A 57,671-nucleotide genomic window follows, 5' to 3' on the forward strand; every position below is an offset into this window, starting at 1 on the left:
GCGGGAATCGACGCATCATGCGAGAACGCGCACGCGAGGTCTTTTCGGTTGGGGGACGAAAGGTCCCGAGCCACCCCGCGAGGGCTCGGGACCTTTCGTCAGCGGGCGGGCAGTTAGCCGCCGGGCGTGAGATTCACGTCTGCAGTCCGTCGCCAATTTCGCTTGGCGGGTTTTGCCGGTCCGAGGAAATCGTCGATGACCGGACCGAAGGTATCGGCGTTCATCACCAGATCGATGTGGCCACCGTCGTGGACGTGGAGGGTGGGGCGCGGCAGACCGGTCTTGAGGATGCGGGCATTGACCATCGGAATGATTGGGTCGTCAGTACCGGCAATAATCAATGTCCGCTGACGGATGGTGGGAAGTGCAAACAGTGAAGTCCACACGGCCCCAGCCATCAACTGGTGCACGTAACCCTTGAACGAACCGGCATGCAGCTGCCGAATGAAGAGTTCGGCAACATCCTGGCCGCTATTGCGGACCACGCCGCCGTACAGTTCACCTGCGATCTTCGCACTGTAGGCGGGATCGCTGAATCGCTTGGGCGTCAACATCTTCGACAGCACCTTGGGACTGCCCGGCACCATGATGGCACCGGTACCGGTGCCGACCAGAATCAGCCGGCGGCATCGACGTGGGTTCTGAAACGCGAACTGCTGCGCGAGCGCACCGCCCCACGATAGCCCCAAAATGTCGACAACCCCGATGTGGAGGCGGTCGAGGACCCGACCCAGCACCCATGCCAGATATGGAAATCCGTACGGCAGCGGCGAGGTCGGAGATTCGCCGGTGCCTGGAACGTCGAACCGGACGACAGGCCGATTCGGATCCAAGTTTTCGACGAGGGGGTCCAGCACTTCGAGGCTCGCACCGATCCCGTTACACAGCACGAGCGGAATGCCGATTCCGCGACGGTACCGGATACGAATCCGCTGGCCACCGGTGGCGAGATAGATGTCGCCGGAAGCGATGTCGGCTGTCTGCGACGAGGGGGGCACGACATCTCCAGTCGTTGTGGGGTCGGTATTCTCGGTGATTCCGGTATCAGTGGTCATCAGCCTGATCAGTCCTCAAGAACGTACGTGCCGGGGGCCGGTGCGAGGGGTTCGAAACCTGCAGCGCCGAGGGCGGACGGAGCGTCGACCTCTGCGCCACCGTGAGCGGCAAGCCAGGCAAGGTGATCGGGCCACCAGGAGTCCGACTGCTTCTCGGCGGTCTTGAGCCACTCGTCGGCGTCGAGTTCATGGTCTACCTGCGCCGTGTGGAACGAGGCGCGCGGGTTGCCGGGCGGGTTGACCAGCGACGCGATGTGCCCACTGGTTGACAAGACGTACCGGTTGTCCTTGCCACCGAGCAGTGCGGCGCTGCGGTAGGTGGCTTGCCACGGGCAAATGTGATCGGCAATTCCGCCGATGACGTACGAATCGCATTCGACGGTGCCGAGATCGATGGGCGTGCCCAGCATTGTGGCCTGACCAGCGGTGATCAGATCGTTGTTGATCGCCATCGTGACCATGTCCTTGTGCAGGGCGGCGGTCATGCGGGTGGTGTCGGCGTTCCAGAACAGGACATCGAAAGCGGCTGGTGGTCGGCCCTGGATGTAGTTGTTCACCCAGTACCTCCACACCAGATCGGTAGGCCGTAGCCAAGCGAACATCTCGGCCATCGCCCGTCCATCCAGGTAGCCCTTGCTCGACGATTGGCGAATCGCGGCCTCGGCAGCGCGCTCACTGATCGACGCGGCAAAGCCCGCCTGATTCTGATCGAGCACGGTGACGGCGAGCGACAGCGAGGCAACCTTGTCGGCCTTGCCGATTGCCGACAGGTGCGCCACGACCATCGAGGCGAGGATGCCGCCCGAGCAGGTACCCGAAAGGTTGGTCTGGTCGGCACCGGTAATGGTCTGGGTCGCGTCGATCGCATCGATGATGGCTTGGCCGTACTCGTCGAAGCCCCAGTCGCGATGGCGGGCCTTTGGGTTGCGCCAGGAAATGACGAAAACCTGCTGGCCACCTGCCACGTAGTACTCGATCATGCTGCGCTTCGGAGCAATGTCCATGATGTAGTACTTGTTGATCACCGGCGGGACCATCAGCAGCGGCACTTCGCTGACTTGCTTGGTCCGCGGGGCGTACTGGATCAACTCGAACATCCGAGTCCGCAGCACCACGGTGCCTTTAGTGGCGGCGACGGTTTCGCCGACGTTGAATGCATCGGGTTCCACCATGGCGGGCACACGCGGCTTGGAAGCCATGTCGCGAACGAATGCCTTAAAGCCGCGGTAAGCGGAGATGCCGCCGGTGTCGATGAGCGCCTTCCAACCGAGCGGATTAAGCGCCAGGTTGTTGGTCGGCGAGAGTCCTTCGATGATGTTGTCGAGAACGAAGCGGACCTTTTCAGCGTCACGCCAGTCGAGATCGGCCGCCGCGTACAACTGCTCCACAGTATCGGACGCGGCCAGGTAGGCCTGTTCGACGCGGTGCAGCACCGGATTATGAGTCCATGCCGGATCGCTGAAGCGCTTGTCCGACCTGGCGGGGGCGCGGTTGGAACGCCCGGCAACGATGTTGCCGAGTTCTTTCGCGAGGCCGCCACCTCTCTCCGCGAGTGTCACCGGTTGCTTCGCCAACGACAGGCCAAACCGGGCGAGTGGCGCGACCGGTGCCATCCGACCGGCGAACGACTTGGTGGAGTTGGTGAGAAGCAGGTCTAGGGGAGCGGCGATCTCGTTGGCCGCATGTTGGTTTTGTGCGATGGTCATTGCTCAAACACCTGAAGTCGTTGCGGATGGGACTGAGATCTCGCGCTTCATGATCTTGCCGGTGGCACCGGTGGGGAGCGCTTCGACAAACCAAATCTGGCGCGGGTACTTGTAGGCGGCGACGCGTTCCTTGACGTAATTGCGGAGTTCGTCTTCGGTGACGGTGGCACCTGGCTTCAGAGCGACGGCGGCACCGACGTCCTCACCAAGTGATTCGTGGGGAACAGCGACGACGGCTGCCGCTGCGACATCCGGGTGCTCGTACAGGACTTCTTCCACCTCGCGCGGGTAGATGTTCATTCCGCCACGAATGATCATGTCCTTGGTGCGGTCGACGATCCGGTAGTAGCCGTCGGCGTCCTTGGTGCCCACATCTCCGGTTGAGAACCAGCCCTGGCTGTCAATGGCCTCGGCGGTCGCTTCGGGAAGCTGCCAGTAGCCCTTCATGACGTTCTGGCCCTTGATCTGGATCTCGCCCGGCTCGTCGACCGCAACTTCGTTGCCTTCGGTGCCGATGATGCGCATCTCGACGCCCTCGATGGGGGTGCCGATGGTGCCGGCCTTGCGCTCGAGGTGGGGGTGGTTGAAGCAGGCGACTGGCGACGTTTCCGACAGGCCGTAGCCTTCCAAGATGATGGCGTCGAAAATGCTCTCGAAATCGGTGATGACCTGAGCGGGGAGTGCAGCGCCACCGGAGACGCACACACGCAGTGAGCTGGTGTCGTCGGAGGGGCGGCGTGCCGCGATCAGCGCGGAGTACATGGTCGGGACGCCGATGAAGACGGTCACCTTATCTGCGGCGATCGAATCCAACACGGCGACCGGATCGAATCGGGGAACCAAGGCGAGCGTGGCCTGCGCGGTGACAGCAGCGTTCAGCCCACAGGTAAGACCGAAAACGTGGAACAGCGGCAGGCAACCCATAACGATGTCGTCGGAGGTCTCCTTGATCAGGGTGCGCGCAGTGATTTCCGCGTTGCTGACCAAACCGAGATGAGTGAGTTCGGCACCCTTCGGCTTACCGGTGGTACCGGACGTGTGCAGGATGACAGCGGTGTCGGAGCCTGCGCTGGGGTACGGGGCTACCTGCGGCGCGACGGCGTCGATGGCCTTCTGTAGTTCATCGTCGACGAGGAAGCATGTCGCGCCCGCGGACTCGGCACCCGCCTTGGCCTCGTCGGCGAAGGTGGGGGTCGCGAGGAGGATCGACGCGGTGGTATTCGACAGGTAGAACGAAATCTCCCGCGACTTGAGGAGCGGGTTCATTGGAACGGCAACCGCGCCAGCGCGGAGGATTCCGTAAAAGAGCGTTGCGAACTCGGGGACGTTCGGCATCATGAGCCCGACACGATCACCGGGGCGAATGCCGCGATCGTTGAGCCACGTGGCGACCTTGGCTGCGGCCTGGTCGAACTCGGCATAGGTCATGGCGATATCGCCGCACTTGAGCGCAGTCTGATCGGGTCGTGCTCCGGCTGCTTCGACCAGGTTGAGGCTGAGGTTCGCCACGGGGTGCTCGCTTCCAATTTGGGGAGATTTTTGCTTCTCCTCAATGGTGCGCTCGTCCTCGATCATTACCTATGGTGCGGACGCTAACGTACTGGCCGGTTAGGTGTGCATACGCACAATGCTTGGGAGCGTGTAAGCCCGTTCACTCTTTGTTGACGGCTAATCGCGCATCGACCTCGAAGGCGAGGCACAGTTCGGCCACCTCTCGCGGTGACGATGTCGATCGCAGTGTCAGTTCCTCGATCCGACGCAGTCGGTGTCGGATGGTGTTGCGGTGGACAAACAGTTCTTCGGCGGTGGCGTTGACATTGCCGTCGGCGTTGACCCAGGCCCGAAAGGTCTCGAACAGTGGTTTTCGGTCTTCTTCAGGGAGCGCGTATAGATTGTGCAGCACCGACTTTGCCAGACCGGTGCTGACCTCTGGCGTGCTGACCGCAGCGATCCCGAGCACCGAACCGTCGAACTCGGTGACCCCGGAACCGGGGGCGTGCCGGGCCAGTCGGGCGAACTTCAACGCCGAAGCGGTCTCCAAGAGATCGTCGAACAGTGCGCTGACGCCGATCCGCCCGGGGGTGAGTCTGGCGAACAGATTGAGGGTTTGGCGGCGATGCTCGGCCGTTGGAACATGCACGAGCCCAATCTGCTCGCCGGGGAGCAGCCGCCATGCCGAGTAGACGTCCAGCCCGCGCAGTTGGCTTTCGATGGTGGGGAGCGGCTGCTTGCCGATTCCGTCGGTGGCGGCGGCGACCACCATGTAGGGACCGCGTGTGGGGAGCCGCAGCAGCGCCGCAATTTCCCACAGTGTGGTGCGCGAGGCGATGCGTCCTTCCAAGAGGTGCTCGGTGAGAGCGGCCCGTTCGGCGGCGTCGTCGAGGATCTGCTCGGTGGTGTGGGCGCGGTGGGCGTCCGCGACCTCGCGGGTAAAGGTGTCGTACGCGTTCCACACTCGCTCGGTCGCGGCAAGTACCGCGTGCCGCGAGAACGATCGGTCCGCTTCGGCGATGGTCCGGAGCTCGCGCCACAGGTCTTGAAATGCAATGCGGTAGGCGTGCATTAAGGCCGGCAACGGCACACCGAGTTCGGCGCGGGAGGCTCCGGTCCGGCGAGCGGACTCGGTCACGAAGTCTTCGTCGCCGACGATGCCGGAGATCACGTCGTTCAGGTTTGCCCGGACGACGCTGGCGGTCAACTCGCTGGTGACGGTGCCCGAGCTGGAGTAGTAGTCGATCTCGGATTTGATGGCCTTGGTGACTCGGTCAACCAACAGGTCGAGACGCGAGGACAGGACTTCACCCAGTCGGGCGAGTTCCGCAACGACCGCGGGTGGTTCCGGAGAGCGGGCAGACCGCGACGAAACTGGGGACACTCCTCGATTGTCCCCGGTGCCCACGTCTTGATGCTGGGAAATGGCTAGCCGGGCGTGTTCGGCCGGGTGATCGGCGCGGTGGGGTGTGCGATGGTGCTTCGTCAGTAGACTCGACGGCGTGAGTAAGCCAATTCCCACCCCGTATGAGGATCTGCTTCGTCAGGTGATGGAGACAGGTACGCCGAAAGCCGATCGGACCGGCACCGGAACCCGCAGTGTTTTCGGCCATCAGATGCGGTTTGATCTGTCTGAGGGCTTCCCGCTGATCACCACCAAAAAGGTGCACCTGAAGTCGATCATCTACGAACTGTTGTGGTTTCTGCGCGGTGATTCCAACGTGCGTTGGCTGCAAGAGCGCGGCGTCAGCATTTGGGATGAATGGGCATCCCCGGAAGGCGAACTCGGACCGGTTTATGGCGTGCAGTGGCGCAACTGGCCGACCCCCTCGGGGGAGCACATCGACCAGATCGCAACAGCCCTTGCGACGTTGCGCACCAACCCCGATTCGCGGCGAAACATTGTGTCGGCGTGGAACGTTGGCGAGATCCCGCAAATGGCGCTGCCACCGTGTCATGCCTTTTTTCAGTTTTACGTTGCCGACGGCAAGCTGAGCTGCCAGCTGTATCAGCGCAGTGCGGACCTGTTCCTCGGTGTGCCTTTCAATATCGCCTCGTACGCATTGCTCACGCACATGATGGCGCAGCAAGCAGGCCTGGAGGTCGGGGACTTTGTCTGGACGGGCGGCGACTGCCACATCTACGACAACCATGTCGATCAAGTGCGTGAACAACTCTCGCGCGATCCGTTGCCATACCCGACATTGGAACTGCGCCAGGCCGACTCAATTTTCGACTACGACTTCGACGATTTCCAGGTCGTCGGTTATCAGTCGCACCCGGCAATCAAGGCGCCGGTTGCTGTTTGACGCGCGTTAGGAGGCTGACATGAGCATCGCATTGGTTTGGGCGCAGGATCGTGCTGGCGCCATCGGTAAAGCCGGGACCATTCCGTGGCGCGTCCCGGAAGACATGAAGCATTTTAAGGAGATCACCGGGAACGGCACGGTGATCATGGGTCGTAAAACGTGGGAGTCACTGCCCGCTTCGTTCCGCCCACTTCCCGGACGCCGGAACATTGTCATCACCCGCACCGCTGACTATCAGGTCGATGGCGCGGAGATTGCCGATGGCCTGGACTCGGCACTCGCGGCGGCCGGTCATGTGGCAGCAGTGATCGGTGGCGGCCAGATTTATGCCGCGGCCATGGACTTGGCGACTCACCTCCGGGTTACGGAGATCGATGTCCTTGTCGAAGGCGCGGATGCGTTCGCGCCGCCGGTCGATCCGGACCGCTGGACCGCGGTATCGGTCGGGGACTGGCTGTACTCGTCGACCGGCACCATCTACCGCTTCGTCGACTACCTTCGACGCTGACTCCTTCGATCAGTCTCACCTGCAATGATGCGGTCGAGATTGTCGTCGTCGTCCGCTATGGTCGGGTCGTCAGGAGGGTGAGTAGAGGTGCTGAATCTTGAGCTCGAGATTGGCGATTGGGCCACGTGGGTCGGCTCGCTGGGAACGTTGGGTGCGTTCACCGTGGCGTTCTGGCAAATTCACCGTGAACGCAGTGCGCGAAAGACCAGGGAGGCGTACGAGGCCCAGGCTCGAAGACGCGAACACGTTGACCGCGTGTCAGTGTGGGTCCACGACGGCAATGTCCATGTCAATAATGGGTCCGGCCACTCGCTGCATGGAGTACGTGTTCACGACGGCAAGAACACCATCGCGGAGTGGTCACACCTCCCGCCGGGCCTTCACAGCCGCGGACCCACAGATGTTGCCGAAGGCACCCCGCACGTCGTCTTCACTGACGTGCGCGGAGACCGGTGGTCTCGGGCGCCGGGTGCCCACCCGAAACTTGAACCCGGGGCCGCGCGGACAACTTCTGAGTCTTCCTGATCGAATGGGCCGATGAGCTGGTTTGAGAACGGTGACGACTACGCCGCGCATCGCCCGACGTACCCGACTGGGCTGGTCGATGCCCTCCTAGCCGTAGTCCCGACAACCGATCTTGCCGTCGACGTGGGTTGCGGTACTGGGCAGCTCACGGCAATGCTCAGCTCGGCGTTCGACACAGTTATCGGTCTGGACCCGTCGGAGGACCAAATACGGCATGCACAGCCCGCCGCCAACATCGATTACCGGGTCGGGACGGCCGACCGTTTGGACGTTGAGGACTCGGCAGCATCGTTGATCACCGTCGCACAGGCGGCGCACTGGTTCGACCTTCCGGCGTTTTACCGCGAGGTGCGCCGGATCGCCGCCGCAGATGCGATTATCGCGTTAATCACCTACGGCGTCGTCGTGCTGGACGATGACCTGACCGCGCGCTTTTCTCGCTTTTACCGTGACGAGATTGGACCGTACTGGCCGCCGGAGCGGTGTCACGTTGATAACGCGTACGCCGACCTCGACTTTCCCTTTCCGCGGATCGAGGCCCCCTCCGTGGTAATTGAACGATCGTGGACCCTCGCTGATTTCGTGGGCTATCTCAATACTTGGTCTGCGGTGCGTCGAGCGCGCGAAGCCGGGGTCACCGACCTCGTCGATCGCCTCGCAACTGACTTGCAGCCTCAATGGGGAGCGCAGCGACGCCCAGTCCGCTGGCCAGTCACGATCCTGCTTGGGCAGATCTTGTGAGTGGGCTAATCAGGTCGCACAGTCCCGGAGTTGGGGACCTCTCGGGGTCGCAGGCTCGTCGAATTGCGCTCGCCGCACAGGGATTTATCGATAGACGACCCGCCGGAGAGCCGACGCGGACGCATCTGAAGCGGGTCGTCGATCGGACGCGGCTGCTCCAAATGGACTCGGTGAACATCTTGGCCCGCGCGCACTACCTGCCCGCATTCTCGCGGCTCGGTTCGTACGATCCCGACCTCCTCGATCGTGCGGCCTGGCGTCCAACGGCACGCAGGCCACGTCTGCTGGTGGAGTACTGGGCGCACGAGGCGGCCTTGATTCCGGTCGACGATTGGCCGCTGTTTGGCTGGCGCATGGATGAGTACCGCGACGGTCGCTATCGTCATACTCGAGAAATCTTGCAGCGCAACCGCTCGCAAGCGAATGATGTGCTTGCCGTCATCGCTGAAAGTGGCCCGATGATGCCGCGCGATATAGAAGAGGTACTCGGGGTGGTGCGGTCGAAGAGTGAACGTGGGTCGTGGTGGACCCGCGGCGAGGTCAAGCACCTGTGCGAGGCGCTCTTCGCGTCCGGCACCTTATCGGCCGTTCGCAGTGAACACTTTCACCGGTTCTACGATCTCGCCGAGCGGGTAGTCGGACCCGAACGCCTGAGCGTCACGGTCGATCGACGAGATGCGCACCGCGAACTTGTCGCGCGGGCCGCCGCCGCCCACGGGATTGCGACTGTGGCCGACCTAGCCGACTACTACCGACTCAAGGCGGCCGAGGTTCGGGAGGTGGTAACTGACCTCGTCGACGTCGGTGTGGTGCAGCCGGTCACGGTCGAAGGCTGGGACGAGACTGGCTATCTGCACCGAGACGCGCGAGTGCCCAAGACGGTGGACGCCTCCGCACTTCTATCGCCCTTCGATCCGCTGGTCTTCTTCCGCCCACGCACTCAGCGGCTATTTGGCTTCCACTACCGCATCGAGATTTATGTTCCGGCGCACAAGCGGATCCACGGCTACTACGTGCTGCCGTACCTGATGGGCGAGGATCTCGTCGCACGCGTCGACCTCAAAGCAGATCGGGCAGCGGGCGTTCTCCGCGTACTGTCCGCGCATGTGGAGCCGGGCGTCGATCGTGTCGAAGTCGCACGGTCATTGACCGCAGACCTGGCCAAGCTGGCGCACTGGCGAGGGTTGAGTGCCGTCGACGTAATCGACAAAGGGGAGCTCGGTCCGCACTTGCGCGCTGCGGCAACACAATAGGGTGGAGTCATGGATCCCAAGATGGACCGGAAGCCGCATCTGCCGCTCGATGGCGTCCGTGTGCTGGAGCTCGGAAACTACATCGCCGCACCCACCGCCGGGCGCATGCTCGCCGATTTCGGCGCCGAAGTCATCAAGATTGAACGTGAGAGCGGCGACGAACTACGCAACTGGCGGTTGTACGACGGCGACACCTCGATGCTGTTTCGGACGATCAATCGAAACAAGAAGTCGGTCGTCCTCGACCTGCGCACCGAGGAAGGCCGCGAGGACGTGAAGACCCTTGCGGCACAGTGCGATGTGGTTCTCGAGAATTTCCGTCCGGGGACCCTCGAGAAGTGGGGGATCGGTCCCGAACAGCTCAGCGAAGCCAACCCGGAACTGATCTTCGTGCGGATCTCGGCGTTCGGCCAGACAGGGCCCTACTCGGAGCGTCCGGGTTTTGCCGCCGTCGCCGAGGCGTACGGCGGATTCCGCGAACTAGTGGGTGACCCGGACCGACCGCCCGTGCGGGTCGGTGTCTCGATCGGGGATTCCATCGCCGGACTGTATGGGGCGTTCGGTGCCGTCATGGCCCTTTACGAGCGACTCCGTATCCGCGACACCGAAGATAGGCCGCTACCGTTGGCGGACCGCATTGTTGACGTGGCATTGAATGAGGCGATCTTCTCGATGATGGAGTCGCTGGTGCCCGACCTCGGGGCGTACGGCGTGAAGCGCGAACGCACCGGCGGACGGATGGAGGGCATCGCGCCGTCGAACGGCTACCTGTGCGTGGACGGCAGTTCGGTGGTGATCTCAGGTAACGCCGACGCGATCTTCCCGCGCTACATGCGTGCCATCGGACGGGACGATCTTGCCGACGATCCCGACCTTGCCAACAACGATGGTCGTTGGCGACGGCGCGATGAGATCGATGACGCGATCGGTGCGTGGACGGGTACGCGCTCGCGCGCAGAAGTACTCGCCGTGCTCGATGAAGCGGCGGTCCCGGCCGGACCGATCTATACGGCCGCAGATATCGTCGGCGACGAGCAGTACAAGGCGCGCAACATGATTCAGGAGTTCCACGTTGATGCCGGTGGGGCTGAGCCCACCCGCGTCGCGTTCCCCGGCATTGTGCCGGTGCTTGGCGGGCAGTCGTTGCCGATCCGGTCGGTCGGACCCGATCTCGGCGAGCACACGGACGAGATCCGGAAGCGTTTCCTGAGTGATAGGGACGGGCAATGACCGACTATTCCCGCGTTTCCCTCCGCGATGTGACCTTGCGCGACGGGCTCCAATTGACGGGCAAGGTTCTCGACGTTGACGTGCGCGTCGACCTTGTTCGCACTTTGCTGACCGCCGGGATTCCAGAACTGGAGATCGGTTCCATGGCACGCCCGGATCTGGTGCCGCCGATGGCTGGCAGTCTCGACATCGTCGCCGCGTTGACGCCGGAAGAACTTGAGCACTGCTGGGTGTGGGTCGCTACTCCGCGTCACGTTGCGAAGGCAGCGGCCGCGGGCGTGCGGAACTTTCAGTACTGCCTGTCGGTTTCGGATGCGCACAACCGAGCCAATATCGGCCGCACCGCAGAAGACAGCGTGGCGGCCATGCCGGAGGCGATCGCGATCGCGAAAGAGGTCGGTGGGCGAATCCAGCTGACCCTCGCCACGTCGTTTACGTGCCCGTTCGACGGTCCCGTGGATCCAGATCGGGTCCGCGGGATTGTCGCCGATCCGCGGACGGCGGGTGCTGACGATGTGGTCCTGGCCGACACCCTCGGCCAGGCATACCCGAGCGAGGTTCGGGAACTGTTCTCGACCATCGAAGCAAAGGACCGTCGGCTTGTATTCCACGGCCACGACACGTGGGGGATGGGTGTCGCGAACTCCCTGGCGGCTGCCGACGGCGGTGCCGAAGTGGTCGATGGCGCGCTCGGCGGTCTGGGCGGCTGCCCCTTCGCGCCCGGTGCCAGCGGTAATACGGCCAGCGAGGACCTGCTTTTTGCGACCCGCCCCGACTATCTGACGCCGGACGTCCTCGCCGACCTGGTGAAGGCAGGGGAGAAGCTCCTGACGCGGGTTGACGAGCAGTCGCGGTCACGGACGGCGCAGGGCGCGAGGTCTAAGGCGGACGCTTTCGCCTGGGTGATCGGGGAACAGTAGACTTCCACCCGCATACCAAAGGAAGGGTGGACAGTTGTCTGTCACGCACAACGGCAAGACCTATCAGCTCGTCATGTTCGACCTCGATGACACGCTTGCGCCGTCGAAGACGCCGATGAGCGACGAGATGGTCGACCTGTTCCGCGAATTGCTGGCCGACAGCATGGCCTGCATCATTTCCGGTGGTCAGTACGGCCAGTTCCAGTCGCAGGTCCTTGATCGGCTGGGCGAATTCCCGGACCGGGGCAACCTGCACCTGATGCCGACCAACGGCACTCGCTACATTCGGTGGTCGGGCAGCGACTGGGAGACGGTGTACGCCGAAGACCTTTCCGAAGATCAGAAGTCCCGCGCGATGAGCGTCGTCGAAGAGGGTGCCCGCAGCCTCGGTTTATGGGAAGAGAAGACGTGGGGTCCGATCCTCGAGGATCGCGGTAGCCAGGTCACCTTCTCCGCGCTGGGACAGGCCGCACCCGTCGACGCCAAGGCCGCGTGGGACCCGGACGGCCGCAAGAAGGAATCGCTTCGCGTCTATGCGGCCGAACGACTGTCGGACCTGGAAGTTCGCAGCGGTGGTTCGACATCGGTCGACATCACCGCCAAGGGCATCGACAAGGCCTACGGCGCGCGTCGACTCATGGAAATCGTCGGCCTCAACCTCGACGACATCCTGTTCTTCGGCGACCGGCTCGACGAAGGCGGCAACGACCGTCCCGTCGCTGACCTGGGCATCGACTCGATCCACGTTCACGGCTGGGAAGACACATACGCCCAACTCGGAGCCATCGTTCGTCGTTAGTCCCGCTAGCGTTCATCCGTACTTTGGGCCCAATATGTGGGCCCAAAGTACGGATGTAGCAGTACCCGTCCGGTCTGAGAGGAATTGACTTGTCTGAATTGGTGCCACTGAAGGTTCAGTTGGTTGCGGCAACGCAGTTCATGCCTCCGGCCGTCGACTGGGAGACGGACTCGGACGGTGCCGAAGCGCTCATCGAATTTGCCGGTCGTGCCTGCTACGAGAGCTGGGCCAAACCGAACCCGCGCACAGCCACCAACGCCGGGTACCTGCGGCACGTTCTCGAAGTGGGCCACACCTCGTTGTTTGAGCACGCAACCTGCACTTTCTACATCACCGGGATCTCGCGGTCGTGCACACACGAACTGATCCGGCACCGACACTTTTCGTACTCGCAGCTCTCGCAGCGGTTTGTGCCCGAACACGACTCCAATGTGGTGGCACCGCCCGCGATCAGAGGAGATGACGAACTTGAAGGGCTTTTCATCAAGGCGACCGACGCCGCCCGCGAGGCCTACAGCGAACTCCTAGCTGGCCTGGAAGCCAAGTTCGCTGACGTCCCCAACGCCATCCTCCGGCAGAAGCAGGCACGACAGGCAGCACGCTCGGTACTGCCGAATGCGACCGAGACTCGCATCGTCGTCACCGGCAACTTTCGGGCATGGCGACACTTCATCGGGATGCGAGCCACCGAGCACGCGGACGTCGAAATTCGTCAACTCGCGATCGAATGTCTTCGGCAACTGCGCGAGGCCGCACCGACAGCGTTCGGAGACTTCGAAATCAGCGAACTCGCCGACGGCAGCGAAGTGGCGACTTCGCCCTTCGTTTTTGAGGGCTGATCGCTGCATTATCCGTGTCAGAAGGTAGCGTGAGCGGCATGAACTCCGCTGACTCAGGAACCTCGGAACACCCGTTCGGGACAGTCTCGGTGGCAATGGTGACCCCGCTCACCGCGCAGGGCGCAGTTGATTTCGACAAAGCAGCTGAATTGGCAACGCACCTGGTTGACAACGGATGCGATGCCATCGTCGTCAACGGCACCACCGGCGAATCTCCGACCACTACCGTCCAAGAAAAGAACGACCTTTTGCGCGCCGTCAGCCAGGCCGTCGGCGATCGCGCCAAGATCGTCCACGGAGCTGGAAGCTATGACACGGCCGAATCGGTCCGGCGAGCCCGGGAGGCCGAAGCTCTCGGCGCTGACGGACTGCTGATCGTCACGCCGTACTACAGTAAGCCGCCGCAGTCCGGGGTCCTCGCGCACTTTCGCGCGGTAGCGGACGCCTCCAGTCTGCCGGTGATGCTCTACGACATTCCGCCGCGTTCGGTGATCCCCATCGAAACCGAGACGATCCTCCGGCTCGCCGAACACCCAAACATTAAGGCGGTGAAGGACGCGAAGAGCGACCTGCACGCCGCCGCCAAGATCATGGCCGCCACCGACCTGGAATACCTGTCGGGGGAAGACGCGCTGAACCTGCCCTGGTTGTCGATTGGGGCCACCGGTTTCGTTAGCGTGATCGGCCATCTGGTTCCGGGCCGCCTGCGGGACATGCGTGCGGCAGTGCTGGCTGGCGATCTGGCGACCGCACGGACTCTGGCGACCTCGATGTCGCCACTCGTCGACGCGATGGGCCGCCTCGGCGGCGTGACCATGGTGAAGACCGCTTTGCGCATTACCGGTCTGGAGGTGGGGAATCCGCGATTGCCGCAGGTCGCAGCCGAACCCACTCAGATCGAATCTCTCATCTCCGACCTGCGCGCAGCAGAGGTGATCTCTTAATGTCAGAATCTCGTTCGTCCGGCGACAGTAATTCGCAAGATGGAGCTAAGCAGTCGCGTCGCCGGGTTTCCCGCAAGGCGGGCCCGCCCGTCCAGAAAGAGGCGAAGAAGGGTGCCGCCAAGAAGTTGTCGCCGCAGGTCGCAGCGGCGACGGGGTCCGGCGTGACCGGCGACGTCATTGATCGACTACCGGCCCCGCCCAAGCTTCCGCAGGGTGGTCTGCGAATCGTCGCGCTCGGCGGTATCGGCGAAATTGGCCGCAACATGACGGTTTTCGAGTACGGCGGCAAACTGCTTATCGTCGACTGCGGCGTGTTGTTCCCCGAAGACCAGCAGCCGGGCGTCGACCTGATCCTGCCCGACTTTAGCTACATCGAAGACCGGGTCCAGGACATCGAAGCGGTCGTCTTGACCCACGGCCACGAAGACCACATCGGTGCCGTGCCGTTTTTGCTCAAGCTCCGAGCTGACATCCCGATTGTCGGCTCGCGATTCACCCTCGCCCTGGTGGCCGCGAAGAGTCGCGAACACCGGTTGCGCCCCAATCTCATCCAGGTCGTCGAAGGCGATCGGCAGAGCTACGGCGTGTTCGACTGCGAGTTTTTTGCCGTCAACCACTCCATTCCCGATGCCCTCGCCGTCGCGATTCGTACCCCCGCCGGCCTCGTCCTGCACACCGGCGACATCAAACTCGACCAGTTGCCGCTCGACAACCGCCTCACCGACCTCGCGGGCTTCTCCCGACTGGGCGACGAAGGTGTCGACCTATTCCTGGTGGACTCGACCAACGCCGAGGTGCCGGGTTTCGTGATGCCCGAGCGTGAGATCGGTGGTGTCCTCGACAATGTGATCGGCAAGGCTCGACAACGCGTGATTGTGGCGTCGTTTGCCAGCCACGTGCACCGCATCCAGCAGATCGTCGACGTTGCGCATCGACACGGCCGCCGCGTCACGTTCGTGGGCCGCTCGATGGTTCGCAACATGCAGATTGCCCAAGACCTCGGGTACTTGACGGTCCCCGAGGGCGTCATCGTCGATATGGACACGGCGGCAACCCTGCCGGATCACCGTCTCGTCCTTATCTCGACGGGCTCGCAGGGGGAACCGCTGTCGGCGCTCTCGCGGATGGCCCGCGGCGAGCACCGCCAAATCAACATTCGGGCCGATGACCTTGTTGTCTTGGCATCGTCGTTGATCCCCGGAAATGAGAACTCGGTCTTTGCCGTCGTGAACGGGCTCGCCAAGCGCGGCGCGACGGTCGTAACTCAGGCGAGTGCCAAGGTGCACGTGTCCGGTCACGCCTCGGCTGGCGAACTGTTGTACCTGTACAACGCCGTCCGACCGTCCAATGCGATGCCGGTGCACGGTGAATGGCGTCACCTGCGCGCCAACGCCGCGCTCGCTGAGGCGACGGGTGTTCCCGCCGACCGGATTGTGCTTGCCGAGGACGGTGTTGTTGTCGATCTCGTGGACGGACGCGCGCAGATCACCGGTCGTGTGCCCGTCGGTTACGTCTACGTCGATGGCCTGTCCGTCGGTGATGTTGGCGATTCGACCCTTTCGGACCGCCTGGTCCTGGGGGAGGGCGGTTTCATATCGATCTCGGTCGCCGTGGATGCGGCGACCGGTGCGCGCATTTCCAAGCCGACGGTGTCCGGACGTGGCTTCTCCGATGATCCCGGGGCCCTGTCGGCCGCCGCGGATCTCGTGGACAAGGCGCTGACCGAACTCGCGAACGAGGGAGTCACCGATACCCATCGAATCGCACAAACGGTCCGGCGCGTGGTTGGCCGCTGGGTGGCTGAAAAGTACCGCCGTCGTCCGATGATTGTCCCGACCGTGATCGCAGTGGGGGAAAACAGGTGAGTCTTGCCCGGTCGGAGCGGTCGGCCCTCGTCGATACGATGCGTGCGACGGGTCCGGACGCACCGACCCTGTGCGCGGGGTGGAACACCCGCGACCTGGCGGTGCACCTGATTATGCGGGAGCGTCGCCTCGACGCGACCGCGGGCATCTTTGTGGGTGCGCTCGCCTCGCACACGGCTGCCGTCACCGAGAGTTACGCGGATACACCGTGGGAAGAGTTACTGGTTCAACTGGCGCAGGGACCTCCGTGGTATTCGCCGTTCCGGGTAGCCGATCGCTACCTGAACCTCGCCGAGATGTTTGTCCACCACGAGGACGTGCTGCGCGGAGCCGAGGCCCCCGACGCTTCGGTGACACCGCGCGATCTCTCTCCAGAGTTGGTGCAGGCACTCAGTTTCCCGCTGCGCACAGTCGGCAAGCGGATCATGGCGGCCTCTCCGGTGCGGGCCACCATGACGACCGCAGATGGTCGCGAAGTGATGTCCGTTGGTCGGGGAGAGCCGGTCTCGGTGACCGGAACGATCGGCGAGTTGCTCTTGTTTTCGTTTGGTCGGGCACCCGTCGATGTGAAGTTTGCGGGTCCTTCCACGGCAATCGCGAGTCTTCGGAGCGCGCAACGTCGGTTGTGATCAGGTCACGGAATCGACACAAGCGACACCATCGCGTGTTGCCAGTGTGATTATTGTGATCAATGGGCACTAGGCTGGGGGCCATGGCTTCCAATGCTTCTACGCGCAGCCGCTCGGGTTCCACGAGCGGTAAACCACGCAGCGGCGCCGCACGCGGGGGAACTCGAGCGAGCGCAACTGGGTCAAAACCTTCTGCGTCAAACCGATCCGGATCAAACCGAAGCGGATCGTCGAAGAATGGAGCCACCGCCCGCGGCGGGGCGCGCAAGCAGCCAGCCCAAGGCGGTTCGACCGCACGTCGACCTGCGCATTCGCAAGATCTCAAGCGCGCCCCCGCAGCACATCGACCTTCGGTGGCCCAAGGCCTGGGACGCGCCGCGGTTGGCAGTTGGAATCTGGCGGCACGCGGTCTCGGTAGCCTCGCCCGCATTGGCGCACACCGCGACGACGAGCCTTCTCGTCGGCGTGACGGCGTCGGGCTTGCCCTGGTCCTGGTGGCGGCGCTCATCTCCATCGGCGTGTGGTTCCGCGCATTTGGGCCGGTCGGTGGCTTCCTCGATGCCCTAGTCCGCGCCGGATTCGGCACTTTGGCTTACGTGGTGCCCGTCGTGCTGCTGGCTGTCGCTGTGCTCATCATGCGTCTGCCCGCGAACCCCGCACGACGCCTTCGCAACACCGTGGGATCGCTGCTGTTGGTCATTTCCACACTCGGACTCGCCCACCTCATGTACGGGGCACCCTCGGACTATGACGCCCGCGCGCAGTCGGCAGGCTTCTTCGGCTACATGCTGGGATCGCCGCTGACCGACGCGGTCACCGTGTGGCTGACCGTGCCGCTGTTCCTCGCGCTCGCGGGCTTCGGTTTGCTGGCACTCAGTGGCCGCACAGCCGGTGAAGTTATCGCCGCGGTGTCGTCGTACCTCGGACTCGGCATCGAGTACGACGACACTGAGTACGACGATTATGAGGACGACGAGTATGGCGACGGCGAGTACGGCGACGAGTATGCCGACGATGGCGACTACGGCCAGGCCGACGACGACCGAGGTGCCGACGCCGAATACGACAGTTACGCCGACGACAGCTACGGCGACAGCGACACCTACGAGAGCGACACCTACGGCAGCGACAACCATGGCGGCGACCGAGGGGCCCTCACCACGCGCAACTCCGACCCCTACCTGAACTATCCGCCCGACACTCGCCGGCGCGCGCGCCCAGCCGGTTCTCGTGCACGGACGCGACCGACCGCGGGTGAAGACCGCGATGCGCACATTCCGGACCTCGTGACCGAGCCCATCGAGCGCGGCGGGATGGACTTTGACGACGTCCCCGTGGACGACAATCCGACCGTCGCCTTCGATGATTTGCCCGCAGCAGTCCCGGCCGCTCCGGTCAGTCCGGCTGAGGGGTCGCGGGCGCGTCGCCGACCGGCACCGGCGACAGCACCCGACGCGTCGGTCGAACCAGAACCGCGCGCCATGCCAGCCTCGTTCGCCGACCCGTCCCTGGACTCGGACTACATCCTGCCGCCAGCGAACTTGCTGATTGCCGGCGAGCCGGCCAAGCAGGGGACCTCCGCGAACGACGAAATGATTGACCGCATCAATACGGTCCTCGAACAGTTCAAGGTCGATGCCGCTGTCACCGGGTACACGCGCGGCCCGACGGTCACCCGGTACGAGGTGGAATTGGGTCCGGCCGTCAAGGTCGAGAAGATTACCCAACTGCAGCGCAATATCGCGTACGCCGTCGCCACCGATAACGTTCGACTGCTGGCACCAATTCCGGGTAAGTCAGCCGTCGGTATCGAGGTACCGAACTCCGACCGCGAGATGGTTCGACTGTCGGATGTGCTGGCCGCGCCAGCCGTTCGGAAGGAACGACATCCCCTCGTCATCGGTCTCGGCAAAGACATCGAGGGCGACTTCGTCAGTGCGAATCTCGCGAAAATGCCGCACTTGCTGGTGGCCGGTTCCACCGGCTCGGGTAAGTCGAGTTTCGTCAACTCGATGCTTGTTTCGCTGTTGTCCCGGGCGACGCCGGAAGAAGTCCGACTGATCCTGATCGACCCCAAGATGGTGGAACTGACCCCCTACGAGGGCATTCCGCATTTGATCACGCCGATCATCACCGAGCCAAAGAAGGCAGCCGCCGCGCTGTCGTGGCTGGTCGACGAGATGGAACAGCGCTACCAGGACATGAAGGCCTCCCGTGTCCGCCACATCAACGACTTCAACGACAAGGTTCGCTCGGGTGAGATCAGCACCCCGTTGGGCTCCGAACGCGTGTACAAGCCTTACCCGTACATCGTGGCGATCGTCGATGAGCTCGCCGACCTGATGATGACCGCCCCTCGCGATGTGGAAGACGCGATCGTGCGCATCACGCAGAAGGCACGCGCCGCGGGCATTCACTTGGTCTTGGCCACCCAGCGCCCGTCGGTCGACGTCGTCACCGGGCTCATCAAAACCAACGTGCCCAGTCGTCTGGCGTTCGCGACCAGTTCGTTGACGGACTCGCGCGTGATCCTGGACCAGCCGGGCGCGGAGAAGCTAATCGGCATGGGCGACGGGCTGTTCCTGCCGATGGGTGCCAACAAACCCGTCCGCATGCAGGGCGCGTTCATTACCGACGAAGAAATCTCGGCGGTTGTCGAATTCACCCGCGAACAGTCCGAGCCGGAATACACCGAGGGCGTTACCAGTGCCAAGGCTGGCGATAAGAAGGACATCGACGCCGATATTGGTAACGACCTCGATGACCTGCTGCAGGCGATCGAACTGGTTGTGTCGAGCCAGTTCGGGTCAACGTCGATGTTGCAGCGAAAGCTCCGCGTCGGGTTCGCCAAGGCCGGCCGTCTGATGGACCTGATGGAGACCCGCGAAATCGTCGGCCCCAGCGAAGGCTCGAAGGCCCGCGAGGTCTTGGTGAAGCCCGAGGATCTGGCCGGTGTGATTGCCTCCATCACCGGCGGCGGCGACATGCCCGCCGCCGACAGCGACCCTGACAGTTCAGGGGCCTACTGATGATGACGATCACCGACTTTTTCGGTAGGCTTACACCGATCTTGGAGGGGAGTATCCCCGACTCGTAGACGTTCCCGTCAGTACGGGCCGTTGTTTCGCGCCGCCATCGGTGGCGATCAACGTTCCCGGGACCGTCGCCAGCCATCACTTCGGCTGGTGGGAGAGACCTTCAACATCGTCGCTTCGTGCTACGTGTTGGAGGATTCCTTATGGATGTTTCATTGTTGACCTGGGTCATCACGATTGTGGTGATCCTCGGGCTGTTCGTCTTCGACTTTTTTGCGCACGTGCGGACCCCGCACGAGCCAACCCTGCGTGAGTCGGGTTTCTGGTCGGCCGTATACATCACCATCGCTGTGGTGTTCGGGCTCTTCGTCTGGTGGCAATGGGGCTCGACCTCCGGCGGGGAGTATTTCGCCGGTTACGTCACCGAGAAAGCGCTCTCGGTCGACAATCTCTTTGTCTTCGTTGTGATCATGACGAAGTTCGCGGTTCCTCGGGTGTACCAGCAGAAGGTGTTGTTGCTGGGCATTGTGATGGCCCTGGTGATGCGTGCTGGCTTCATCGCCCTCGGTGCGGCCGCGATCAACGCCTACAGCTGGGTGTTCTACCTCTTCGGTCTGTTCCTGCTGTTCACCGCCGTGAAGCTTGTCTCAGAGTCGGACGATCCCGCGGGACACGAAACCGCGCGCAATAGTCGCATTTCGCAGATCCTCAAGAAGTACTTCCGGGCCAGCGACACCTACGACGGTGACAAACTGTTCAGCAAAGTCGACGGCAAGCGCGTGATGACTCCGCTGTTGGTGGTCCTGATCGTCATCGGCTTTACTGACGTCCTCTTCGCGCTCGATTCAATCCCGGCGATCTACGGTCTCACGCAGGAGCCCTACCTGGTCTTCACTGCAAATGCCTTCGCACTGATGGGACTGCGCCAGTTGTACTTCCTGCTTGGTGGACTGCTTACCAAGCTGATCTACCTGTCGTATGGCCTGTCGTTGATCTTGGCGTTCATCGGCGCGAAGCTGATCCTGCATGCACTGCACGAAAACACGCTGGGCTTCATCAACGGCGGTGAACCGGTCTCTGTGCCGGAGATCAGTACCGGCCTGTCGTTGGCCGTTATCGGCGGCACACTCGTGGTCACCACGATTGCCAGCCTGGTCGTCAGTAAGCGCCGCGAGCAGAAATCGCTCGACTCGAACTCGACGCTATAGGTGCGCGATCATCCGCGTGTTGCCGAGGGTATTGGGCTTGACGTAGCTCAGGTCCAAGAACTCGGCGACACCGGTGTCGTACGAGCGGCACATCTCGTCGAAGACTTCTCGCGAGACTGGCGTTCCTTCAATCTCGACGAAGCCGTGACGGGCGAAAAAGGTTGTCTCGAAGGTCAGGACGAAAACGCGGTCCAATTCCAGTTCGCGCGCTACATCCATCAGACGGGCGACGATTTTGTGGCCGACGCCGCGCCCGGCGTAGGCGGTGTCGACGGCAACGGTGCGGACTTCTCCGAGGTCAGTCCACATCACATGCAGCGCACCGCAGCCGACGACCTGCCCGGCGACTTCGCCGACCCAGAACTCTTGGACCGACTCGTAAAGCGTGACGAGGTTCTTCTCAAGGAGAATTTCGCCAGCATAGATGTCGATGAGCTCTTTGATTCGGGGAACATCCGAGGTCCTGGCACGTCGGACGAGCACCGCGGTGGGCTCGCCGGTTCGCGGGTCGGGATGTTCAATCATCATGTTTCAAGGATAGTCGCAGGTAATCAATGCGCCCTTTGGGAGGGCCCGAATGCCAGGACGTTAGGCTTAACGACGTGACTGAGCCCGTACACCGAGCAATCGGCGATGATGCCGTACCGGTGCTGAACATCGCGAACGCATTAACTGTGTTCCGGATCGTGTTGGTTCCAGTCTTCGTGGTGGTGATGTTTGCCGACGGCGGAGATTCGACCGGATGGCGGATTGCAGCGTTTGTCATCTTTGTTGTCGCAGCCGTCACCGATCAACTCGACGGCAAACTGGCGCGGCAACTGAACCTGGTGACCGACTTCGGGAAGATGGCCGACCCGATAGCAGACAAAGCGTTAATCGGTGCGGCGCTGCTGTCCCTGTCGATCTTGGGCTTGCTCCCGTGGTGGGTCACGGTGGTCATCCTGGTTCGCGAAATTGGCGTTACCGCTTTGCGGTTCTGGGTGCTTCGGTACGGGATTATTCCGGCTAGTCGCGGTGGCAAACTTAAGACTTTGCTGCAATCGGTGGCCATCGGTTTGTTCGTCTTGCCGTTGACGGGCGCGTGGCATGTGGCCGCCTGGGTTCTGATGATTGCGGCGGTCGTGGCGACCATCGTGACCGGCCTCGACTATCTGTGGCGGGCGTGGTCCATGCGGCAGCGGCAGGAACCGTCGCCGGTCGAACGTAAGACGCCGGAATAGTCGCTTACCCCGGGGACGTTGATGATCAGTGGTGTGGAGCCGAAGTTTCCGGCGCGAGCGTCGCGAATGTCGGCGGCGATCGCCCCGTAATTCCGCTAGTCTCGACGGCACAGGCTTCTGGAATGAGCCGCAGGATTTTCAGAGAGATCGATGGCCCGCATTGCGGGTCGATGAATTGCAATCGTGAGGAGGTTCGCGCGTGACATTGCTCTTGCGTGAAGCGATTGGCGACGAGTTGCGCCGAGTTCGAACAGGTCAGGGACGCACGCTGCGTGAGGTCTCGACCGACGCGAGGGTCTCGCTCGGCTACCTGTCGGAGGTGGAGCGCGGGCAAAAGGAAGCGTCAAGCGAACTGCTGGCGTCGATTTGCGGCGCCCTCGAAGTCCCGATCGGCGATGTGCTGTTTCAGGTCGCGGGAGTGTTGAGCCCGGCCGGTACATCGATGATCTCGCCGGATACGCTCGTCGAGATTCCCGACACGGTCGGCGACCGTGTCGTCGAAGTGCCAGATACGGTTGTTGAAGTGCTTGCCCCCCAAGAAGTTTCGGTGGACGGCGCGGGAATTCCCGCGGCTCTCGCCGCCGCATAATCGACTGACCTGAACGCCGACAGCGCGTTCCGAGGAGTGTGGAAAACAGATGGCCAACCCGTTTGTGAAGTTCTGGAATTACCTGATGGCGCTCGGCAACGCGAAGATTGACGAGCATGCCGACCCGAAGGTGCAGATCCAGCAGGCGATCGAGGATGCGCAGCGCCAACACCAGGCGCTTTCGCAGCAGGCTGCCGCCGTGATTGGCAACCAGCGCCAATTGGAAATGCGTCTGAACCGGCAACTCGAAGAGATCGAGAAGTTGCAGGCCAATACGCGCCAGGCGCTCACGTTGGCAGATCAGGCGGCGACCGCTGGCGACGCAGCCAAGGCCACCGAGTACACCAATGCGGCGGAGGCCTTTGCGGCCCAGTTGGTGACGGCCGAGCAGAATGTCGAAGACCTCAAGACCTTGCACGACCAGTCGCTGCAGGCGGCGGGGCAGGCCAAGCAGGCCGTTGAGCGCAATGCGCTGCAGCTGCAGCAGAAGCTCGCCGAGCGCTCCAAGCTGCTCAGTCAGCTCGAGCAGGCCAAGATGCAGGAGCAGGTAAGCGCCTCGCTCAATCAGATGGGCGAGCTTTCGGCCCCGGGTAACACCCCCAACCTCGATCAGGTTCGGGAGAAGATCGAGCGCCGATACGCCAACGCCCTGGGTTCGGCGGAGTTGGCGAAGGGGTCGGTTGCCGGTCGGATGGCCGAAGTCGAGGCCTCTGGTGTGCAGATGGCGGGCCACGCTCGCCTCGAACAGATCCGCGCCTCCATGGGCGGGTCGCTGACGCCCGGGCAGTCGGCCGCCAATGCGCCGCAGGTCGAGAAGGGTGCGGCAGCGCCCGCACCGAATTCCGCGGAAACCAACTGACTCTTCAGGCTGTCGGCCGGTCACCGGCCGACAGACAGGGGCGCACACCGCTCACGGTAGCGATCGTGGCCGGATCGGACGCCGGGCACGCATTCCCGGCGCTCGCACTAGCAACCGCCTTTGCGGCGGGTGGTGACAAGCCGATCGTCTACACCGGCGAAAAGTGGGCAGCGGCGGGGGAGAGCTTCCACCTCGACGTCCGTCCACTGCCGGGGTTGGCGCCCCGACCCGGTGACGACGACGACGATGCCGGTGCCAAGCTCAGTGTTCGAGCTGCGCGCATGGCTTTGGAGTTGGCCCCGGAACTCGCGGCGGCTGACGTAGATATCGTCTTGAGTGACGCCATCACCCTGGCAGGTGGGTGGGCGGCCGAGTTGGTCGGAGTTCCATGGATCGAGGTGTCTCCTCATCCGCTCTATGACAACTCTCTCGACCTGCCTCCCATCGGTGCGGGCATGGTGCCGGGAACTGGGATCGGCGGCAAGTTTCGCGACATCGTCCTTCGGGCCGGGGCGAGCCGCTCGACCGCGAAGGGGCACCGGCAACGCGTGGCTGCCCGTCGCAGTATTGAACTGTCCGACGTGCCACAACCCATCGCCCGCTTCGTGGCGACACTGCCAGGGCTTGAATTAGCCCGGTCGGACTGGCCGGTCAATGCCCATCTGGTGGGTCCCTTACTGTTTGAACCCACGACGCAACTGTTCGACCGGCCCGCTGGTGAAGGTCCGCTGATCGTGGTCGCGCCTTCCACGGCGGCGACCGGCTCGGCGGATTTGGGGTCCGTCGCCCTCGCCGCTTTGGCGCGACTGCAGGCGTCCCGTCCGCTGCGCGTGGTGTATTCGGCACTCCACCCACCACAGGGGGAAACGATGCCGGAAGGCCTGGTTGCCGCGACTGCCCGCCAGGACGAACTGCTACCTGATGCAGCTCTCGTCGTGTGCGGTGCGGGGCACGGCATGCTGGCGAAGACGTTGATGGCTGGCGTGCCGGTGGTGACAGTTCCCGGCGGAGGCGATCAATGGGAGTTGGCCAATCGGGTGAACCGGATTGGCTGCGGCGTGCTGGTTCGTCCGGCCACCGAGGAGGCCTTGATGGAGGCGATCGTCGCAGTGCTCGACGATCCCGGTTACGTCGCAGCGGCGGAAGGTGTCGCGGCGACTGCGGCGGGTGTTGTCGATCCTGTGGTCGTGACTCATCGCGCCTATGCCGATGCGGTCAACGGGTATTACGCTGGTTGATCGCAAGCGGGGGAACTCTAGATCGTGAGGGGCAGTTGTGCGACTGACTGAGTTCACTGAGCTCGCCGAAGAGGAGTTCGGTAGCGAACGCATCGCCATGCTGCTCGAAGACCTGGTATTGACTGAGGTCGGAGGGCAAACTGGCAATGAGGCAATCGCCGCCGGGGTTGATCCCAAGCTGGTGTGGCGTGCGCTTTGCCGAGAGTTTGAGGTACCCGCCGAACGTTGGTAGAGCCAAGCCAATTTCGGCGTGTCGAATTGCTATCGAACATCTGTTCGCTATTCTAGAAAGTGGAACCGGAGCACGCTCTGGTGCGTCTAATTAATGACCGCGCGAAGCAGAATTGTCAGACCCTGCTCCTAATGTGTGGTCCGACAGCAAGAAAGCTCGACCACAACAGCTCGGCAACAGCAGTTCGATCCACACAGAGCACCCGGAGGAGAGAGAAGATGGCACCCACCAATGATCGGCAGAAGGCGCTAGATCTGGCGCTGGCCCAGATCGACAAGAACTACGGCAAGGGTTCGGTGATGCGCCTCGGTGAAGACACGCGCCCGCCGATGGAGGTCATTCCGACCGGCTCGGTCGCTCTCGACATCGCGCTCGGCATCGGTGGCCTGCCCCGCGGTCGCATTGTCGAGGTGTACGGCCCGGAGTCCTCGGGTAAAACCACGGTGGCCCTGCACGCAGTTGCCAATGCTCAGGCTGCCGGCGGTATCGCCGCCTTCATCGATGCCGAGCACGCCCTCGATCCGGAGTACGCCGCCAAGTTGGGAGTCGATATCGACGCTCTGCTGGTGTCTCAGCCCGACACCGGTGAGCAGGCGCTCGAAATCGCCGACATGTTGATCCGCTCCGGGGGTATCGACATCCTGGTTATCGACTCCGTGGCAGCGCTGGTCCCTAAAGCTGAAATCGAAGGCGAGATGGGCGACAGCCACGTCGGTCTGCAGGCACGCCTGATGAGCCAGGCCCTGCGGAAAATGACGTCCGGCTTGAACAACACCAACACCACCGCGATCTTCATCAACCAGTTGCGTGAGAAGATCGGCGTCATGTTTGGCTCGCCGGAGACCACGACCGGCGGTAAGGCTCTCAAGTTCTATGCGTCGGTCCGCCTCGACGTTCGCCGTATCGAGACGCTGAAGGACGGCACCGACGCGGTCGGCAACCGTACCCGTGTCAAGGTCGTGAAGAACAAGGTTGCTCCGCCCTTCAAGCAGGCCGAGTTCGACATTCTCTACGGCCAGGGCATTAGCCGGGAGGGCTCGCTAATCGACCTCGGCGTTGCCGAAGGCTTCATCCGGAAGTCGGGTTCGTGGTTCACCTACGAGGGCGACCAATTGGGGCAGGGCAAGGAGAACGCACGCAAGTTCTTGCTGGCGAATCCGGATGTGGCAGACGAGATCGAGAACAAGATTAAAGACAAGCTCGGAATTGGTCGTCCGGCAGTCGAGGCCGACGAGGTCGCACCCGAACCGGTCGAATTCTGAGGACCTAGCTCCGTGTGAGCTTGGTGTGCGCGATGGTTGACAGTAACAACACCGCGTCGCGTTCGGCCCGGCCCGGTCCGACTCCCTGGGATGTCGCGTTGCGACTTTTGGGGGTCCGTGCCCGGAGCCGGGCCGAAATGCGTCAGCGGCTGCAGCAGCGGGGCTTTACGTCCGACGAGATTGAGACGACCATGGGCCGACTCGAGAAGGCCGACCTCCTCAACGACGCCGACTTCGCCACGGAGTGGGTGCGGTCGAGGCATGCCACATCGAGTCGCGGGCAACTGGCGCTCAAACGTGAATTGCGAACAAAGGGCATCGCCGACGACCTGGCTGCCGAGGCCCTCTCGCAAATAGAGCCGGAAGACGAGCGGGCGAGTGCCCTCGCCCTGGCCCGCAAAAAGCTGAACGTGTCAGGGGAGGACCTGCACGATCACGCGCTACGCAGTAAAGCCTATCGTCGACTAGCGGGAGCACTTGGCCGACGAGGTTTTCCGCCGGACGTCATCGGCTCGGTTGTGAAGGAAGTATTGGACGAGGCCCGAGCCACGGATAGAGCGTGATTGCCATCCGAGACAAAACCGTCCCCCTCAGCTGCGGCTGAGGGGGACGGCTGCGTTCGTTAAGGTTTGCCGATGCGGGTGAAGCCGGGAACGTTCTCCATGGTTTCTAACTCGGCCACGTCCGGGTCGGGCGCATTCGTCTTGCGTCGCCCCTGGCGGAGACGCCGCTCAATGAAGCTGGCCAAGCCGGTGAGGCAGAAGTTGATCGCGATCATGATGACGGCGACTACCACCAGGGACGGCAGATAGTTTCCCCAGTAAGAAGCGGACGTAATACCGGAACGAACCACTTCGAGGTAGCCGAAAGCGTAGCCCAGAGCGCTGTCTTTCAACGCGATCACCATCTGGGAAATCAACGCGGGAAGCATCGCGGTCACGGCCTGCGGGAGCAGGATCATGCGCATCATCTGCGACTTCCGCAACCCGATTGACTGCGCAGCTTCGGACTGTCCGCGTGGAACGGCTTGGATCCCCGCTCGCAGGATCTCCGCAATGACGGACCCGTTGTACAGGGTCAGGCCGAAAACAACCGCCGCAAACGACAACTGTGAAGACGGCACCACCGCGTACTTGGCGAAAAGGAAGTACGCGAAGAACATCAGGATCAGCACCGGGATGGCCCGGAAGACTTCCACAAAGAAGCCGCTGACGATCCGGATCCATCGGTGGTCGGACATGCGGCCGACACCCAGCAGGGCACCGAGAATCAGGGCCAGGATGATCGAGACGATCGCGGCCTTCAACGTTCCCCACAGGCCAGGCAGTAGCCACGTAGTCCACGTTCCAGAGACTGTGAAAGGTTTCCACATCTCGGCGTCGAGCTGACCATTATCGGCGAGGATCTTGATGATGTAGGCAGCGATCGCGACTACGATCGCGACAAACACGACCGCCGTGATCCCGTTGCGGATCCGAGCCTTCGGACCGGGCGCATCGTAGAGAACTGTCGATTGATCACTCATCGCCGGACCGCCCATCGCTTGGCGGCCCAACCAAAGATCGCGCCCTCCGTGAGCGTGATGATCATGAAGCCGATCGCAATGATCGCGAAGATCACCAGGATTTGGTCACTGTAGGTTTCCAACTCGGTCTTCATCAGCAATGACGCCTCGGCAACACCGATGACGGAGGCGATCGTGGTGTTCTTGGTGAGCGCGATTAGCACTGAGCCGAGAGGCGCGATCACCGTGCGCAATGCTTGCGGGAGTACGATCAGCCCAAATACCTGCGTGAACGACAGTCCCAGCGAACGAGCCGCCTCCGCCTGGCCCAGCGGTACGGTGTTAAACCCGGCGCGGAGGGTCTCGCAGACAAAAGTGGCGGTGTACAGGATGAAGGCGAGGACGGCGAGCCGGAAGTTATTGTTCTCGATGAAGTGCGAGTTTTCTGGTGCCAGCGTCAGGCCCAAGTTTTGGTAGAGGCCGATGGAGCAGAAAAGCACGATAAGTGTCAGTGGGGTGTTACGGACGACGTTGACATAGACGGTCGCGAAGCCCCGCATCACCGGCACCGGCGAGACTTTCATCCCCGCGAGGATCACGCCCCAAATGAGGGCGCCGATTGCCGAAAAGAACGTCAGCTTGATGGTGATCCAAAAGGCGGGCCAGATCGCCGGGCCCATGCTGGCCCATAATTCAGACATTTAGGCGCCTCCTTCGCAGGGAGTTGACGGTGCGGTCAGGAATGCGATGTCCCCGACGTCGGGAAAGAGTTGATACTGCGATCCGGGAGCATCGGCGCGTGCGATCCAAGCGTTCACCGTCTCGTTGCCGAGTGAGTCGCGGAGCGCCACGCTCCACGGCGACTTATCGGTGCCCGGTGCCGGCTGAAGCATGGCTTTGAGTGCGGTGTTGACCTCGGTGACGGCGGCGGGGTAGTTCTTGGCCATGCCGATTCCGTAGCGTTCTTTCGAGAACGGCTGCCCGGCTTTCTTCTGCGTGTCGTTGACGCAAGCGTCTTTCGGATAAGTCATCGATACGAGCTTGAACTCGCCGGGGTAGCGGGTTGAGTAGCCCGCGAGGATCGTTTCGTCGGTGGTGAGGGCATCAATTTTGCCTCGTCGGAGGGCTTCAACACACGACGAGTAGGAGTCGAATTCCTGCAACTGCACACCGGGAAGTTGCTTCTTCACGTTCTGGGCCGAGGTAGAACCGCTGACCGAACACAGTTTCTTGCCGTCATTGAGGTCGGCGAGGGTGGTGATGGAATCGTCATCGTCGCGAACCAATAGACCCTGGTAGGTGATGAGGTATGGTCCCGCGAAATCGACCTTCTTTGCGCGACTGGCACTTATCGAATAGGTTGCGGCGATCATGTCGACTTCGCCGTTCGCGATGAGCGTCTCACGCTGCGCCGATGGTGTTTCACGCCAGGTGATTTCCGGGTGCGGAACGCCGAGACGGTCTGCGATGTTGTTGACGACAAATTCGGAGACGGTGGCGTCGAAGCCGGTGACCTTCCCGTCTGGCCCTTGCTGGCCCATACCCGGCTGGTCGTATTTGGTCCCAAGTACGACGTGGCCGGATTTGATGGACTCGACAAGATTCCGCGGTTCAGAACTGCCACAGGCGGTCAGCAGTGCGGTCAGGACGGTCAGTGCCGCCCCGATGATCAGGATTGACGCCAGCGGTGATCGCCCAGGGTGCCGTCGGCGGCCTGTATTTCTCTTTCTCTTGCCAGGCTGGCTGTGGCCCTGTTTGTAGCGGCCCAGTTGGTTGGTATCGGTCACCGGTCAGCCTCCAAGAATCTTCGACAGGAAGTCCCTGGCGCGCTCGGACTTCGGCGCGGTGAAAAATGACTCCGGGTCGGTGTCTTCGACGATCTGACCGTCGGCCATGAAAATGACCCGGTCGGCGGCCTTGCGGGCGAAGCCCATTTCGTGGGTCACCACGACCATCGTCATGCCCTCTTTGGCGAGAGACACCATCACGTCCAGGACTTCGCTCACCATCTCGGGGTCGAGTGCGGAGGTAGGTTCGTCGAACAGGAGGACTTTGGGACTCATCGCCAACGACCGGGCGATGGCGACGCGCTGCTGTTGACCGCCCGACAGTTGCGCCGGGTACTTGTCCTTCTGGGTGCCAACACCGACGCGATTTAAGAGTTCGATCGCCCGCGCTGTCGCATCGGCCTTGGACGCCTTTCGTACTTTCAACGGGCCCAGGGTCACATTTTCGAGAATGGTCTTGTGTGAGAACAAGTTGAACGACTGAAACACCATGCCGACGTCGGCGCGGAGCTTTGCCAGATCACGACCTTCCTCGGGTAGAACGACGTTCTCGATGCGGATCTCGCCGCTATCTATTGGTTCCAGCCGGTTGATGGTGCGGCAGAGCGTCGATTTTCCGGAGCCGGACGGTCCAAGGACCACGACCACCTGCCCGCGCGGAACCTCAAGGTTGATGTCTTGGAGCACATGGAGATCGCCATAGTGCTTCTGCACGTTGGTCATTGAGATCATTGGTGCGGCATTCGTATCGGCCATGGGTACAACGTAGTTGGCCGTTCGACGGGGTGTGGGCATTTGGGAGTGCGGCATGGCAACGATTTCCCTGGAGCCGAAGCCGGTTGTTTAGTTCCGTGACCCCGGTGTGACGTGGGCTGATTTGGCACGGCACGTAACCTGGAGGGGTGAGTGTTGAGGCCCCCAACGTAGCGACAACCGAGGATGCGGTGAGTTCTCCGCGTTCTTTCACGGTCCGGACCTACGGATGTCAGATGAACGTGCACGATTCCGAACGGATCGCCGGCCTACTGGAAGACGCCGGATACATCGCCGCGGAGAACGCCGACGACGCCGACCTGGTGGTTTTCAACACGTGTGCGGTGCGTGAAAACGCCGACAACAAGTTGTACGGCAATCTTTCGAACCTGGCACCGGTGAAGGCCGACCGGCCGGGCATGCAGATCGCCGTCGGTGGATGCTTGGCGCAGAAAGATAAAGACACCGTCCTGAAGCGTGCTCCGTGGGTCGACGTCGTTTTTGGTACCCACAACATTGGTTCGCTTCCGGTGCTGTTGGAACGCGCGCGCCACAACGAGGAAGCCCAAGTAGAGATCCTCGAATCGCTGGATCGGTTCCCGTCGACGTTGCCGGCCCGACGTGATTCCGCCTATTCGGGCTGGGTGTCGGTATCGGTCGGCTGCAACAACACATGCACCTTCTGCATCGTGCCGTCGTTGCGCGGTAAAGAAGTCGATCGTCGCCCGGGCGATGTTCTGGCCGAGGTGCAGGCACTCGCCGACCAAGGAGTCCTCGAAGTTACCTTGCTCGGCCAAAACGTGAACGCCTACGGGATGTCGTTCGCTGACCCCGACATCCCGCGGGATCGCGGTGCGTTCGCCGATCTGCTGCGCGCCTGCGGCAAGATCGATGGTTTGGAACGCGTCCGATTCACCTCGCCGCATCCGGCGGAGTTCACCGACGATGTCATCGACGCGATGGCCGAAACTCCGAACATCTGCCCGCAACTTCATATGCCGCTGCAATCGGGATCTGATCGCGTCCTCAAGGCGATGCGCCGCAGCTACCGCAAGACCAAGTATCTGGGCATCCTTGAGCGGGTACGCGACGCGATGCCGCATGCCGCCATCACCACCGACATCATCGTCGGCTTCCCCGGTGAAACGGAAGAAGACTTCGCCGAGACCCTGGACGTCGTTGAAAAGGCGCGATTCTCCAGCGCCTTCACTTTCCAGTATTCGCCGCGCCCGGGAACTCCCGCAGCAACGATGCCCGACCAGGTGCCGCCGGAAGTGGTGACCGAGCGCTACCAGCGGTTGATCGCGCTGCAGGAGCGGATTTGCTTGGAAGCCAACACTGAACTGATTTGCACCGAAGCGGAACTGTTGGTCTCTGCCGGTGAAGGGCGTAAAAACTCGGCAACCGGCCGCATGACCGGCCGCGCCCGCGACGGTCGACTGGTCCACTTCCAAGCCCGAGGTCTCGGTGCCGTGGACGCCAGCACGATCCGTCCAGGTGACGTGGTGACTGTCGCTATCACCGAAGCGACGCCCTACTTCTTGATCGCTGACAGTGGGGTCGCGACGCATCGTCGGACGCGTGCTGGCGATGCATACGAGGCTGGCACCACGCCGACGACGCCCCCCGTCGGGGTGGGACTCGGGATGCCGTCGATCGGTGCGGTCCCCGCACCGGAACCCGTCACCGGTTGCGGAATTGCGCCAGCCACGTAACGACCCGGCATTTCGAAGGCGCTGCATTTTCAGAACACTGGGCTATCCAAGGACACTGCGATGAGTAGGAACGTGATGAGCAAGGAAGACATGGAAACCTTCAACCAGTACGAGAAGGAACTCCGAAAGGCCGAGAAGAAGGTCGCGGGGGAGATCGATCCCGGAGCGCGCGCCATGGTCGTGGCCGCCTGTGTCCTGCTGGCCATGCTCTCGCTGGTGTTGCCGCACGCCGGTAAAGCGACGGGCCTCGACGTCATCACCATGTCGCAGACGGCGCACGACGAGCACATTAAGCTGCCGTCGCAGATCTTTGTGTATCTGCTCGTCATCTTCGCGATCGGCTTCTCGAGCCTGGCATTGCTTACCCGTCGCTGGATCCTCGCGTGGATTGCCCTGTGCGGCACCGCAGTTGCCGCAGTCGCGGGCATGTTGGCCATTTGGACGCGCAACACCGTCGGTGTCGGCGAAACCGTCAAGCCTTCAGGCGCTGGAGCGGGCCTGATCCTCGGCTGGTTCGTCACCATGGTGCTGGTGTTCCACTGGGCGCGAGTGGTGTGGAACCGCAGCACCTACCAGTTGGCCTTGGAGCAGCAGCGTCGTGCCGAAGCCGCCGATCGCGAAGCATTCGGCCTGTCCCTGCAGCGCCCGGTTGCCCCGAGCAGCAAAGCCAAGGCCGCGCAGGCGAAGGCAGACGAGGTCAAGAACGACAACGCTGACACCGGTGCTGACGCCGCAGGCGACGACACCACCGGGACCAACGGCAAAACCAAGGACGACTAGCCAACGCAAAAGCTTGGAGTTGCTGATCCTGCTAGCAACTCCAAGCTTTTGTTGTGCTCGGGATCGACCTACCGGTCCGAAATCGCCGAGTGGGCGGCGTTGGCCCACTCTCGCCACTGCGACGCCTGCTGACGCAGGTCAGCGGCGTCACGGTCCTTGCCCGCAGCGGCAGCCTTGTCGGCCTGTTCGTCGAGCTTGTCGGCTCGCTCGGAGAACTGTGCGGCGCGGGCCTGGGCCTCCGGGTCGGTGCGCGTCCAGTCGGCATCTTCCTCGTCGCGAAGGCGCTTTTCCAGGGCGCGTGCCCGCGCTTCGAGCTTATGCATCTGCTCGCGCGGAACCTTGCCGATCTCGTCCCACGACTCGCGGAACGTGCGGAAGTCGCGTCGCGCGGCCTCTAGATCCTCGGCCGGTTTGATCTTGGCCTCGGCCTCGTCGAGCAGCGCGATCTTGGCCTTCGCATTCTCGGTGAACTCGGCGTCGCGCTCATCATTGACCGCATTGCGCGCTTGGAAGAACACATCCTGCGCTGCTTTGAAGCGAAGCCACAGGGCCTCGTCGGTGTCCCGCGGTGCCCGACCCGCAGCTTTCCACTCGGTCAGCAGATCGCGGAACTTGCCAGCAGTCGGACCCCAGTCGGTTGACGTCGACAGGGCTTCAGCCTGTGCAATCAACTCCTCCTTGCGCGACTTAGAGCCGGCGCGGTCTCGGTCGAGTTCGGCGAAATGGGCTCCTCGCCGGCGGTTAAAGGCATCGCGGGCCTTTGAGTAACGGCGCCACAGGGCATCGTCGGTCTTGCGGTCGATGCCCTTGATGGTCTTCCACTCTTCGAGAATCACGCGGAGGCGATCGCCTCCCGATTTCCACGATGTGCCTTCGGACCCGATGCGTTCGGCCTCGACAGCGAGTGCTTCTTTGCGTTCAATCGCCGACGCTCGCGCCGACTCTCGCTGGTCGCGAACTTCCTTGGCCACGTCGTCGGCACCGGCAACGATGACTTCCAGCCGTGCGGAAAGCGAGTCCACATCGCCGATGACCAGTGCCTCCGGTAAGTCGGCTAACAGATGTGCCGCGCTCGCCTGAGTTTTCCGCGGGTCCCCGGAACGGGCGGCCAAACGCTCCTCAAGAATTTCCACCTCGGTCGCCAAATCGGCGAACTTGCGGGAGAAGTGAGCAAGCCCTTCTTCGGGGGTACCTGCCTGCCACGAACCGATCTGGCGCTCGCCAGAGGCAGTCTTGAGCCACACGGAACCATCGGCGTCGATTCGCCCGAACTTCGTCGGGTCGCCAATGGGCACCGGATGAACCGGGACCGCAGGAATGGGTCCGCCCGGTATCGGCGCAGTAGCGGTCGAACCGGGTCGGGGGCCGGGTCGGGGGCCGGGCCGAGGCACTGGCTTAGCTGACGTACCGGAAGCTGCGGGAGCCGAGGCTGCCGGAGTGTCCGCGGATTCCGAGACGGTCTTCTCGGTCGGGTCGGTCGGGTTGGTCATTGCATACCTCATAAATCATCTTCGCCGCGCGTCACGGCTGCCATGTCACTACGTCGTTCATTCAAGCAGGCCATGGGCCGGTTGTGTGGTCACCCCGCAACATTGATTTGCACGCGAGTTGCTGACATTGGTGTGCTGGCAGTTCCCGCATCACCGACCCATGGCGGCACCGACGGGATGCCACCGGTAGCGTCGACGTCGTGTTGGCACTGGTTGCGATAGTCCCGAGCGCGCCGCTCTTGGTCCCCGAACTCGCCGGTCCGGCGGCTGTGGAGGCCGAGGCGGTCCGTGGCGCCGTACGGGAGGTGGCCGATCAGTTGGCGTCGGCGGCTTCGTCGTGGATTGCAGTTGGCGCGGCGGATCTCGCCGGGGGAGCGCGCGGTTCAATCGATTACTCAGGAACCGGAGAGTTCGGTGCCTACGGCGTGTCCGTGCCGGTCAATTTAGGTAAAAAAGGTGAATCGACCGGCTCGCAGCCGCTGCCGTTGTCGATGCTTATCGCCTGCTGGATTCGCGGCGAGGTCGCGCAGGACATTTCGATTACCCCGTTTGTCGTCGACCCCGAAGCATCGCCTGCCGAGTGCGCGGCCCGCGGTCGCGAGTTGGCCGCGCTCCTTTCGGCAACGCCGGAACCGGTCGGCGTGCTCGTCGTCGCTGACGGTTCCACGGCCTTGAGTTCGTCGGCTCCGGGCGGCGGCCTGCGCGAGAGCGCCGTCGAACTACAGCAGATGATTGATACGGCGATTGCCGCCGCCGACTGCGAAGCCATCACCGAACTCGACCCTTCCGCATGCGCTGTCGAGGGGGTCGGTGGTCGTGCTGCTTGGCAGACCGCGGCTGCGGCTTGCACAACGCCGCTTGCCGCGAAGGTCGATTACTGCGCCGCACCGTTTGGTGTCGGTTACACGGTCGCCACGTGGACTCCGGTGGGATGCCCTCCCGTGGACGGTGGTGCCCGGTGATCACGCCCATTGCAGTGGTTGGTCCCACGGCAACCGGAAAATCCGATCTCGCACTCGACCTCGCGGAAGCGTTGGGGGGCGAGATCGTCAACATCGACTCCATGCAGCAGTACCGCGGTATGGACATTGGTACCGCCAAATTGCCCGTCGACCAGCGGCGCGGCATCCCACACCACCAACTTGATGTTCTCGACGTGACCGAAACGGCAACGGTCGCGCGCTACCAACTCGCCGCCGCCGCCGACATTGACCGACTGCTGGCCGCTGGAAAGGTTCCGGTCATCGTCGGCGGGTCCATGATGTACATCCAGGGACTGCTGGACGACTGGCGGTTTCCGAAAACAGACTCCGAGGTGCGCGCCAAATACGAGGCGATGCTCGCCGACATCGGGCCGCTCGCCTTGCACGACAAACTCGCCGAGGTGGATCCGGTGGCGGCGTCGACAATCCTCGACTCCGATGGACGACGCATTGTGCGGGCTTTGGAGGTCGTCGAAATCACCGGTCAACCCTTTGCGGCGTCGGCCCCGGTGATCGGGGCGGAACCGCGCTGGGGCACGAAGATCCTCACTCTCGACCGAGATCGAGAAGCGCTCGACGCGCGCATCGAACTGCGCACCGCCACGATGTTCGCCGACGGCTTCGTCGACGAAGTGGTCACCCTTGTCGATCACGGGCTCCGAGACGGCGCGACAGCCTCTCGCGCTATCGGCTACGCGCAGGTCCTTGCCCACCTCGACGGCGAGTACGACGCGGCCGAAGCCGAACAGCGGACATTTTTCGGCACTCGACGCTATGTGCGCAGGCAGCGGTCTTGGTTCCGGCGGGATCCACGCGCGGTATGGCTTGACGCCGCCGATCCGGATCTGCTGTCAAAGGCCCTTGACGCAGTCCGCGTACCCTGACTGTGTGAACAATGCGCCCACCTTCAGCACCCCTGCGCTGACCTTTGCGAAAGGTCACGGAACACAGAACGATTTCATCCTTCTCCCGGACCACTATGCGCAGATCGACCTGACCGAAGAACTCGTCGCGGCCCTGTGCGACCGTCAACGCGGTCTTGGCGCCGACGGTGTGCTTCGGGTGGCGACCGCCGGCGCACTGGTCGCCGAAGGCGTGCTCAGCGAGTTGCCCAGGGGAGTGTCGTCGGTTGACTGGTTCATGGACTACCGCAACGCCGACGGATCCATTGCTGAAATGTGCGGCAATGGGGTCCGGGTCTTCGCGCATTACTGCCACCGGGAGCAACTGGTCGATGTGGATAGTTTTACCGTCGGTTCCCGTGCGGGCGGACGTCGCGTGCAGATTCATTCGGCATCTGACAGCGACGCCGATGTGAGTGTAGAGATGGGACAGATCACCCTTCGCGGTACCAGCGAAGTCGGGATCGGGGGACTGCATCTGGCCGGTGAGGCCGTCGACGTCGGTAACCCGCACTTGGCGTGCATTGCCGACGGATTAACCGTGGAGGCACTCACGGCGCTCGACCTGACAACCGGCACCGACCTCGACTCGGCAATGTTCCCGCACGGGGCGAACGTGGAAATCCTGACGCCTCTGGTGACCTCCGTCGACGATGCCGCCGACTTCCACGCCTACATGCGGGTTTTTGAGCGAGGCGTCGGTGAAACTCGTTCCTGCGGAACAGGTTTGGTTGCCGCGGCGGCTGCGGCGTTGGCGGGTATCGATCGATCGGAGGGCGCGGTGGCGATCACCATTCCCGGTGGCGACGTGCTGGTCACCGTCGCCGACGGTGGTGCCGTGCTGCGCGGACCGTCGCGGCTGGTGGCGCGCGGCGAACTCCTTCCCGGGTGGGGCGACTGACCCGCAGAAGTAATTGGGATGCATTCGTCTGCCGAGTCCAGGCACAATGGATCTCATATGACTGAACTGAGTAACACCTCGCACCTGCCCGGGAGCAACTATGTCGACGGTGGGGACCACGTCAGCGGTGCAGGTACCGACGATGCGCACACCGGTGACGTGTACGACGATTTCGCTGACGACAGCGCCATCGAGTTTGCCGAACGGGGATCCGACGGCGATGACGGTTCCGGTGGCGAGACCGTCGAGTTTGCCAACGGTCGGGCCGCAGCATCGGCGTTCTCGGTGCGAGACCTTCGTCCCACACCGACCGTTGGAGACTTTCAGCTCGACGAACGCGCCTCACTGCAGCGCGTCGTCGGCCTATCTACTGAGCTCGAAGACATCACCGAAGTCGAATACCGCCAACTCCGGCTGGAGCAGGTGGTGCTCGTTGGTGTGTGGACCTCCGGCAGTGCCGCCGCAGCGCGTGCCAGCATGGCCGAGCTCGCCGCCCTCGCCGAGACCGCAGGATCACAAGTTCTCGAAGCTCTGATCCAGCGTCGCAGCAAGCCTGATCCTGCCACCTACCTCGGGTCCGGCAAGGCTGAAGAGCTCCGCGAGACGGTGATCGCTACCGGCGCCGACACCGTGATCTGCGACGGTGAACTGACCCCCGCCCAGTTGACCGCGCTGGAGAAGGTCGTCAAAGTCAAAGTCGTCGACCGGACCGCCCTAATCCTCGACATCTTCGCTCAGCACGCGACATCGCGCGAAGGTAAAGCGCAGGTCGCACTGGCGCAGATGGAATACATGCTGCCGCGTCTACGCGGCTGGGGCGAGTCGATGTCGCGTCAGGCTGGCGGGCGCGCGGGCAGCAATGGCGGTGTGGGCCTGCGCGGTCCCGGTGAGACGAAGATTGAAACCGATCGTCGTCGTATTCGTGAACGCATGGCCAAGTTGCGCAAGGAAATCCGCGGCATGAAAACGGCCCGGACAGTCAAGCGCGCGGCTCGCCGCCGCGGCGGGGTCCCGGCGTTAACCGTGGTTGGCTACACCAACGCCGGTAAGTCGAGCCTGGTCAACGCGATGACGGGGGCTGGCGTGCTGGTTCAAGACGCCCTGTTCGCCACGCTGGATCCGACCACCCGCCGCGCACAACTGGCCGACGGCCACGAAGTGGTGTTCACGGACACCGTCGGCTTCGTGCGTCATCTGCCGACGCAACTCGTCGAAGCCTTCCGCTCCACCCTGGAAGAAGCGGTTGATGCGGACCTGCTGGTTCACGTCGTCGATGGGGCCGACGCCTTCCCCGGAAATCAGATTTCGTCGGTGCGCAAGGTCCTCAGTGAAGTGCTCGCCGAGGACGGTCGACAGTCTCCGCCGGAAATGCTGGTTATCAACAAGATCGATGCCATCGACGGCAACACGATGACCGCGCTGCGCGGCGAGTTCCCGAACGCCCAGTTCGTGTCTGCGCAAACCGGTGAAGGCCTGGACGAACTGTTTGCCGCGATCTCGGACTTCCTGACCCGCGACGACGTGGAAGCGACGTTGCAGGTGCCATTTTCCCGGGGCGAAGTAGTTTCCCGGTTGCATCAGCACGCGCATGTTTTGGACACCGAGCACAACGCCGAAGGCACCCGCGTGCATGTGCGGATGCCTTCGGCGTTGGCTGCCGAGTTCGACGACCTCAGGGTTTAGGTTGGGCTACTCGGCGTCAAGGTCTTGTGCGACTAGTGCCGCGATCTGATCGACCGCAGCTTGATCGTCGCTGGCGACGGTGACCGCAGCGCCCTTTCCAGCGCCGAGTGTCATGATCATGAGCGCGCTTCCAGCGTCGACCGGATCGCCTCCATCGACGGCGAGGGTCACGGGAACTCCGAGCGCGGCCGCCGCCTCGGAGATCACGGTGGCGGGACGGGCGTGCAGACCAACGGCCGATCCGACGGTGACGGTAGTGCTTGGCATGTGTGTGCCTTTCTGTGAAATTACCGGTGTGAACTCACGCCGCGACGGTCGCTGGCGCCGAATCTTCGATAGCTAGTTTGGGTTGTACCTGTTTGGCTGCCAAGACCGTGATCGCTGAGACGACGACACCTGCCACGATAGCGATCAGGAACTTCCACCAAGTGCCGTTCATGGCGAACAAGACGAATACGCCGCCGTGCGGTGCGCGGCACTGAACACTCATCGCCATCGAGAGTGCGCCGGTCACGGCACCGCCGAGCATCATCGATGGAATCACACGGAACGGGTCGGCGGCAGCGAACGGGATTGCACCTTCAGAGATGAATGATGCGCCCAGCAGCCAGGCGGCTTTGCCGTTCTCGCGTTCGGGTTCGGTGAAGGCACCGGGGCGCAACACGGTGGCGAGCGCCAAAGCCAGCGGCGGGACCATGCCCGCTGCCATGACCGCCGCCATGATTTCCCACTGTGCAGCGCCAGCGCCGGCTAAACCGAGGCCAGCCACACCGAAGGCATAGGCGGCTTTGTTGACTGGTCCGCCGAGGTCGAAGCACATCATCAGGCCAATCACGATGCCCAGCACGATCTTGGAACTCCCCGACATCGAGTTGAGCCAGTTCTCCAGGCTCGTGTTGACCCAGGACAGCGGTCGAGCCAGAAGGGCGAACATTGCAAAACCTGTGACCAACGTGCCAACGAGCGGAATGATCACCACGGGTTGCAGGCCTCGTGCCCACTGGGGCAATGGGATCCGCGACAGCCACAGTGCCACGACGCCCGCGAGCAGACCGCCGACGATGCCGCCGATGAATCCGGCATTGACGGCGACGGCGATCAGGCCTGCCGTGAAGCCCGGTGCGAGGCCGGGACGGTCGGCGATGCCATAGGCGATATAGCCAGCCAACACCGCAACCATAAGACTCATCGCCAGGCTGCCGATCGCGAAACTCACCCCGCCGAGATAGGTCATCAGTCCGCCTGGCGGCAGATCCCACAGGCTGAAGTGCAGCGAGTTGTACAGACCGTCGGACATGCCGTCTTGGACGGTCGAATTCGCGATCTCGTAGCCGGCGAGCAAGAAGCCGAGCGCCATCAGCAGACCGCCGGCCGCGACGAACGGAATCATGTAGCTGACACCGGTCAGCAGTGCCTGCTTGAGTTGTCCGCCGAGACCGACCGTCGACGCCGTTTCTGCGGTGGCGTGCGCGTCACCTGCAACGGTGACCGCGTGCGGGTCGCGGGCGCTGGCGATGGCCTCGGCGATCATGGTGTCGGGTTCGTTAATTGCGCGTTTAACGCCAGAGGCGACGACGGGTTTGCCCACGAAGCGGTCGCGTCCCTTTACCCCGACATCGGTGGCGAAGATGACGGCGTCGGCGTTCGCGATGGTTTCACTGGTGAACGGGGTAGTGCCGGTGGAACCCTGGGTTTCGACGGCGAAGTCGACGCCAGCGCGTTCGGCCGCCAGGCTCAAGGCATCTGCCGCCATGTAGGTGTGCGCGATGCCCGTCGGACAAGCCGTGATCGCGACGATCCGCGGCCGGGTCGGTTCCGACGGTGCGGCACCCGCTGAGGCCGCGGTTACCTCAGGAATCGGGGCGGCAGTAGGTTCCGGGGTCGCAGTGGGATTCGGGGTCGCAGCGGGATTCGGGGTCGCAGCAGGTGCCGGAGTCGCCTTGGGCCCGGTGATCGCCTCGTCGACCAGGGCTACGATCGCGTCGCTGTCCGGCGCGTCGCGGAGGGCCTGGACAAACTCGGGTCGCACCAGCGCTCTGGCCAGTGAGCTCAACACTTTCATGTGCTCACTCGCCGCACCGGCCGGTGCCGCAATCAAGAAGACGATATCCGCCGGGCCGTCAGGGGCACCGAAGTCGACCTTGCGAGACAATCGGGCCATCGCGAGGGTAGCGACGGTAACCGCATCGACCCGTGCGTGCGGGATTGCGATACCGCCGGGGAGGCCGGTGGGCGATTTGGTTTCGCGCTCGACCGCAGCGTCGACCAGCGACGCCGCATCCGTGCATCGACCAGCATTCGCCACGAGTTCGGCGAGCGAAGTGATGACGGCGCGCGGGTCGGCGCCGGCGTCGACGTCGAGGAGCACCAATTCCGGGGAAATGATCGGTTGGGACATGACTTGGCTTTCTAGGGTGGGATCGAGCCGGGGTAAGAACTGTAGCTGTGCAGGTCAGTGCAGGCGGGTGATCGTGACACCAGCTTCGTCGAGGAGGTCGGGGGTGGGGGGAGAGGTGCCGCGCAAAGATGCGGCTGCCGAACCGTGCGCGACGGCACTGCGCAATCGGGCTTCCGGGTCGCCGCCGCGTAAATCGGCGATTACATATCCGGCCAGGGAGGCGTCGCCCGCACCGACGGTGCTACGAACCGTGACCGCTGGCGGGGTAGCAAACCACACGCCGTCGGGCGTGGTGAGCAGGGCACCAGCACCACCGAGAGTCGTCAGGATGGCGCCGCCAGTCTGTTCGGCGAGCGTGCGCGAAGCTTCGGTCGCGACGGTGGGATCGCCAGCACCGGCAGCGGCCTCCATCGCCTGACCGTCGGCCCCGGTGAGTTCGGCAAGCTCATCGCCGTTGGGCTTCAGCAGTCCCGGCCGTGCCTTAGCTGCGGCAGCGAGCGGTGCTCCCGACGTGTCGACAGCAACCAGACAGCCGCGCTCGGCGACGGCCTCGATGATCGACGAGTACCAATTATCAGGCATTCCCGGTGGCAACGAGCCGGACAGGACCAGCCAGGTGGCACTCTGAGCCCGTTCGATGATTGCTTGTTTGAGGGCATTCGAACCGGCGAGTGACATCAGGTGTCCGGCGTCGTTGATCTTGGTTGTGGTGCCGTCCGGTTCGGCGATGGTGATGTTGGTGCGGACCGCTCCGCCGAAGGGGACGGCCAAGTGGGGCAATTCGACGGCGCTCACCTGACTGACGAAGCGATCACTTCCATCCGCGGGAAAGACCGCAAGGGTGTCGAGGCCCGCGGCGGCAACTACCCGAGCGACATTGACACCTTTGCCTCCGGGCTGATCGATGACCGCGTGTGCCCGGTGAACACTGCCTCGAGAGAGTGGTTCCGAGAGTTCAACGGTCCTGTCGATGCTGGGATTGGCGGTAACGGTAACAATCATGCGGTGAGCACCTCGATCTGATGGGAGCGCAATTCGGTAGCGAGCTTGTCGTCGATCGCGGAGTCAGTGACGACGAAGTCGATGTCGTCGAGGCTGGCAAAGCTGAACAGGTCCTCGCGGCCCAGCTTTGACGAGTCAGCAAGAACCACGGTCGTGGTGCAGGCGGCGATCATCGCGCGTTTGGTAGCGGCCTCGTCGGCATCGGGAGTCGACAGTCCGTGTGCCACGGACAAGCCGTTGGTGCCGATGAAGCCCACGGAAGCGCGAATCCTAGACAGCGAATCGATCGCGTCGGCTCCGACAGCGGCGCCGGTCGTCGGGCGTACGCGGCCACCGGTCAAGAGCAGCGTGGAATTGGGTAGGTCGGCGAGAACCGTGCCGATCTGAAGACTGTTGGTAATAAAAGTCAGGCGGGTGTCTCGGTGAATGGCCCGAGCCAGCGCAAGCGTGGTGGTTCCGGCATCCAGCAAGACCGAACCGCCGTCGACCGGAATGAGACGCACCGCGGCAGCGGCAATGGCCTGCTTGTCGTCGCGCCGCGTTTCGGACCGCTCAGCCAGGTCAGATTCCTCGACAACAGTCGCGATATCGGGCCGGATGGCACCGCCGTGAACCCGGACGAGGCGTCCGGTGTGTTGCAGAATCTCCAAATCCCGGCGGATCGTCTCGCCTGTGACTGAGAATCGAGCTGCCAACTCAGTTACCGAAACCCGACCGCGGGATTGGACATCACCTGCGATCTCGGACTGTCGCTCCTCCGCGTACATCGCTGCCTCTCGCTATGACTAGGTCCAATTCACTGTTGAAGTATGTTGATCTATGTGGATATGTATCTGTTTCTACCGGTGTAAGTGCCGACAAGTCAAGGAAATCTTGTAATCTGAATCACATGATCCAGGTGAGTACCAACGCGCAGGCCCCGAACGCCCCAGATGCCAATCCGTTTGGCGCGGAGGTGATCGTCACCGGCGTTCCGGTCGTCGGGGGGTTGGCCTACGGTCGCATTGTGAAGCCGGGTGCACGGCCCGGCTTCGGTGACATCGACGCCACCGAGATCGCGGAAAGTTTGCGCCCCGCCGAGTCCGAACGGTTCGCGGCCGCCGCGGGCGTCGTCGCTGATCGACTCACCGAACGAGCCTCCCGCAACTCCGGTGTTGCAGCCGAAGTCCTCATTGCCACAGCAGCTTTGGCGCGCGACCGTGGTTGGATCGGTGCCGCCAACAAGGCCATTTCGGGGGGAGCGCCCGCCGCACTCGCGGCCATCGCTGCGACCGATCAGTTCGTCGAAGTCTTCACCAACCTGGGCGGCTTGATGGCCGAACGGGTCACGGACCTCAAAGATGTTCGTGACCGGGTGGTCGCAGAACTCCTCGGTGTCGCCGAACCCGGTATCCCCGTTCCCGACGAGCCATCAATCTTGCTCGCCGACGACCTTGCCCCCGCGGATACTGCCGAGCTAGACCCAACCAAAGTAATTGGTTTGGCCATGCGGTTGGGCGGGCCCAGTAGCCACACCTCCATCATTGCGCGACAGTTGGGCATCCCCTGCGTTGTCGCGGCTGGCGCCCTTGGCGACATCGATTCCGGTGCGATGGGATACGTCGATGGTGACTTGGGAACCGTCGGCAGTTCACCCGATCCAGAACTCATCTCGGTGGCAGTCGCGCAGGCGCATGCGCGTGCGAAAGAGATCGCTGGCTGGCGTGGCCCCGGTCGGACCTCCGATGGTCACCCGGTTGCGATACTCGCCAATGTGGCCGACGGATCCTCGGCCAGAGAAGGTGCTCGGGCACCAGTCGAGGGGGTGGGGCTATTTCGTACTGAGTTGGCTTTTCTCGAACGAGCTGATGAGCCATCGGTTGCCGAGCAGGTGGCGCTCTACCGGGAAGTCATCGATGCTTTCCCCGGTCGCAAAGTAGTCATCCGGACGTTGGATGCTGGTTCGGATAAGCCGCTGAAGTTCGTGAACAACACCGAAGAACCCAATCCCGCCATGGGGGTTCGGGGAAACCGCATCGTGAAGAGCTATCCAGAAATCCGCGACAACCAGTTACGGGCGCTGGGGGAGGCTGCCAAGGGGGACGGCCGTAGCGCTCCGTGGGTCATGGCACCGATGATTGCCACCGTTGACGAAGCGCGCGAGTTCGCCGGTGCCGTTCGGCTGCAGGGGCTGATTCCCGGCGTCATGGTGGAGGTTCCATCGGCGGCGCTGCTGGCCGATGGGATCCTCGCGGAAGTTGACTTCGTTTCCATCGGAACCAATGACCTCGCGCAATACACGATGGCCGCTGACCGGATGTCGCCGGAACTGGCGGAGCTCACAGACCCGTGGCAGCCAGCCGTTCTGGCGCTCATTGCGAAAGTCGGCGAGGCGGGCCAGCGCGCGAACAAGCCGGTCGGGGTGTGCGGTGAGGCGGCTGCTGATCCGCTACTGGCCTGCGTCCTGGTTGGGCTCGGAGTGACTTCACTGTCGACGGCTCCGGCTGCTGCCGCAGCGGTCGGCCTGCAACTCGGGGAGGTCACTCTCCAACAGTGCCGAAACGCGGCGGCGGCGGCTCTCAATGCAGTCAGCCCAGCTCAGGCACGCGACGACGCGCGAACCAAACTGGGCTGACCGGGGTGAAGCGCTCCGGATGGAGCACTCGCTAAATGCGACGCATCACGGTGACGACCTTGCCGAGGACTGCGGCGTCGTCGCCGGGGATGGGCTCGAAGTGCTCGTTGTGCGGCATCAGCCAGACATGACCGTCGACGCGTTTAAACGTCTTGACGGTGGCTTCGCCGTCGATCATGGCGGCGACAATATCGCCGTTCTCGGCGACATTCTGCTGACGAACCACAACCCAGTCTCCGTCGCAGATAGCGGCGTCGATCATTGACTCGCCAACTACGCGAAGCATGAACAGTGAACCGTCACCGACGAGTTCGCGGGGCATCGGGAAAACATCTTCGACAGCCTGCTCGGCAAGAATCGGGCCGCCCGCGGCAATCCGGCCGAGAACGGGTACGAACGTCGGCTTCGGCAGGGAATCGTCCTCGCCGCCGCTACTGCCGCCATCCGGCGGGGTGCGCCCGCTATCGCGGACATTGACTGCGCGCGGACGGTGAGGGTCGCGCTTGAGTAGGCCGCGGCGCTCGAGGGTGCGCAGTTGGTGCGCCACCGACGAGGTCGAGGTGAGACCCACCTCCTCGCCGATTTCACGGATGCTTGGCGGGTAGCCGCGTTCGCGTACCGACTTGCGGATGACTTCCAGAACATCGCGCTGTCGCTGGGTGAGGGAAGCTTCCAGTGTCTCGGTCGAGAGCAGTGGATCTGGCGTGTCGGTCACCGTCGGGCCTTTCGTCAGCTGTGTTCGATTGATAGCTCCACGCTAGTTGAGTAGGTCACAAAACTCAAACAATTGTTCGATGCGTGTCGAACTTTGTCAGAGGCATGGTGTTAACTATCGAACAAGAGTTCTTCGAACACCCGATCGATAGGAGATCACCGATGAGCGCCAATGTTCTCAAGGCTCCCGTGGAGCGCCTCGAGCGTAGTGGCCACACTCGTGTGGGCTCGGCCGGTAGTAGCCGTCGCGCCGGCCTCGAAGTAGTTATGACCTGCGATCTTCCTGTCGTGGCGCGCGATTCTTCGGGTCGGGTACAGGCGCAGCGAGGTGACGTTCTTTGCTTTCCGAGCGGTCGCCCGCAGCGTCGCCAAGTGCGAGCTATCGCAGACTTAACTCGAACGGACGAGCGATCCAAGAGCGCAGCGCCTGTCAGTCATTCGAATGAATGGCGGCGCGAGCGCTCGCCGATGTTCGAATCGTCCTCGAACGTGCGAGGCGTTACCCAACGTTCGAATTACCGCAGTAATCAAGCTGCCGTCTATCGTCGTCGTCGCGTGGTCGGGGCACTCCTGGTTGGCGGAGCGCTCGCAGCCATGGTGTGGATGTTCGCGATCGTCGGAGCCAATCTCGAATCAACACCACCGGCAGCCCCGCAGGCGACCGAAGTTGTGTATGTGCGGGCAGGCGAGTCACTCACCAGCCTGGCCCAGCGCATCGCGCCCGATTTGCCGACCGCCGGAGTGATCGCGCAGCTCCGTGAGATCAATGGCTTAGAAACCTCGGGTCTGGCGGTCGGCCAGGCATTGCGGGTCCCGGCCTACAAGTAGGGAAGCCCCCAGGTTCGTGCTGGAACGCACTGCGAAACAAGGCAGATTGGGCCGCCGGGTATTCTCGTGACATGCGATGCCCGTTCTGCAAGAACGATGACACCCGAGTAGTCGATTCCCGAGTCGCCGATGATGGCCAGGCCATCCGGCGTCGTCGGGCATGCAGTGCGTGCGGGCGCCGGTTCACCACCGTGGAGTCGGCAGTTCTGTCCGTTGTTAAGCGCAATGGTATTTCCGAACCATTTAGCCGGGAGAAGGTCATGAAAGGCGTGCGCCGGGCATGCCAGGGGCGCGACATCGATGCCGATGCGCTCGCGAAACTGGCAGTGCAGGTGGAGGACACGGTTCGGTCCTCCGGATCCGCCGAAATCCCCAGCAACGAAGTTGGTCTCGCCATCCTCGGGCCACTGCGCGATCTCGATGAAGTTGGCTACCTGCGCTTCGCGTCTGTCTACAAGTCCTTCGAATCAGCCGACGACTTCCAACACGAAATCGACGACCTCCGCCGCGACCGCAGCAAAAACTGAAGTCCAGCGAACTGCCGCGACTCCGCTAGAACTTGTCGATTGCCTTCAGGATTCGCTGTTCGGAAACACTTCCCGCGGTGCCGAGCTGCTGGGCAAACAAGCTCACACGCAACTCTTCGAGTCGCCACTGGACCATTTCCCCAAGGTCGTCGTGTCGACTCTCAGGGAGCTGAGCAATCCGTCGATTCCACGCCGCAATGATGCGATCGATCGAAGCCAAGGCATCGTTGTCGCGGCTACCCGTGGTTTGGAGATTCTCAAGTCGCAGCCGAGCGGCCGTGAGATAGCGCGGAATTGAGCGCAAGTGCACCAGCGCCGTGAGTCCAACAAAGCCGTCGAATATCAAATTCGACACCTGATCGGCGACGTCATCGGCAGCCAGGGTTCCCGCGCGCGCGTCAATTGCCCGCCGAACTGGCCCGTACTCGGCCAAAGCGGCGACCGCCGCGTCGAAGTATTCGGGTGCCCGCGAACGGACCACCGGTGCGATGCGCGCCGACAGGTCGGCGAAGTCGCTGGCGTTGCGAATCTCGGTGATCGATTTTTCGGCAGCCACGGCGTCGATTATCGCCCGGTTGGTGCAGTCGGCAAGCAGCGCATCGACGTCGGAGTATGGGCTTTGGCTCAGTGAAAGCTTCGCCATCGGGGGCAGCCCGGTAGCGAGTCGGCGACTCGGCGGGGCGATCGCAACGCGAAGCAACTCAATAATGCCGGCGCGGATCCCGGCATCTCGCTCGGCGGGCGAGGCGGCGATCGTCCGCCTGACGCCCTTCCCGGGAACCGCTGCCAAGCTCGGATACCGGGTAATAGTTTGCCCGGCGACAATGGCGGTCTCGGAATCTTCGAGGGTCCCGATGCCATCCGGTGCCCACGTCGTCGCCACCGGTGCACTCGGAGTTTTCGGTCGGCCAGCGAGGTCATCGCGTAGCGCCGACAGTCGATCGCCACGGGCCACGATGGCACCTTCGGCATCGGTCACGGCAAAGTGCATCCGCAAGTGCGGATCCAGATTCGAGGGCCGGAAATCTCGCGGAGTCAACGTCACACCGGTGATCGTGGACAACTCGCGAGCCAAGCCGGTCAGCAGCGGCTCACTTCGCGTCGACAGCTTGGCCAGCGCCAGATCGGCATACCGCGAGGCGGGCGACATCGACTTCCGTAGACCCTTCGGCAGGGACTTGATCAGTGCCGTCACCAACTCGCTGCGCATCCCCGGGACAAGCCAGTCGAAGCCACTGTCGCGCACGTGCGCCAGCAGAGCCTGCGGAATGACGGTAGTGACCCCATCGTCCGGGGCACCCGGCGCAAAGTTGTACCGCAATTCCAGCCGGGCTTCGCCTTGCTGCCACGCGGCCGGGAAATCGGCTGCTTTGGGGATCTCGTCGGATGCAAAATCCTCAAGCCTGAGGTTCAGCAGGGTGGGGTCTGCCCGTCCAGCCTTCTTCCACCACGAATCGAAGTGCCGGGTGGAGACCACATTCGATGGAATCTTGGCGGCATAAAAATCGAAGAGATCTTCGTCGGAGATGCGGAGGTTTCGACGTCGAACGCGGTGCTCGGACTCCTCGGCGTCGCGCATGAGATTGGCATTGTGGGCGGCAAAGGCGTGGCGATTCTTCCACCGGGCAGCAACCAAGGCCTCCTGGATGAAGATCTCGCGCGAGGTTTGCGGATCGATGGGCCCGTAGTTGACGCGGCGCTGGGCCACGAGAGGAACACCGTAAAGGCTGACTTTTTCATACGCCATCACGGCGCCGCGTCGCGTGGACCAGTGTGGCTCCGAATAGGTACGGGTCACCAGGTCGCCAGCAACTGATTCGACAACGGCGGGATCCACCGAAGCCACCGTGTGTGCAAATAGTCGGGAGGTCTCCACCAATTCGGCGGCGACGACGAAAGCGGGTGGCTTGTTTGACAGGAACGAGCCGGGGAAGATGCCAAACTTGGTGCCGCGTGTCCCCAGGTAGTCGCGGGTGTCTCCCTGGCGGGCACCGACATTCGTGAGAAGACCGGCCAGGAGGCTCCGATGAATGGCATCGGCATCAACCTCAGTGGTCGGCGTCTGCCATTTCAAGTCGCCGACAGTGCGCTTCAGCTGCCGGTGCAGGTCGAGCCACTCGCGGATCCGGAGGTAATGGAGAAATTCGCGTCCGCACATCTTGCGGAACTGACTACTGCCAAGTTCGCTGCGCTTTTCGGCGAGGTACGACCACAGCTTCACCTGACCGAGGAACTCAGACCCCGGTACCGCGTGCCTTCGATGGGCTGCGGTTGCGGCTTCACGTTTGTCGCTGGGGAACTCACGAACATCCGGCAGTGCGAGTGCAGCGGCAATGACGAGCATGTGATCGAGACACCCGTTGTGGTGTCCGGCGATCAGAATACGACCCAGGCGTGGATCGACGGGCAGTCGTGCCAGTTCCTTGCCGACCTTGGTCAACCGCGCCAGCGCTGAGTCGGTGTCGGTGACCGCGCCAAGTTCGGACAGCAACAACATGCCGTCCCGGACAGCCCGAGCTTCGGGGGATTGGACGAACGGGAAGTCGTTGATGTCGCCCAACCTCAGTGACAACATCGACAAGATGACGGCCGCAAGATTGCTGCGGAGGATTTCCGGGTCGGTGTATTCGGGACGACCGTCGAAGTCGTCTTCCGAGTAGAGACGGATACAAATTCCGGGTGCGACGCGACCACAACGGCCAGCGCGCTGGCGGGCACTAGCTTGCGAGACTGGTTCGATGGGAAGTCGGGTGACCTTGGTTCGGGTCGAGTACCGCGAGATGCGCGCGGTTCCAGCATCGATGACGTACCGGATGCCGGGCACCGTCAGCGACGTCTCGGCCACGTTCGTCGCCAGGACGATGCGACGTCCGTTCGATGGCGCGAACACGCGCTGCTGTTCGGCGACCGAGAGGCGAGCAAACAGCGGGACGATGTCGGCGTCGGTCCGCCGTGAGAGGGCATCGGCGGTATCGCGGATATCGCGTTCGGTGGGGAGGAAAACGAGAATATCGCCTCGCGCGTGTGCCCACAGTTCGCCGACGGCGGCGTCGATGGCTGCGATCTGGTCGAGGTCGTCGTGGTCCGAATCGGGATCTTCCCTTGGGCGGTAACGAATTTCGACGGGATACGTGCGTCCCGAGACCTCCAGAATCGGGACCTCGTCATCGGGTCCGGCGAAGTGCTTCGCGAAGCGATCGGGTTCGATGGTCGCCGAGGTAATAATGAGTTTGAGGTCAGGTCTGCGCGGCAGCAACTGCTTGAGGTAGCCGAGAAGAAAGTCAATGTTGAGGCTGCGCTCGTGGGCCTCGTCGATGATGATCGTGTCATAGCCGCGAAGCAGCGGATCCCGACCGATTTCACGCAGCAAGATGCCGTCGGTCATCACCTTGACTCTGGTGTCTTTGCTGACTCGATCGGAAAAGCGGACCTGGTAGCCAACCGCGTCGCCGATCTCGGTGCCGAGTTCGTCGGCGATGCGCTGAGCAACCGAAGTGGCCGCGATACGGCGCGGCTGGGTGTGACCGATCGATTCTCGGCCGAGCTCGAGGCAGATCTTTGGAAGCTGCGTGGTCTTACCCGAGCCGGTTTCACCGGCAATCACCACTACCTGGTGCGCGTCAATAGCTTCGGCGATTTCGGCGCGGACGGCGCTGACTGGAAGCTCCGGCGGATACGAGATGGTCAGAGAAGACATGATGCGGTCAATTCTACGGTGAGGATAAAGCGGCGCGTCACACGCCGAGGGCCCGTCGCGAGTGACCTCAATCAACGGATTTCCAGTTTCAAACGAACAGACCCCGGGCGAAGATGAGATCTTTGAAGCATGGGATCACTTTGGCATGGGTTTGCAGACATGGGCGCGGTCACCGAGAGTGGTCCGTTCGTCATTGCACGCGGTGAGGGCACCCGGGTGTACGACGACAAAGGCAACGAGTACATCGACGCCACAGCGGGCCTCTGGTTTGCCAACATCGGTCACGGCCGCCAGGAAATGGCCGATGCAGTCGCCAAGCAGTTGTCGACAATCGCGCATTTTTCGAACTTTGGTGATCTCGCTTCTGACGCAACGATTGAGTTGGCCGAGCGGATTGCAGCGATGGCACCGGTGCCCGGATCGAAGGTGCTGTTCACCTCGGGCGGTAGCGACGCCATTGAATCGGCGGTCAAGTTGTCCCGCCGCTACTGGGTGGAGCAGGGGCAACCGTCCAAGAAGATCGTGGTGGGGCGGAGCAAGGCCTACCACGGCATGCACGTTGCTGGCACCTCGCTCGCTGGTATCCCGGCCAACGGTGACGGCTACGGTGCGGAGATGATGCCCGACACCGGCACCGTCGACTGGGACGATGCAAAGAGTCTCCTCGGCTACATCGAGCGGGTGGGTGCCGAGAACATTGCGGCGTTCTTTGCCGAGCCGATCATCGGTGCTGGCGGTGTGTACCTCCCACCGGATGGCTACCTGCGCGAGGTTCGCGAGATCTGCCGAGACCACGACGTGCTGTTTGTGGCCGATGAGGTGGTTACCGGGTTCGGTCGCATCGGTGGCAATGAATGGTTTGCCTCGTCGCGATTCGATCTCGAGCCCGACATGATGACAACCGCCAAGGGTCTGACCAGTGGATATGTCCCAATGGGTGCGCTGATAGTGGCACCGAAAGTCGCTGAGCCATTCTTTGGTGGCGGTGTCTGGTGGCGCCACGGCTACACCTACGGCGGACATAGTGCGGCCGCGGTGGCGGCGCTCACCAATATCGACATTATTGAGCGTGAAGGGCTGCTCGACGAGGCCAATCGCCTTGAGTCGGACCTCGCCGCCGCGTTCTCGCCGCTGGCTGAGATGGATCAGGTGAGCGAGGTTCGCACTGGCCTGGGTGCTGTCACCGCGGTGCAGCTCGCCGATGGCGCCAAGGGGCCTGCGGCCGTGCTGAAGCTTCGCGAGTACGGTGTCTGCGGTCGTGCCGCCGGCGTCGGTGCCCTGCAGCTATCGCCTTCTTTCACCATGACCACCGAGGAAGTCGGCGAGCTGGCGGATCGATTCGCGAAGGCCGTGCAGGAGCTCTGAGCGGGGCGTAACGTTCTGTAATGAGTGAACGGAGGTGGTCTGAAATATGGTTCAAGATCGGGCCGAGGTCCGAGGTACGGCCTCTACCTGCTAGTTCACGGAGGATCGGATGCGAAGTGCGTCCGGTCCTCCTTCACTGTTTTCGTTATTTTTCACAGACCGAAGGCCCGAAGTTCGGGCTGGGGGTTCGGCGGATGAACAAAGTTAGCGGGCCCGGAACATCTGAGATGTTCCGGGCCCGCTAATGCCGAGCTAACCCACGCCGGGGCTAAAAATTACGGAATGAGTGTTTCCGCAATCGTGATTGCCTGGCCAACACCGGCGACAATCGAACCGACCTTGAGGGCCTCGAACACAGCCTCGCGATCGAGACCGCCTTCGCGGACAACGTTCTCGTGCGCACCAACGCAGTGCTCACAGCCGTTAACCGCTGACACGGCGAGCGACCACAATTCGAAGTTCACCTTGTCCACGCCGGGGTTGCCGATGATGTTCATCCGCAGGCCGGGGCGCAGGTCGTCGTACTTGCCGCCGAGGAAGCCGCGGCCACGGTAGAACACATTGTTCATCCCCATGATCGAAGCGGCACCGAGGGCGGCGTTGTAAGCCTCCGCCGACAGGTTGTCAGCGGCCTCGTCGGCAATCTCGCGCAGCACCGTCGCGTTGCGAGTCGCTGCGGCGGTGGCCAGCAGCGAGCCCCACAACTGCTCCTCGTTCAGCACCGTGGTGCGGCTGATCGAGGACAGGTTTAGCTTGAGGTCCTTGGCGTACTCGGGAAGGGCGTTCTTCAGGTTGTCGATGCTCATGTTCGAGTCCTTGTCAGATCGTGGTGACGAAAAGGCGGCGCGCTAGCGACTAGCTCTGGGGGAGGCCCAGACTAGACACCGGCGGTCATCAGTTCGCCAGCGTCGATCGTCGGATCGCCCTTCTTCCAGTTGCATGCGCACAGTTCGTCCGACTGCAGAGCGTCAAGGACGCGCAGAACCTCGTCGACGTTGCGGCCGACCGAGCCTGCGGTGACCGACACGAACTGGATCTCGTTATTCGGGTCGACGATGAAGGTTGCGCGATCGGCAACGCCGTCGGCGTTCAGGACGCCTGCGGCTTCGGCGAGTTCACGCTTCAGGTCCGAGAGCATCGGGAAGGGGAGGGTCTTCAGGTCTTCGTGCTGTGCACGCCACTGGAAGTGGACGAACTCGTTGTCGACCGAAGCGCCCAGAACCTGTGCGTCGCGGTCAGCGAACTCTTCGTTCAGCTTGCCGAAAGCAGCGATCTCGGTGGGGCACACAAAGGTGAAGTCCTTGGGCCAGAAGAACACGACGCGCCACTTGCCTGCGTAGTCATCGCTGGTGACGGTGGTGAAGTAGTCGTCGGGCTGCTGTGCGTCAACCTTGGAGAGGTCGCCGCCGATTACTGCGGTCAGGTTGTATGAGGGGAACTGGTCGCCGATGGTCAACAGGGCCATTGTTGAACTCCTTCAATGTGGGTGGGTGTGCTTGAAAAAGGTTTGTGGGCTGGGGTTTGGTCGTCCTCCCGCCTGCACTATCTATTCTGGACTAGACCCAGTGAAAAGTAAATGCGATAACAGTCACTATATTGATAGGTATGAACGATCAAAGTTATCAGCCGCCTGTCACCGCGCTGCGTGCGTTTGTGGCCGTGGCCAAGCATTTACACTTCGGAACTGCTGCCGCAGCGCTGGGCGTTAGTCAGCCGTCACTGTCGCAGTCTTTGGCTGGTTTGGAAGCCGGACTGGGTCTGAAGCTCGTCGAACGCACCACTCGTCGTGTGATGTTGACCGCAGAGGGGAGACGACTTCTCGGATCGGCCATCGCTGTCTGCGACACGGTCGACGACTTCATGCACGACGCCGCGGGAGATCTCGACCCGCTAACCGGGACCATTCGCCTCGGCCTAATTCCGACGATCGCCCCCTACATCTTGCCCCGACTGCTGAAGGGTCTTGGGCAGCGTCGACCCGACCTCAACCTGCTGGTGGTGGAAGATCAGACGGACCGTCTGCTGGGGCAGCTGCGAGACGGAGCCCTCGATGCGGCAATCCTTGCGCTTCCCGCTGGCGCGCCCGGAATGGGCGAACTTCCGATGTACAACGAGGACTTTGTTCTCGCATTGCCGCAGGGGCATCCGCTGGCCGGCCAGGAGGCACTGGCGCCGAAGATGCTGGAGGATCTGCCCCTGTTGCTACTTGACGAAGGCCACTGCCTACGCGATCAAGCCCTCGAAGTGTGCCAACTCGCGGGCATCTCGCCCGACGTTCGGCAGACCCGCGCGGCCTCGCTGACGACAGCTGTTCAGTGCGTCGAAGGTGGACTCGGGGTGACGCTCATTCCGAAGACAGCGGTCGCGGTGGAAACTGCCGCGGGTGGTTTGGCTACCGCAGAGTTCTCCGTGCCACGCCCCGGACGCCGCATTGGTCTCGTCTATCGTGAATCCTCCGGTCGCGGCGAAGCGTATCGCCAGTTGGCCGACGATATCGCCGAATTGGTCGACGCCAGCGGTGCCGTGACGGTAGAAACCCAAAGCCTCGCTGGCTAGTTTCGAGCTTGCGCGGCCTCGGCGTCAGCCTCGGCGAGCGCGGCCCATTCGTCGATCAGGCTGGAGTCGACGTCACGGATCAAATCACCCAACTGATCGGTGATGTCTTCGATCTCATCGGTAACAGCGGACATCGGCAGCCCGCTGTTCAACGCGCGATAACAGTCGGTCAGGTACCGCAAGACCACCCCCTCGCTGCGCGCCAAGCCCAGGTCGGAGACAAATTCGGTGAACGTCATCGACCGCTCGCGCATGTACCGCAGAACCGACTTGGGAGACGGCGGCGTATTCGCCAGCCATGGATGCCCGCGCCGATAGGTTTCGTACGCGAATCCAATTTCCTCGGCCAGGGGCTGCGGCCAGGTGACTTCTTCGAGCAGTTCCATCCGCTCGTCGTACTCGATGCCTTCGGCTTTCATTTCGGTGATCGCGACGTCGCGGGCCTGCTTGCGCTGAGCCATCAGAACCTGGCGAGGGTCCTCGAGCGTACATTCCAGGATCGAAATCACGTCGAGAGCGTAGGTGTCCGAGGCGGTGTCGAGTAGTTCGAAGGCGGCGACAGCAAATGCTGACAGGGGATTGGTCAGCGCAAAGTTTTCTGGCAGGTCGATTGACAACTCAACGTACTTCCCGTCGGCTGCGGGGGCATCGAGTTTGGTGACAATTCCCGTGTCTCGCAGGTCGCGGTACAGCGCAATCGTGTGCTTGATGTGTCGCAATTGCCGCGACCGTGGTTCGTGATTGTCCTCAAGCAGATGCCGGATGGCAGCGAAGCAGTCGCCCGGTCGCTCCAAGACTTCCATCAACATCGCGGTTGTCATTCGGAAATGCGACCTGAGCTCTTCGTCGGGAGCGTCGACCAGGGTCATGAATGTCTGCTCGCCCCAACTGACGAAGCCTTCCGGGGCCTTGCGTCGGACCAGTTTCTTCAGCTTTTTGGGGTCGTCACCAGCTTTGGCGATCGCACGCGCATTCTCGACATCGTGCTCGGGGGCCTGCGCGACGACATAACCGACCGTATCGAAGCCAGCGCGACCGGCCCGACCGGCAATCTGATGGAACTCGCGGGCCTTGAGTCGGCGCACGCGCTGACCGTCGTACTTGGTGAGCCCGGCGAAAAGCACGGTCCGGATGGGGACATTGATGCCGACGCCCAGGGTGTCGGTGCCAGCGACGACTTTCAGCAGTCCCGCCTGCGCCAATCGTTCGACTAGCCGTCGATAGCGAGGGAGCATCCCCGCATGGTGGACACCAATGCCCGACCGCAACAGCTTCGACAGCGTGCTGCCAAATCCGGTTTGGAAACGGAAATCGCCGATCGCTTCGACAATCGCCGCCTTTTCTTCCTTGGTGGCGATCTTCACCGACAGCAACGACTGCGCGCGTTCGACGGCCGCCTGCTGAGTGAAGTGCACAACGTAGACCGGAGCCCGGCCAATGTCGATCAGTTCGGCGATGGTCTCGTGGATCGGGGTCATCGCATAGCTGTGCTGCAGTGGAACTGGTCGCTCCGCGCCGGTAACGGCGACGGTCGTGCGACCGGTGCGTCTCGTGAGGTCGTCGACGAAGAAGTCAGTGCTCCCAAGGGTGGCCGACATGAGTAGAAACTGCGGCTGCTCGGCGGCTGCGACGTCGTCGGACGGATCCGGCAGTTCGATGAGCGGTACCTGCCATGCCCATCCGCGATCCGATTCCCCGTAGTAGTGGAATTCGTCGGCTACCAGGACGCCAATGTCAGAATTGGGGCCATCGCGCAGGGCGATATTGGCGACAATTTCGGCGGTCGCACACACGATGGGTGCATGAACATTCACCGAGGCGTCGCCGGTCAACAGTCCGACATTCTCGGCGCCGAACTGTTCGCACAGGTCGAAGAATTTTTCACTGACCAGTGCTTTGATCGGCGCGGTGTAGTAGGCGCGCTTACCGCGGCCTAACGCGAAATAGATGGCCCCCGAGGCGACAAGCGACTTCCCGGATCCGGTCGGGGTCGCCAGGATGACGTTGCTGCCCGAAACCAACTCTAGGAGGGCTTCCTCCTGGTGGGGGTACAACCCGATCCCGCGCGACGCCCACCACGTCGTGAATCTCTCGAAGGCGAGATCTTCGTCAGTGGTGGGCGTTAACGCGGAAGTGTCGTCGCTCGTCAGCTCGGGCGTACTCAGCTCAGTTCACGTCCTCGGGATTGCTGTCGTCTGGATTGATGATCTCCGGTGTTGGGTTGTCGCTGGCGCTCCCATTGAACTCAGCGGCATGCTCGGCGAGGAACTTCTCGAACTCTGCGCCCAACTCGTCACCCGACGGGACGTCCTGGTCGGCAGCGAGCAGCGATACCTGCTCGTCCTTGGCGCGCATGTACGCGTCGTACTGCGTTTCCAGCGACGTGACAACCGAGGCAATTTCCTCATTCGATGCCACTTCACCGTCGATCTGCTCGCGCATTTGCTGCGCGGCATTCTCGAGAGCGGAGACCGGCAGGTCAAGCCCGGCGACCTTGCTGATGGCGTGCAGAAGCGCCGCCGAAGCTCCCGGGTAGTTGGCTTGGGCGAGGTAATGCGGAACGTGGGCCGAGAGCCCGGCGGTCCGGTACCCGGCTTCGCCGAGGCGAAGTTCCAGCAGCATTGATGCACTGGCGGGCAGTTTCATCGGGTTGCCCCACCTGTTGAGGTCGCCAAGGGCTTCTTGGTCGTTCCCGTGCGCAGTGATGGAAGCGGGCCTGGTGTGGGGAACCGCCATCGGGATCGAGTTAAGCCCAACCACCTGCGAAACACTGAAATATTTGGCGAGCGCGAGGATCGAATCGGTGAACTGTTCCCAGCGCAGGTCGGGTTCGGGGCCGTCAAGCAACAGGAACGGGACGCCAGAGTTGTCGCGAACTGCGTGCACCGTGAGCTTGGGCATGTCGATGCCGTCGAATTCCGCACCGCTAAACGAAATCATTGGTCGACGGGACCGATAGTCGGTCAGTTCGTCGGCATCAAATGTCGCGACCAACTCGGAGTCGAGTGCTTCGCG

Annotated in this window: 52 protein-coding genes (1 of these 52 running past the window's edge); 32 read left to right on the forward strand and 20 right to left on the reverse strand. The window is 62.7% G+C overall.

Annotation, left to right across the window (positions count from 1 at the left end):
* Positions 1-113 precede the first annotated feature (113 nt).
* The 4 genes from WBA38_RS10300 to WBA38_RS10315 all read right to left on the reverse strand — a co-directional run bounded on the left by WBA38_RS10300 (position 114) and on the right by WBA38_RS10315 (position 5,636).
* Complete coding sequence (locus tag WBA38_RS10300) at positions 114-1,055, reverse strand: alpha/beta fold hydrolase (protein ID WP_424293653.1); 942 nt, start codon at positions 1,053-1,055, stop codon at positions 114-116.
* 8 nt (positions 1,056-1,063) lie between these two features.
* On the reverse strand, positions 1,064-2,761 hold the full coding sequence (locus WBA38_RS10305) for a PHA/PHB synthase family protein (protein WP_424293652.1): 1,698 nt from the start codon (positions 2,759-2,761) through the stop codon (positions 1,064-1,066).
* A gap of 3 nt (positions 2,762-2,764) precedes the next feature.
* Complete coding sequence (locus WBA38_RS10310; RefSeq protein ID WP_424293651.1) at positions 2,765-4,270, reverse strand: long-chain-fatty-acid--CoA ligase; 1,506 nt, start codon at positions 4,268-4,270, stop codon at positions 2,765-2,767.
* A 142-nt stretch (positions 4,271-4,412) separates the two neighbouring features.
* Entirely contained in the window at positions 4,413-5,636 is a 1,224-nt protein-coding gene (locus tag WBA38_RS10315) for a PucR family transcriptional regulator (protein ID WP_424322652.1), read from the reverse strand.
* A gap of 118 nt (positions 5,637-5,754) precedes the next feature.
* On the opposite strand from WBA38_RS10315, the gene WBA38_RS10320 reads away from it, so the two are divergent.
* The 14 genes from WBA38_RS10320 (at position 5,755) to WBA38_RS10385 (ending at position 21,057) form a co-directional block, all read left to right on the forward strand.
* Positions 5,755-6,561, forward strand: coding sequence for a thymidylate synthase (locus WBA38_RS10320; RefSeq protein ID WP_424293648.1), 807 nt, complete (start codon positions 5,755-5,757; stop codon positions 6,559-6,561).
* Between the two features lie 19 nt (positions 6,562-6,580).
* Positions 6,581-7,069 (forward strand): dihydrofolate reductase, encoded by a 489-nt coding sequence (locus tag WBA38_RS10325; protein WP_424293647.1) that lies wholly within the window; start codon positions 6,581-6,583, stop codon positions 7,067-7,069.
* 87 nt (positions 7,070-7,156) lie between these two features.
* On the forward strand, positions 7,157-7,594 hold the full coding sequence (locus WBA38_RS10330) for a hypothetical protein (RefSeq protein ID WP_424293646.1): 438 nt from the start codon (positions 7,157-7,159) through the stop codon (positions 7,592-7,594).
* Positions 7,595-7,606: 12 nt separating this feature from the next.
* The gene (locus WBA38_RS10335; protein ID WP_424293645.1) at positions 7,607-8,335 is read left to right on the forward strand and encodes a class I SAM-dependent methyltransferase; all 729 of its coding nucleotides are present in this window, start codon (positions 7,607-7,609) and stop codon (positions 8,333-8,335) included.
* Between the two features lie 8 nt (positions 8,336-8,343).
* A complete protein-coding gene (locus tag WBA38_RS10340) occupies positions 8,344-9,588 on the forward strand; it encodes a winged helix-turn-helix domain-containing protein (protein WP_424322662.1) in 1,245 nt (414 codons plus the stop codon).
* A gap of 9 nt (positions 9,589-9,597) precedes the next feature.
* Positions 9,598-10,818 carry a CaiB/BaiF CoA transferase family protein gene (locus tag WBA38_RS10345; protein WP_424322653.1) on the forward strand — a complete coding sequence of 407 codons (1,221 nt, stop codon included), beginning with the start codon at positions 9,598-9,600 and terminating at the stop codon, positions 10,816-10,818.
* Positions 10,815-11,738 carry a hydroxymethylglutaryl-CoA lyase gene (locus WBA38_RS10350; RefSeq protein ID WP_424294544.1) on the forward strand — a complete coding sequence of 308 codons (924 nt, stop codon included), beginning with the start codon at positions 10,815-10,817 and terminating at the stop codon, positions 11,736-11,738. The genes WBA38_RS10345 and WBA38_RS10350 overlap by 4 nt, the downstream gene beginning before the upstream one ends.
* Positions 11,739-11,772: 34 nt before the next feature.
* Positions 11,773-12,537: an HAD-IIB family hydrolase gene (locus WBA38_RS10355; RefSeq protein ID WP_424294545.1), complete on the forward strand. Its 765-nt coding sequence runs from the start codon at positions 11,773-11,775 to the stop codon at positions 12,535-12,537.
* Positions 12,538-12,626: 89 nt separating this feature from the next.
* On the forward strand, positions 12,627-13,376 hold the full coding sequence (gene thyX, locus WBA38_RS10360; protein ID WP_424294546.1) for an FAD-dependent thymidylate synthase: 750 nt from the start codon (positions 12,627-12,629) through the stop codon (positions 13,374-13,376).
* A 38-nt stretch (positions 13,377-13,414) separates the two neighbouring features.
* The gene (gene dapA / locus WBA38_RS10365; protein ID WP_424294547.1) at positions 13,415-14,320 is read left to right on the forward strand and encodes a 4-hydroxy-tetrahydrodipicolinate synthase; all 906 of its coding nucleotides are present in this window, start codon (positions 13,415-13,417) and stop codon (positions 14,318-14,320) included.
* Complete coding sequence (locus WBA38_RS10370; RefSeq protein ID WP_424294548.1) at positions 14,320-16,185, forward strand: ribonuclease J; 1,866 nt, start codon at positions 14,320-14,322, stop codon at positions 16,183-16,185. The genes dapA and WBA38_RS10370 overlap by 1 nt, the downstream gene beginning before the upstream one ends.
* Entirely contained in the window at positions 16,182-16,814 is a 633-nt protein-coding gene (locus tag WBA38_RS10375; protein WP_424294549.1) for a TIGR03085 family metal-binding protein, read from the forward strand. Before WBA38_RS10370 ends, WBA38_RS10375 begins: the two co-directional genes overlap by 4 nt.
* Positions 16,815-17,179: 365 nt before the next feature.
* Entirely contained in the window at positions 17,180-19,843 is a 2,664-nt protein-coding gene (locus WBA38_RS10380) for a DNA translocase FtsK 4TM domain-containing protein (RefSeq protein ID WP_424322663.1), read from the forward strand.
* Between the two features lie 209 nt (positions 19,844-20,052).
* Entirely contained in the window at positions 20,053-21,057 is a 1,005-nt protein-coding gene (locus WBA38_RS10385; protein ID WP_424294550.1) for a TerC family protein, read from the forward strand.
* On the opposite strand, the gene WBA38_RS10390 is transcribed toward WBA38_RS10385, so the two are convergent.
* Entirely contained in the window at positions 21,052-21,585 is a 534-nt protein-coding gene (locus WBA38_RS10390; protein WP_424294551.1) for an amino-acid N-acetyltransferase, read from the reverse strand. The genes WBA38_RS10385 and WBA38_RS10390 overlap by 6 nt on opposite strands.
* Before the next feature lie 26 nt (positions 21,586-21,611).
* Here WBA38_RS10390 and pgsA point away from each other — a divergent pair, with 26 nt between their 5' ends.
* The 7 genes from pgsA (at position 21,612) to WBA38_RS10425 (ending at position 27,020) form a co-directional block, all read left to right on the forward strand.
* Positions 21,612-22,277, forward strand: a complete 666-nt coding sequence (pgsA, locus tag WBA38_RS10395; protein ID WP_424294552.1) for a CDP-diacylglycerol--glycerol-3-phosphate 3-phosphatidyltransferase — start codon at positions 21,612-21,614, stop codon at positions 22,275-22,277.
* A 199-nt stretch (positions 22,278-22,476) separates the two neighbouring features.
* Positions 22,477-22,866 carry a helix-turn-helix domain-containing protein gene (locus WBA38_RS10400; protein WP_424294553.1) on the forward strand — a complete coding sequence of 130 codons (390 nt, stop codon included), beginning with the start codon at positions 22,477-22,479 and terminating at the stop codon, positions 22,864-22,866.
* A gap of 49 nt (positions 22,867-22,915) precedes the next feature.
* Positions 22,916-23,725: a PspA/IM30 family protein gene (locus WBA38_RS10405; protein ID WP_424294554.1), complete on the forward strand. Its 810-nt coding sequence runs from the start codon at positions 22,916-22,918 to the stop codon at positions 23,723-23,725.
* 65 nt (positions 23,726-23,790) lie between these two features.
* Complete coding sequence (locus WBA38_RS10410) at positions 23,791-24,963, forward strand: glycosyltransferase (protein ID WP_424294555.1); 1,173 nt, start codon at positions 23,791-23,793, stop codon at positions 24,961-24,963.
* A 37-nt stretch (positions 24,964-25,000) separates the two neighbouring features.
* Positions 25,001-25,195 (forward strand): DUF3046 domain-containing protein, encoded by a 195-nt coding sequence (locus tag WBA38_RS10415; protein WP_424294556.1) that lies wholly within the window; start codon positions 25,001-25,003, stop codon positions 25,193-25,195.
* Positions 25,196-25,413: 218 nt separating this feature from the next.
* The gene (gene recA, locus WBA38_RS10420) at positions 25,414-26,457 is read left to right on the forward strand and encodes a recombinase RecA (protein ID WP_424294557.1); all 1,044 of its coding nucleotides are present in this window, start codon (positions 25,414-25,416) and stop codon (positions 26,455-26,457) included.
* A 32-nt stretch (positions 26,458-26,489) separates the two neighbouring features.
* A complete protein-coding gene (locus WBA38_RS10425; RefSeq protein WP_424294558.1) occupies positions 26,490-27,020 on the forward strand; it encodes a regulatory protein RecX in 531 nt (176 codons plus the stop codon).
* 59 nt (positions 27,021-27,079) lie between these two features.
* On the opposite strand, the gene WBA38_RS10430 is transcribed toward WBA38_RS10425, so the two are convergent.
* The 4 genes from WBA38_RS10430 to WBA38_RS10445 form a co-directional block, all read right to left on the reverse strand.
* Positions 27,080-27,982, reverse strand: a complete 903-nt coding sequence (locus WBA38_RS10430) for an amino acid ABC transporter permease (protein WP_424322654.1) — start codon at positions 27,980-27,982, stop codon at positions 27,080-27,082.
* Complete coding sequence (locus WBA38_RS10435) at positions 27,979-28,662, reverse strand: amino acid ABC transporter permease (protein WP_424294560.1); 684 nt, start codon at positions 28,660-28,662, stop codon at positions 27,979-27,981. Before WBA38_RS10435 ends, WBA38_RS10430 begins: the two co-directional genes overlap by 4 nt.
* The gene (locus tag WBA38_RS10440) at positions 28,663-29,646 is read right to left on the reverse strand and encodes a glutamate ABC transporter substrate-binding protein (protein WP_424294563.1); all 984 of its coding nucleotides are present in this window, start codon (positions 29,644-29,646) and stop codon (positions 28,663-28,665) included.
* Positions 29,647-29,751: 105 nt separating this feature from the next.
* On the reverse strand, positions 29,752-30,480 hold the full coding sequence (locus tag WBA38_RS10445; protein ID WP_424322664.1) for an amino acid ABC transporter ATP-binding protein: 729 nt from the start codon (positions 30,478-30,480) through the stop codon (positions 29,752-29,754).
* 170 nt (positions 30,481-30,650) lie between these two features.
* Here WBA38_RS10445 and miaB point away from each other — a divergent pair, with 170 nt between their 5' ends.
* Positions 30,651-32,216 carry a tRNA (N6-isopentenyl adenosine(37)-C2)-methylthiotransferase MiaB gene (gene miaB / locus WBA38_RS10450; RefSeq protein ID WP_424322655.1) on the forward strand — a complete coding sequence of 522 codons (1,566 nt, stop codon included), beginning with the start codon at positions 30,651-30,653 and terminating at the stop codon, positions 32,214-32,216.
* Between the two features lie 60 nt (positions 32,217-32,276).
* Entirely contained in the window at positions 32,277-32,996 is a 720-nt protein-coding gene (locus tag WBA38_RS10455) for a hypothetical protein (RefSeq protein ID WP_424297098.1), read from the forward strand.
* A gap of 68 nt (positions 32,997-33,064) precedes the next feature.
* On the opposite strand, the gene WBA38_RS10460 is transcribed toward WBA38_RS10455, so the two are convergent.
* Positions 33,065-34,486, reverse strand: coding sequence for a DUF349 domain-containing protein (locus WBA38_RS10460; protein ID WP_424322656.1), 1,422 nt, complete (start codon positions 34,484-34,486; stop codon positions 33,065-33,067).
* 200 nt (positions 34,487-34,686) lie between these two features.
* Here WBA38_RS10460 and WBA38_RS10465 point away from each other — a divergent pair, with 200 nt between their 5' ends.
* The 4 genes from WBA38_RS10465 to hflX are packed head-to-tail and all read left to right on the forward strand — an operon-like array spanning position 34,687 to position 38,955.
* Entirely contained in the window at positions 34,687-35,448 is a 762-nt protein-coding gene (locus tag WBA38_RS10465) for a hypothetical protein (RefSeq protein ID WP_424322657.1), read from the forward strand.
* Complete coding sequence (gene miaA / locus WBA38_RS10470) at positions 35,418-36,353, forward strand: tRNA (adenosine(37)-N6)-dimethylallyltransferase MiaA (protein WP_424297100.1); 936 nt, start codon at positions 35,418-35,420, stop codon at positions 36,351-36,353. Before WBA38_RS10465 ends, miaA begins: the two co-directional genes overlap by 31 nt.
* Positions 36,354-36,357: 4 nt before the next feature.
* Positions 36,358-37,272: a diaminopimelate epimerase gene (gene dapF, locus WBA38_RS10475; protein WP_424297092.1), complete on the forward strand. Its 915-nt coding sequence runs from the start codon at positions 36,358-36,360 to the stop codon at positions 37,270-37,272.
* A 57-nt stretch (positions 37,273-37,329) separates the two neighbouring features.
* On the forward strand, positions 37,330-38,955 hold the full coding sequence (gene hflX, locus WBA38_RS10480) for a GTPase HflX (protein ID WP_424322658.1): 1,626 nt from the start codon (positions 37,330-37,332) through the stop codon (positions 38,953-38,955).
* 6 nt (positions 38,956-38,961) lie between these two features.
* Here hflX and WBA38_RS10485 read toward each other — a convergent pair whose 3' ends face one another.
* From WBA38_RS10485 to WBA38_RS10500, 4 genes are read right to left on the reverse strand one after another with little or no spacing between them, the layout of a single operon-like run.
* On the reverse strand, positions 38,962-39,222 hold the full coding sequence (locus WBA38_RS10485; RefSeq protein ID WP_424293245.1) for an HPr family phosphocarrier protein: 261 nt from the start codon (positions 39,220-39,222) through the stop codon (positions 38,962-38,964).
* A 34-nt stretch (positions 39,223-39,256) separates the two neighbouring features.
* Positions 39,257-41,353, reverse strand: a complete 2,097-nt coding sequence (locus WBA38_RS10490; protein ID WP_424293246.1) for a PTS fructose transporter subunit IIABC — start codon at positions 41,351-41,353, stop codon at positions 39,257-39,259.
* Between the two features lie 54 nt (positions 41,354-41,407).
* On the reverse strand, positions 41,408-42,355 hold the full coding sequence (locus tag WBA38_RS10495; RefSeq protein WP_424293247.1) for a 1-phosphofructokinase family hexose kinase: 948 nt from the start codon (positions 42,353-42,355) through the stop codon (positions 41,408-41,410).
* On the reverse strand, positions 42,352-43,122 hold the full coding sequence (locus WBA38_RS10500) for a DeoR/GlpR family DNA-binding transcription regulator (RefSeq protein WP_424293248.1): 771 nt from the start codon (positions 43,120-43,122) through the stop codon (positions 42,352-42,354). Before WBA38_RS10500 ends, WBA38_RS10495 begins: the two co-directional genes overlap by 4 nt.
* Before the next feature lie 122 nt (positions 43,123-43,244).
* Here WBA38_RS10500 and WBA38_RS10505 point away from each other — a divergent pair, with 122 nt between their 5' ends.
* Complete coding sequence (locus WBA38_RS10505; RefSeq protein WP_424293249.1) at positions 43,245-44,969, forward strand: phosphoenolpyruvate--protein phosphotransferase; 1,725 nt, start codon at positions 43,245-43,247, stop codon at positions 44,967-44,969.
* 31 nt (positions 44,970-45,000) lie between these two features.
* Here the strand turns inward: WBA38_RS10505 and lexA are convergent, their stop codons facing one another.
* Positions 45,001-45,684, reverse strand: a complete 684-nt coding sequence (gene lexA, locus WBA38_RS10510) for a transcriptional repressor LexA (RefSeq protein ID WP_424293250.1) — start codon at positions 45,682-45,684, stop codon at positions 45,001-45,003.
* 467 nt (positions 45,685-46,151) lie between these two features.
* On the opposite strand from lexA, the gene WBA38_RS10515 reads away from it, so the two are divergent.
* Together WBA38_RS10515 and nrdR are read left to right on the forward strand one after the other, a co-directional pair.
* A complete protein-coding gene (locus WBA38_RS10515; RefSeq protein ID WP_424293251.1) occupies positions 46,152-46,511 on the forward strand; it encodes a LysM peptidoglycan-binding domain-containing protein in 360 nt (119 codons plus the stop codon).
* Positions 46,512-46,582: 71 nt separating this feature from the next.
* Entirely contained in the window at positions 46,583-47,038 is a 456-nt protein-coding gene (gene nrdR, locus WBA38_RS10520) for a transcriptional regulator NrdR (protein WP_424293252.1), read from the forward strand.
* Positions 47,039-47,063: 25 nt separating this feature from the next.
* Here the strand turns inward: nrdR and hrpA are convergent, their stop codons facing one another.
* Positions 47,064-50,735 (reverse strand): ATP-dependent RNA helicase HrpA, encoded by a 3,672-nt coding sequence (gene hrpA, locus WBA38_RS10525; protein WP_424322659.1) that lies wholly within the window; start codon positions 50,733-50,735, stop codon positions 47,064-47,066.
* A gap of 129 nt (positions 50,736-50,864) precedes the next feature.
* Between hrpA and WBA38_RS10530 the strand changes: the two genes are divergently transcribed.
* A complete protein-coding gene (locus WBA38_RS10530) occupies positions 50,865-52,100 on the forward strand; it encodes an aspartate aminotransferase family protein (RefSeq protein ID WP_424295820.1) in 1,236 nt (411 codons plus the stop codon).
* Positions 52,101-52,375: 275 nt separating this feature from the next.
* Here the strand turns inward: WBA38_RS10530 and WBA38_RS10535 are convergent, their stop codons facing one another.
* Positions 52,376-52,906 (reverse strand): alkyl hydroperoxide reductase, encoded by a 531-nt coding sequence (locus WBA38_RS10535; protein ID WP_424297276.1) that lies wholly within the window; start codon positions 52,904-52,906, stop codon positions 52,376-52,378.
* A gap of 71 nt (positions 52,907-52,977) precedes the next feature.
* Complete coding sequence (locus WBA38_RS10540) at positions 52,978-53,565, reverse strand: peroxiredoxin (protein ID WP_424297278.1); 588 nt, start codon at positions 53,563-53,565, stop codon at positions 52,978-52,980.
* A gap of 140 nt (positions 53,566-53,705) precedes the next feature.
* Here WBA38_RS10540 and WBA38_RS10545 point away from each other — a divergent pair, with 140 nt between their 5' ends.
* Entirely contained in the window at positions 53,706-54,656 is a 951-nt protein-coding gene (locus tag WBA38_RS10545) for a hydrogen peroxide-inducible genes activator (RefSeq protein WP_424297280.1), read from the forward strand.
* Here the strand turns inward: WBA38_RS10545 and WBA38_RS10550 are convergent.
* Together WBA38_RS10550 and WBA38_RS10555 are read right to left on the reverse strand one after the other, a co-directional pair.
* On the reverse strand, positions 54,653-56,821 hold the full coding sequence (locus WBA38_RS10550; protein ID WP_424297296.1) for a DEAD/DEAH box helicase: 2,169 nt from the start codon (positions 56,819-56,821) through the stop codon (positions 54,653-54,655). The two genes, WBA38_RS10545 and WBA38_RS10550, sit on opposite strands and share 4 nt — an antisense overlap.
* Before the next feature lies 1 nt (position 56,822).
* A protein-coding gene (locus tag WBA38_RS10555; protein ID WP_424297281.1) for a proteasome assembly chaperone family protein crosses the window boundary here: on the reverse strand, positions 56,823-57,671 show its 3' portion. It continues 156 nt past the right edge of the window; the window shows 849 of its 1,005 coding nt (coding positions 157-1,005); the start codon falls outside the window, past its right edge; it ends in the stop codon at positions 56,823-56,825.

It is taken from the genome of Gordonia sp. (in: high G+C Gram-positive bacteria) (assembly GCF_049647785.1).
Taxonomy (GTDB): domain Bacteria; phylum Actinomycetota; class Actinomycetes; order Mycobacteriales; family Mycobacteriaceae; genus Gordonia.

What these genes read in the sequence shown, in the direction of transcription:
- WBA38_RS10300 (WP_424293653.1), bottom strand. Translation starts at nt 1,055, where the DNA reads ATGACCACTGATACCGGAATCACCGAGAATACCGACCCCACAACGACT.
- WBA38_RS10305 (WP_424293652.1), bottom strand. Translation starts at nt 2,761, where the DNA reads ATGACCATCGCACAAAACCAACATGCGGCCAACGAGATCGCCGCTCCC.
- WBA38_RS10325 (WP_424293647.1), top strand. Translation starts at nt 6,581, where the DNA reads ATGAGCATCGCATTGGTTTGGGCGCAGGATCGTGCTGGCGCCATCGGT.
- WBA38_RS10335 (WP_424293645.1), top strand. Translation starts at nt 7,607, where the DNA reads ATGAGCTGGTTTGAGAACGGTGACGACTACGCCGCGCATCGCCCGACG.
- WBA38_RS10345 (WP_424322653.1), top strand. Translation starts at nt 9,598, where the DNA reads ATGGATCCCAAGATGGACCGGAAGCCGCATCTGCCGCTCGATGGCGTC.
- WBA38_RS10350 (WP_424294544.1), top strand. Translation starts at nt 10,815, where the DNA reads ATGACCGACTATTCCCGCGTTTCCCTCCGCGATGTGACCTTGCGCGAC.
- dapA (WP_424294547.1), top strand. Translation starts at nt 13,415, where the DNA reads ATGAACTCCGCTGACTCAGGAACCTCGGAACACCCGTTCGGGACAGTC.
- WBA38_RS10370 (WP_424294548.1), top strand. Translation starts at nt 14,320, where the DNA reads ATGTCAGAATCTCGTTCGTCCGGCGACAGTAATTCGCAAGATGGAGCT.
- WBA38_RS10385 (WP_424294550.1), top strand. Translation starts at nt 20,053, where the DNA reads ATGGATGTTTCATTGTTGACCTGGGTCATCACGATTGTGGTGATCCTC.
- WBA38_RS10390 (WP_424294551.1), bottom strand. Translation starts at nt 21,585, where the DNA reads ATGATGATTGAACATCCCGACCCGCGAACCGGCGAGCCCACCGCGGTG.
- pgsA (WP_424294552.1), top strand. Translation starts at nt 21,612, where the DNA reads ATGCGCCCTTTGGGAGGGCCCGAATGCCAGGACGTTAGGCTTAACGAC.
- WBA38_RS10405 (WP_424294554.1), top strand. Translation starts at nt 22,916, where the DNA reads ATGGCCAACCCGTTTGTGAAGTTCTGGAATTACCTGATGGCGCTCGGC.
- recA (WP_424294557.1), top strand. Translation starts at nt 25,414, where the DNA reads ATGGCACCCACCAATGATCGGCAGAAGGCGCTAGATCTGGCGCTGGCC.
- WBA38_RS10425 (WP_424294558.1), top strand. Translation starts at nt 26,490, where the DNA reads ATGGTTGACAGTAACAACACCGCGTCGCGTTCGGCCCGGCCCGGTCCG.
- WBA38_RS10430 (WP_424322654.1), bottom strand. Translation starts at nt 27,982, where the DNA reads ATGAGTGATCAATCGACAGTTCTCTACGATGCGCCCGGTCCGAAGGCT.
- WBA38_RS10435 (WP_424294560.1), bottom strand. Translation starts at nt 28,662, where the DNA reads ATGTCTGAATTATGGGCCAGCATGGGCCCGGCGATCTGGCCCGCCTTT.
- WBA38_RS10445 (WP_424322664.1), bottom strand. Translation starts at nt 30,480, where the DNA reads ATGATCTCAATGACCAACGTGCAGAAGCACTATGGCGATCTCCATGTG.
- WBA38_RS10455 (WP_424297098.1), top strand. Translation starts at nt 32,277, where the DNA reads ATGAGTAGGAACGTGATGAGCAAGGAAGACATGGAAACCTTCAACCAG.
- WBA38_RS10460 (WP_424322656.1), bottom strand. Translation starts at nt 34,486, where the DNA reads ATGACCAACCCGACCGACCCGACCGAGAAGACCGTCTCGGAATCCGCG.
- miaA (WP_424297100.1), top strand. Translation starts at nt 35,418, where the DNA reads ATGCCCTCCCGTGGACGGTGGTGCCCGGTGATCACGCCCATTGCAGTG.
- hflX (WP_424322658.1), top strand. Translation starts at nt 37,330, where the DNA reads ATGACTGAACTGAGTAACACCTCGCACCTGCCCGGGAGCAACTATGTC.
- WBA38_RS10485 (WP_424293245.1), bottom strand. Translation starts at nt 39,222, where the DNA reads ATGCCAAGCACTACCGTCACCGTCGGATCGGCCGTTGGTCTGCACGCC.
- WBA38_RS10490 (WP_424293246.1), bottom strand. Translation starts at nt 41,353, where the DNA reads ATGTCCCAACCGATCATTTCCCCGGAATTGGTGCTCCTCGACGTCGAC.
- WBA38_RS10495 (WP_424293247.1), bottom strand. Translation starts at nt 42,355, where the DNA reads ATGATTGTTACCGTTACCGCCAATCCCAGCATCGACAGGACCGTTGAA.
- WBA38_RS10500 (WP_424293248.1), bottom strand. Translation starts at nt 43,122, where the DNA reads ATGTACGCGGAGGAGCGACAGTCCGAGATCGCAGGTGATGTCCAATCC.
- WBA38_RS10505 (WP_424293249.1), top strand. Translation starts at nt 43,245, where the DNA reads ATGATCCAGGTGAGTACCAACGCGCAGGCCCCGAACGCCCCAGATGCC.
- WBA38_RS10515 (WP_424293251.1), top strand. Translation starts at nt 46,152, where the DNA reads ATGTTCGAATCGTCCTCGAACGTGCGAGGCGTTACCCAACGTTCGAAT.
- nrdR (WP_424293252.1), top strand. Translation starts at nt 46,583, where the DNA reads ATGCGATGCCCGTTCTGCAAGAACGATGACACCCGAGTAGTCGATTCC.
- hrpA (WP_424322659.1), bottom strand. Translation starts at nt 50,735, where the DNA reads ATGTCTTCTCTGACCATCTCGTATCCGCCGGAGCTTCCAGTCAGCGCC.
- WBA38_RS10530 (WP_424295820.1), top strand. Translation starts at nt 50,865, where the DNA reads ATGGGATCACTTTGGCATGGGTTTGCAGACATGGGCGCGGTCACCGAG.
- WBA38_RS10535 (WP_424297276.1), bottom strand. Translation starts at nt 52,906, where the DNA reads ATGAGCATCGACAACCTGAAGAACGCCCTTCCCGAGTACGCCAAGGAC.
- WBA38_RS10540 (WP_424297278.1), bottom strand. Translation starts at nt 53,565, where the DNA reads ATGGCCCTGTTGACCATCGGCGACCAGTTCCCCTCATACAACCTGACC.
- WBA38_RS10545 (WP_424297280.1), top strand. Translation starts at nt 53,706, where the DNA reads ATGAACGATCAAAGTTATCAGCCGCCTGTCACCGCGCTGCGTGCGTTT.